At 55.9% G+C, this 57,671-nt stretch carries 50 protein-coding genes (2 of these 50 only partly in view); 21 read left to right on the top strand and 29 right to left on the bottom strand.

Features of this window, described 5'->3' with window-relative positions; genetic code table 11:
* From AC4IBF_RS02190 to acuI, 14 genes are all read right to left on the bottom strand, one after another.
* On the bottom strand, positions 1–1,540 hold the 5' portion of the coding sequence (locus AC4IBF_RS02190) for a putative bifunctional diguanylate cyclase/phosphodiesterase (protein ID WP_111965003.1). It extends 539 nt beyond the left edge of the window; only the first 1,540 of its 2,079 coding nucleotides appear in the window; it begins with the start codon at positions 1,538–1,540; its stop codon lies beyond the left edge, outside the window.
* 138 nt (positions 1,541–1,678) lie between these two features.
* Positions 1,679–1,843 carry a DUF2556 family protein gene (locus tag AC4IBF_RS02195; RefSeq protein ID WP_008502862.1) on the bottom strand — a complete coding sequence of 55 codons (165 nt, stop codon included), beginning with the start codon at positions 1,841–1,843 and terminating at the stop codon, positions 1,679–1,681.
* Between the two features lie 178 nt (positions 1,844–2,021).
* Positions 2,022–2,318 carry a DNA-binding transcriptional regulator Fis gene (gene fis / locus AC4IBF_RS02200; RefSeq protein WP_000462905.1) on the bottom strand — a complete coding sequence of 99 codons (297 nt, stop codon included), beginning with the start codon at positions 2,316–2,318 and terminating at the stop codon, positions 2,022–2,024.
* Between the two features lie 23 nt (positions 2,319–2,341).
* On the bottom strand, positions 2,342–3,307 hold the full coding sequence (dusB, locus tag AC4IBF_RS02205) for a tRNA dihydrouridine synthase DusB (RefSeq protein ID WP_023309409.1): 966 nt from the start codon (positions 3,305–3,307) through the stop codon (positions 2,342–2,344).
* 330 nt (positions 3,308–3,637) lie between these two features.
* Positions 3,638–4,378 carry a carbonic anhydrase gene (locus AC4IBF_RS02210; protein WP_133295474.1) on the bottom strand — a complete coding sequence of 247 codons (741 nt, stop codon included), beginning with the start codon at positions 4,376–4,378 and terminating at the stop codon, positions 3,638–3,640.
* Between the two features lie 128 nt (positions 4,379–4,506).
* Positions 4,507–5,388 carry a 50S ribosomal protein L11 methyltransferase gene (gene prmA / locus AC4IBF_RS02215; RefSeq protein WP_252093505.1) on the bottom strand — a complete coding sequence of 294 codons (882 nt, stop codon included), beginning with the start codon at positions 5,386–5,388 and terminating at the stop codon, positions 4,507–4,509.
* Positions 5,389–5,399: 11 nt separating this feature from the next.
* Positions 5,400–6,851 carry a sodium/pantothenate symporter gene (gene panF / locus AC4IBF_RS02220; protein ID WP_252093511.1) on the bottom strand — a complete coding sequence of 484 codons (1,452 nt, stop codon included), beginning with the start codon at positions 6,849–6,851 and terminating at the stop codon, positions 5,400–5,402.
* Positions 6,841–7,083, bottom strand: a complete 243-nt coding sequence (locus AC4IBF_RS02225) for a YhdT family protein (protein WP_111964999.1) — start codon at positions 7,081–7,083, stop codon at positions 6,841–6,843. Before AC4IBF_RS02225 ends, panF begins: the two co-directional genes overlap by 11 nt.
* A gap of 108 nt (positions 7,084–7,191) precedes the next feature.
* Positions 7,192–8,541, bottom strand: a complete 1,350-nt coding sequence (accC, locus tag AC4IBF_RS02230) for an acetyl-CoA carboxylase biotin carboxylase subunit (RefSeq protein WP_003860388.1) — start codon at positions 8,539–8,541, stop codon at positions 7,192–7,194.
* A 10-nt stretch (positions 8,542–8,551) separates the two neighbouring features.
* Positions 8,552–9,013: an acetyl-CoA carboxylase biotin carboxyl carrier protein gene (gene accB / locus AC4IBF_RS02235; RefSeq protein ID WP_010436174.1), complete on the bottom strand. Its 462-nt coding sequence runs from the start codon at positions 9,011–9,013 to the stop codon at positions 8,552–8,554.
* 21 nt (positions 9,014–9,034) lie between these two features.
* On the bottom strand, positions 9,035–9,487 hold the full coding sequence (gene aroQ, locus AC4IBF_RS02240; protein ID WP_023309405.1) for a type II 3-dehydroquinate dehydratase: 453 nt from the start codon (positions 9,485–9,487) through the stop codon (positions 9,035–9,037).
* A gap of 234 nt (positions 9,488–9,721) precedes the next feature.
* Positions 9,722–10,321, bottom strand: coding sequence for a protein-methionine-sulfoxide reductase heme-binding subunit MsrQ (msrQ, locus tag AC4IBF_RS02245; protein ID WP_115876373.1), 600 nt, complete (start codon positions 10,319–10,321; stop codon positions 9,722–9,724).
* Positions 10,322–11,323, bottom strand: a complete 1,002-nt coding sequence (gene msrP / locus AC4IBF_RS02250; RefSeq protein ID WP_143345594.1) for a protein-methionine-sulfoxide reductase catalytic subunit MsrP — start codon at positions 11,321–11,323, stop codon at positions 10,322–10,324.
* 77 nt (positions 11,324–11,400) lie between these two features.
* Complete coding sequence (acuI, locus tag AC4IBF_RS02255; protein ID WP_115876371.1) at positions 11,401–12,375, bottom strand: acrylyl-CoA reductase (NADPH); 975 nt, start codon at positions 12,373–12,375, stop codon at positions 11,401–11,403.
* Between the two features lie 183 nt (positions 12,376–12,558).
* Here acuI and csrD point away from each other — a divergent pair, with 183 nt between their 5' ends.
* The 8 genes from csrD (at position 12,559) to tldD (ending at position 24,828) form a co-directional block, all read left to right on the top strand.
* Entirely contained in the window at positions 12,559–14,499 is a 1,941-nt protein-coding gene (gene csrD, locus AC4IBF_RS02260) for an RNase E specificity factor CsrD (protein WP_127732434.1), read from the top strand.
* Positions 14,500–14,781: 282 nt separating this feature from the next.
* Positions 14,782–15,825: a rod shape-determining protein MreB gene (gene mreB / locus AC4IBF_RS02265; protein WP_000913396.1), complete on the top strand. Its 1,044-nt coding sequence runs from the start codon at positions 14,782–14,784 to the stop codon at positions 15,823–15,825.
* A gap of 62 nt (positions 15,826–15,887) precedes the next feature.
* Positions 15,888–16,904: a rod shape-determining protein MreC gene (gene mreC, locus AC4IBF_RS02270; RefSeq protein ID WP_023309400.1), complete on the top strand. Its 1,017-nt coding sequence runs from the start codon at positions 15,888–15,890 to the stop codon at positions 16,902–16,904.
* Positions 16,904–17,392, top strand: a complete 489-nt coding sequence (mreD, locus tag AC4IBF_RS02275) for a rod shape-determining protein MreD (protein WP_023309399.1) — start codon at positions 16,904–16,906, stop codon at positions 17,390–17,392. The genes mreC and mreD overlap by 1 nt, the downstream gene beginning before the upstream one ends.
* 9 nt (positions 17,393–17,401) lie before the next feature.
* Positions 17,402–17,995 carry a Maf family protein gene (locus tag AC4IBF_RS02280; protein ID WP_111964994.1) on the top strand — a complete coding sequence of 198 codons (594 nt, stop codon included), beginning with the start codon at positions 17,402–17,404 and terminating at the stop codon, positions 17,993–17,995.
* Positions 17,985–19,454: a ribonuclease G gene (gene rng / locus AC4IBF_RS02285; RefSeq protein WP_111964993.1), complete on the top strand. Its 1,470-nt coding sequence runs from the start codon at positions 17,985–17,987 to the stop codon at positions 19,452–19,454. Before AC4IBF_RS02280 ends, rng begins: the two co-directional genes overlap by 11 nt.
* A 40-nt stretch (positions 19,455–19,494) precedes the next feature.
* Positions 19,495–23,298, top strand: a complete 3,804-nt coding sequence (yhdP, locus tag AC4IBF_RS02290; RefSeq protein ID WP_136195025.1) for an AsmA2 domain-containing protein YhdP — start codon at positions 19,495–19,497, stop codon at positions 23,296–23,298.
* A gap of 84 nt (positions 23,299–23,382) precedes the next feature.
* Entirely contained in the window at positions 23,383–24,828 is a 1,446-nt protein-coding gene (gene tldD / locus AC4IBF_RS02295) for a metalloprotease TldD (RefSeq protein WP_127732430.1), read from the top strand.
* 58 nt (positions 24,829–24,886) lie between these two features.
* Here tldD and aaeR read toward each other — a convergent pair whose 3' ends face one another.
* Complete coding sequence (gene aaeR / locus AC4IBF_RS02300; RefSeq protein ID WP_023616809.1) at positions 24,887–25,813, bottom strand: HTH-type transcriptional activator AaeR; 927 nt, start codon at positions 25,811–25,813, stop codon at positions 24,887–24,889.
* Between the two features lie 180 nt (positions 25,814–25,993).
* Between aaeR and aaeX the strand changes: the two genes are divergently transcribed.
* The 5 genes from aaeX (at position 25,994) to AC4IBF_RS02325 (ending at position 30,973) form a co-directional block, all read left to right on the top strand.
* Positions 25,994–26,197, top strand: coding sequence for a p-hydroxybenzoic acid efflux pump operon protein AaeX (gene aaeX, locus AC4IBF_RS02305; RefSeq protein ID WP_003860416.1), 204 nt, complete (start codon positions 25,994–25,996; stop codon positions 26,195–26,197).
* Positions 26,198–26,204: 7 nt separating this feature from the next.
* Positions 26,205–27,137: a p-hydroxybenzoic acid efflux pump subunit AaeA gene (aaeA, locus tag AC4IBF_RS02310; RefSeq protein ID WP_111964991.1), complete on the top strand. Its 933-nt coding sequence runs from the start codon at positions 26,205–26,207 to the stop codon at positions 27,135–27,137.
* A gap of 5 nt (positions 27,138–27,142) precedes the next feature.
* A complete protein-coding gene (gene aaeB / locus AC4IBF_RS02315) occupies positions 27,143–29,110 on the top strand; it encodes a p-hydroxybenzoic acid efflux pump subunit AaeB (RefSeq protein ID WP_458728182.1) in 1,968 nt (655 codons plus the stop codon).
* A 90-nt stretch (positions 29,111–29,200) separates the two neighbouring features.
* On the top strand, positions 29,201–30,655 hold the full coding sequence (locus tag AC4IBF_RS02320) for an NAD-dependent succinate-semialdehyde dehydrogenase (protein WP_133295220.1): 1,455 nt from the start codon (positions 29,201–29,203) through the stop codon (positions 30,653–30,655).
* A gap of 45 nt (positions 30,656–30,700) precedes the next feature.
* On the top strand, positions 30,701–30,973 hold the full coding sequence (locus AC4IBF_RS02325; RefSeq protein ID WP_008502839.1) for a barstar family protein: 273 nt from the start codon (positions 30,701–30,703) through the stop codon (positions 30,971–30,973).
* A gap of 61 nt (positions 30,974–31,034) precedes the next feature.
* On the opposite strand, the gene yhcN (AC4IBF_RS02330) is transcribed toward AC4IBF_RS02325, so the two are convergent.
* The 3 genes from yhcN (AC4IBF_RS02330) to argR form a co-directional block, all read right to left on the bottom strand.
* On the bottom strand, positions 31,035–31,301 hold the full coding sequence (gene yhcN, locus AC4IBF_RS02330; RefSeq protein WP_032659672.1) for a peroxide/acid stress response protein YhcN: 267 nt from the start codon (positions 31,299–31,301) through the stop codon (positions 31,035–31,037).
* Positions 31,302–31,411: 110 nt separating this feature from the next.
* Positions 31,412–31,675: a peroxide/acid stress response protein YhcN gene (gene yhcN / locus AC4IBF_RS02335; protein ID WP_023309389.1), complete on the bottom strand. Its 264-nt coding sequence runs from the start codon at positions 31,673–31,675 to the stop codon at positions 31,412–31,414.
* Between the two features lie 375 nt (positions 31,676–32,050).
* Complete coding sequence (gene argR, locus AC4IBF_RS02340; RefSeq protein ID WP_023309388.1) at positions 32,051–32,521, bottom strand: transcriptional regulator ArgR; 471 nt, start codon at positions 32,519–32,521, stop codon at positions 32,051–32,053.
* 397 nt (positions 32,522–32,918) lie between these two features.
* On the opposite strand from argR, the gene mdh reads away from it, so the two are divergent.
* Entirely contained in the window at positions 32,919–33,857 is a 939-nt protein-coding gene (mdh, locus tag AC4IBF_RS02345; RefSeq protein ID WP_045329693.1) for a malate dehydrogenase, read from the top strand.
* 57 nt (positions 33,858–33,914) lie between these two features.
* Here the strand turns inward: mdh and degS are convergent, their stop codons facing one another.
* The 3 genes from degS to zapG form a co-directional block, all read right to left on the bottom strand.
* Entirely contained in the window at positions 33,915–34,982 is a 1,068-nt protein-coding gene (degS, locus tag AC4IBF_RS02350) for an outer membrane-stress sensor serine endopeptidase DegS (protein ID WP_111964987.1), read from the bottom strand.
* Positions 34,983–35,073: 91 nt separating this feature from the next.
* Positions 35,074–36,441, bottom strand: coding sequence for a serine endoprotease DegQ (gene degQ, locus AC4IBF_RS02355; RefSeq protein WP_143345590.1), 1,368 nt, complete (start codon positions 36,439–36,441; stop codon positions 35,074–35,076).
* Positions 36,442–36,612: 171 nt separating this feature from the next.
* On the bottom strand, positions 36,613–37,011 hold the full coding sequence (gene zapG / locus AC4IBF_RS02360; RefSeq protein WP_008502832.1) for a Z-ring associated protein ZapG: 399 nt from the start codon (positions 37,009–37,011) through the stop codon (positions 36,613–36,615).
* 189 nt (positions 37,012–37,200) lie between these two features.
* Here zapG and zapE point away from each other — a divergent pair, with 189 nt between their 5' ends.
* The 5 genes from zapE (at position 37,201) to sspB (ending at position 40,914) form a co-directional block, all read left to right on the top strand.
* Positions 37,201–38,325, top strand: a complete 1,125-nt coding sequence (zapE, locus tag AC4IBF_RS02365; protein ID WP_115876364.1) for a cell division protein ZapE — start codon at positions 37,201–37,203, stop codon at positions 38,323–38,325.
* A 302-nt stretch (positions 38,326–38,627) separates the two neighbouring features.
* Positions 38,628–39,056, top strand: a complete 429-nt coding sequence (gene rplM, locus AC4IBF_RS02370) for a 50S ribosomal protein L13 (RefSeq protein ID WP_003860434.1) — start codon at positions 38,628–38,630, stop codon at positions 39,054–39,056.
* A 15-nt stretch (positions 39,057–39,071) separates the two neighbouring features.
* Positions 39,072–39,464, top strand: coding sequence for a 30S ribosomal protein S9 (gene rpsI / locus AC4IBF_RS02375; RefSeq protein WP_003860436.1), 393 nt, complete (start codon positions 39,072–39,074; stop codon positions 39,462–39,464).
* Positions 39,465–39,772: 308 nt separating this feature from the next.
* Positions 39,773–40,411 (top strand): stringent starvation protein SspA, encoded by a 639-nt coding sequence (gene sspA / locus AC4IBF_RS02380; RefSeq protein WP_014885418.1) that lies wholly within the window; start codon positions 39,773–39,775, stop codon positions 40,409–40,411.
* 5 nt (positions 40,412–40,416) lie between these two features.
* Complete coding sequence (gene sspB, locus AC4IBF_RS02385) at positions 40,417–40,914, top strand: ClpXP protease specificity-enhancing factor (protein WP_045355426.1); 498 nt, start codon at positions 40,417–40,419, stop codon at positions 40,912–40,914.
* 28 nt (positions 40,915–40,942) lie between these two features.
* Here the strand turns inward: sspB and gltD are convergent, their stop codons facing one another.
* Together gltD and gltB are read right to left on the bottom strand one after the other, a co-directional pair.
* On the bottom strand, positions 40,943–42,361 hold the full coding sequence (gltD, locus tag AC4IBF_RS02390; RefSeq protein ID WP_023309377.1) for a glutamate synthase subunit GltD: 1,419 nt from the start codon (positions 42,359–42,361) through the stop codon (positions 40,943–40,945).
* A gap of 9 nt (positions 42,362–42,370) precedes the next feature.
* Positions 42,371–46,831 (bottom strand): glutamate synthase large subunit, encoded by a 4,461-nt coding sequence (gltB, locus tag AC4IBF_RS02395; protein ID WP_115876363.1) that lies wholly within the window; start codon positions 46,829–46,831, stop codon positions 42,371–42,373.
* A 686-nt stretch (positions 46,832–47,517) separates the two neighbouring features.
* On the opposite strand from gltB, the gene mnmL reads away from it, so the two are divergent.
* Positions 47,518–48,459 (top strand): tRNA modification radical SAM protein MnmL/YtqA, encoded by a 942-nt coding sequence (mnmL, locus tag AC4IBF_RS02400; protein WP_288460756.1) that lies wholly within the window; start codon positions 47,518–47,520, stop codon positions 48,457–48,459.
* On the opposite strand, the gene AC4IBF_RS02405 is transcribed toward mnmL, so the two are convergent.
* On the bottom strand, positions 48,439–49,941 hold the full coding sequence (locus AC4IBF_RS02405) for a helicase HerA-like C-terminal domain-containing protein (RefSeq protein WP_325848660.1): 1,503 nt from the start codon (positions 49,939–49,941) through the stop codon (positions 48,439–48,441). The two genes, mnmL and AC4IBF_RS02405, sit on opposite strands and share 21 nt — an antisense overlap.
* A gap of 137 nt (positions 49,942–50,078) precedes the next feature.
* Here AC4IBF_RS02405 and AC4IBF_RS02410 point away from each other — a divergent pair, with 137 nt between their 5' ends.
* The gene (locus AC4IBF_RS02410; RefSeq protein WP_491463135.1) at positions 50,079–51,719 is read left to right on the top strand and encodes a dihydroxyacetone kinase subunit DhaK; all 1,641 of its coding nucleotides are present in this window, start codon (positions 50,079–50,081) and stop codon (positions 51,717–51,719) included.
* Between the two features lie 43 nt (positions 51,720–51,762).
* Here AC4IBF_RS02410 and ahr read toward each other — a convergent pair whose 3' ends face one another.
* The 5 genes from ahr to pepA form a co-directional block, all read right to left on the bottom strand.
* The gene (gene ahr, locus AC4IBF_RS02415) at positions 51,763–52,782 is read right to left on the bottom strand and encodes an NADPH-dependent aldehyde reductase Ahr (RefSeq protein WP_045403564.1); all 1,020 of its coding nucleotides are present in this window, start codon (positions 52,780–52,782) and stop codon (positions 51,763–51,765) included.
* Between the two features lie 83 nt (positions 52,783–52,865).
* A complete protein-coding gene (locus AC4IBF_RS02420; RefSeq protein WP_045403561.1) occupies positions 52,866–53,369 on the bottom strand; it encodes a GNAT family N-acetyltransferase in 504 nt (167 codons plus the stop codon).
* 123 nt (positions 53,370–53,492) lie between these two features.
* Positions 53,493–56,348, bottom strand: coding sequence for a valine--tRNA ligase (locus tag AC4IBF_RS02425; protein WP_491463136.1), 2,856 nt, complete (start codon positions 56,346–56,348; stop codon positions 53,493–53,495).
* Complete coding sequence (holC, locus tag AC4IBF_RS02430) at positions 56,348–56,791, bottom strand: DNA polymerase III subunit chi (protein WP_008502815.1); 444 nt, start codon at positions 56,789–56,791, stop codon at positions 56,348–56,350. Before holC ends, AC4IBF_RS02425 begins: the two co-directional genes overlap by 1 nt.
* 86 nt (positions 56,792–56,877) lie before the next feature.
* A protein-coding gene (gene pepA / locus AC4IBF_RS02435) for a leucyl aminopeptidase (RefSeq protein ID WP_023309366.1) crosses the window boundary here: on the bottom strand, positions 56,878–57,671 show its 3' portion. Its footprint extends 718 nt past the window's final position; 794 of the gene's 1,512 nt are visible here — the last part of the coding sequence; the start codon falls outside the window, past its right edge; the stop codon is at positions 56,878–56,880.

The following is a 57,671-nucleotide window of genomic DNA, read 5'->3' on the forward strand; positions in this document are numbered from 1 at the left end:
GCCATTCCCGCAGCTGGCGACAGGCTTCATTAATCACCCAGTTGCCTATGGGGATGATCAGCCCCGTTTTTTCCGCCAGCGGCAGGAAAAGGTCAGGGGTCAGTAACCCCTGCTTAGGATGCTGCCAGCGTAATAACGCCTCGAATCCGAGGACAGGACCCGCGGGGGCGTTGAATTTTGGCTGATAAAGCAGGCGCAGCTCATTGCGCTCGATTGCCATCCACAAATCGTTCATTAACTGGAGATGGGTCTGCGCCAGGGTGTTCATGGAGGGCTGGAAAAAATGGTAACCGTTACGGCCCATATGCTTCGTGTGATACATCGCCGCGTCGGCGTTAAACATCAGCTCACGCTCGGTTTTGCCGTCGTGAGGGTACAGCGCAATACCAATGCTGAGGGTAACCACCAGTTCATAGGGACTGAGATTGAATGGACTATCGATCGCGCGTACCAGCGAATTCGCCAGCGACGCCGCGTCGTCCGGACCTTCTCCCTCTGCCAGCAGAACAAACTCATCACCGCCAATACGTGCAAGGGTGAACTGGCCTTTCAGAAGAAGCAGCAGACGCTGTGTAACGGCGACCAGCAGCCTGTCACCGACATCATGGCCGTAGGCATCATTGATGGCTTTAAAGCCGTCAAGATCCATGAACATCAGGGCAAAATGGGTTCTTTCACGATCGGCTTTGCTGATGGCCTGATCGAGTCTGTCTTCCAGCAGGATACGGTTGGGCAGACGCGTGAGGGTATCGTGTAGAGCCAGTTGAGCGAGTTCCCGGTTAGCTTCTGCAAGCGACGAGGCCAAAAGGGCGGTACGAGCCTGAAGGCGGGCATCCAGCATCGAGACCAGCAGGGTGATCCCAAGAATAGAGAGCGCGACGACGCTGACCAGCACCGCCAGCCAGCTCCCGTTGATACCCTCATGATGAACCATTGTGGACATCGGAAACTGCGCCGCTTTCATCCCGGCATAGTGCATACCGGCAATGGCAATTCCCATCGTGATGGCGGCACCCATGCGCATCAGCACGACCTGCGCGGCTTCGTGGCGCAGGCGGAAGGTCAGCCATAACGCCGCGAGTGAAGCGGCAAGCGCAATCGCGACCGAAATGGCCACCCAGACCTTGTCCCAGATAATCCCGGGCATCACTTCCAGCGCCGCCATACCGGTGTAATGCATTGCAACTATACCGCTTCCCATCACTAACGCGCCGGGCAGCAGTCGGCGCAGGCGTAATTGCTCGCAGCTAACGAGCCATAGCGCAAATAGCGACGACCCCACGGCGATGACCATAGATAACACCGTCAGGGTGGCGTTGTAGCTCATGCTCATGGAGAGGTCCATCGCCAGCATGCCGATAAAATGCATGGCCCACACGCCAATACCCATAGCAATACCGCCGCCAGCCAGCCAGACGCGGGCAGCGACGCCCTCGCTTCCGGCAACGCGTGCAGCCATATTCAATGCGGTATACGCAGCAAGGATGGCAACAACAAAGGAGAGGACGACAAGGATATGGTTGTATTGGCTGACCAGCATGGACGGTTCTACTCGAGTGTGGGGTTACGCTAGAGCGGTTGAGAAGGGCGAGACATTATCACCGTCAGGTAATGGCTCAAAGGGATTTAAATCCCCGTTTTTAGTGGGTAATAACAGGTGATTTGCGCAATCGGGCGCTTAGTCGAGCTCTGAGCAGTTCACGAGTTTAAGGGGATTCACGGAGTTCATATTGCGACACTTATCGGTTTCGGTGCTCATCAGTTCAATCCACTGCATCAGGAGTGCATCGAAAATGAGAACGGAGATTGCAAAGACAACCAGCCACCAGTATTTACGAATCATTGTGTCATTCCGCGAGAAGATCGCCAGTAAGGTGGGAGAAATATACACCAAAATCTGCGGTTTTAAAGCGGGATAAGTTAAGGTTTACAAAGCGTTGACGGACTGAAGCTGGGGAATAAAAAAGGCGCTTCCCCATGCCGAAGAGCGCCTTTTTAAACAAGCATTCAACTGATTAGTATCAGTTCATGCCGTATTTTTTCAGTTTCTTACGCAGAGTACCACGGTTGATACCCATCATCAGCGCAGCGCGGGTTTGGTTACCGCGGGTGTATTGCATCACCATGTCCAACAGTGGCTGTTCAACTTCAGCCAGTACCAGCTCATACAGGTCATTAACATCCTGACCATTCAGTTGAGCAAAATAGTTCTTCAGTGCCTGTTTAACCGAGTCACGCAGGGGTTTTTGAGTTACCTGGTCCTGAGAGTTAACGGTAGAAACGGTCAGTACGTCAGAATTTACGCGTTGTTCGAACATAGTTCTGTCAGCTCTTTATTTCATTACGCAAGATTTTCGAAGTATGCCTCCAACGCCTCCAGCTGTACGCTGGCATCCTCTATGGCGTTGAATGTGCGCCGAAACTGGTCATCTGGAGCGTGCTCCTGGAGATACCAGGAGACGTGTTTACGCGCAATTCGGTACCCTTTTGCCTGACCGTAGTGGTCATGCAGTTCCCGAACATGCGAACAAAGCAAGCGCTTAACCTCTGCCAGAGGCAGCGGGGCAAGCAGCTCCCCAGTGTCCAGATAATGCTGGATTTCCCGGAAGATCCAGGGTCTTCCCTGAGCTGCACGTCCTATCATCAGAGCATCAGCTCCCGTATAGTCGAGTACAGCCCTGGCTTTAAGCGGGTCAGTTATGTCGCCATTCGCGATAATCGGAATGGAAACTTTCTGCTTAACTGCCCGAATGCTGTCGTATTCAGCTTCGCCGTTGAACAAACAGGCGCGAGTGCGTCCATGAATGGTCAGGGCCTGAATGCCACAGTCTTCGGCCAGTTGGGCAATCTCTACACAGTTACGGTGTTCCGGCGACCAACCCGTGCGAATCTTCAACGTAACAGGAACGTCCACCGCGCTGACAACCGCCGTCAGGATAGCTTTCACCTGGTCGGGGTATTGCAGAAGGGCTGAACCTGCAAGCTTGCGATTCACCTTTTTGGCCGGGCACCCCATATTGATATCAATAATTTGGGCACCACTTTCCACGTTAATTCGCGCGGCATCTGCCATCTCTTCAGGCACGCTTCCGGCAATTTGCACGGTGCGAATACCTGGTTCATCAACGTGCACCATCCGAAGGCGGGATTTATCGCTTTCCCAAACCTGCGGGTTAGACGACATCATCTCGGATACGGTTAAACCGGCTCCCATCTCATAGCACAGCGTCCTGAACGGCCGGTCTGTAATACCTGCCATTGGGGCTGCGATCAGGCGATTTCTAAGCTGGTGGTGTCCGATGCGCATGAGTTAAGAAATGACCATACTGTGACTGCAAGGCGGCGTATATTACGCATTTTTTGCACGAGATGAAAGGCCAAACTTTGAACAATCCACTGTTGTAGATCAAGGAATCGCCGCTCAATCTTTCCGTTAAGAATTATTCACTATTTAAATCATTGTGTTATGCGAGAATGACTATTTTATGGGCGCTTACAATTTCCCGTAACTTCTCATCATTTCTGAATAAAGGGCTTACCTGAGCGGGATAATCTGCTGTTTTTAGCAGCAGATTTCCCGTCTTCTTTGCGATCTGCGTCGCATTTTAGAACATGATCTTTAGCCTCTGGATGGGCGTTATTCGACCACAACACGCCCATGCAGAGACTGTACCGGACGGTTATTATCGTGATGCATTGTCCCGGTGAATCTGGCAAGTTGTTCTGCAGAAACCGTCAAGGGTTGCTTAAGCACAATCCAGGTGACGCCTTCTGAACACGGCGGGGTGGTCAGTGAACCGCTAAAGCGCCAGTACGTTTTATCTTTCGGCAGCAGTTTGTTCAGGTTGAGATCCTGTTTGATGGAGACGTTCTGCTCGGCCTGCTGAGGCATAACGCGCCACAGTTTTTCAAGCTCCGGGTTTGCGGCCCCTTTATCAAACATGACCGCCACCACCGACAGTTCCCCGCCGGCATTTTTATGAACCAGATGCATTTCCATCGCGTACCTTTTGCCATGCACGGTATTTTCGCTCGGCGCGTGAAAATGGAACTGTTGTAACGTCCAGGTTTGCTTATCAAGAGTAAGGGTATCGCGGGTGTCAGCCTGTTCACCAGCCTGAATGGTATGGCCATTGTTTGTCAGTGTAACAGGGCCATCAACGTAGTGGGTTTGCAGCGGGGAAAGATGGGCGTTAGCGGTCGAATCAATATTAATCGGAGACTGGTTCATCCCGCTTTGACAGGTCTTGTAGGCCTCGTCCAGCTCGCCCCAATGTTCCGGTGAACCTTCCCCTTCGTAGTTCCAGTGTGATGCAAATGCTGAAGCCGAGATCATGCTCAGCGCCAGCAGCGCTGCCTTGCCTGTAATGTGTTTCATCATATTCTTCCGGTGAATTTTTGTAATACAAACCAACGTGATTCGTGTGGTTATTTTACCGAAGAATGACCGGGGGAGAGAGGATTATCAAAGGGAGAAAGGCGTGGTCAGATGACCACGCCAGATTCTTATTTTTTACGGCCGGTGATGCGGCACCACTCTTCTTTTTCCACGACCGGATCGAGGGCAAAGAGATCGGCGTAGGCTTCACATACGCTGTCGGCCTGGCTTGCCAGGATACCGGAAAGCCCCAGCAGACCGCCCTCAACGGGCAGCACGCTGATTAGCGGGGCCAGCTCGCGCAGTGGGCCCGCCAGAATGTTTGCGACCACCACGTCGGCTTTCATCGCTTCTGGCTGCGCATCCGGCAAATACAGCTCCAGTCGATCGGAAACGCCATTACGCTCGGCGTTGTCACGGCTGGCCTGAATCGCCTGCGGATCGATATCGATCCCGATAGCTTTTGCCGCGCCCAGCTTCAGGGCAGCAATCGCGAGGATCCCGGATCCACAGCCGAAGTCGATCACTGTCTTACCGTCCAGATCCAGACCATCCAGCCACTGCAGGCACAGGGACGTGGTTGGGTGAGTGCCGGTACCAAACGCCAGGCCCGGATCGAGCATGACGTTAACCGCGTTATCATCAGGAACGTCGCGCCAGCTCGGGCAGATCCACAGGCGTTTGCCGAACTGCATCGGGTGGAAGTTATCCATCCACTCGCGTTCCCAGTCTTTATCTTCCAGCTGTTCGATTTTATGGGCAAAACCCGCACCCAGCAGAGGATGATTCTCCAGAATCGCGACAACCTCTTTCATGTCGGTTTCGGCATCAAACAGGCCAATAACGTCGGTATCACCCCACAGGCGGGTTTCGCCCGGCAACGGCTCAAAGACCGGCGTGTCATGCGTGTCCTGGAAGGTGATAGAGACCGAACCGGCCTCCATCAGCGCATCGCTCAGTTCCTCGGCGTTAGCGCCGGTTGTGTTCAGTTTTAGTTGGATCCACGGCATGGCAAAACTCTTTATTTATCAGTAGAAATCACAGCGGGCTGTGGGACGGGCTGACCGAAACGGTTTCCCACCACAAACGCCAGTAAACTCAGCAGTAACGAAGGCACAATCGGATGGAAGCCCAGGTACTGAATCTTAAACGTTGCAAGGACGGCGTACAGCACACCGCCGACAATCATGCCGCTCAGCGCGCCCGCAGCGTTTGCACGCTCCCAGTAGAGCCCTAACACCAGCGGCCACAGGAATACCGCTTCAAGCCCACCAAACGCCAGCAGGTTCAGCCAGATGATCATCTCAGGCGGGCGCCATGCGGCTAACAGCAGCAATGCCCCTAACGTCAGAGTAATAATGGCCGACATGCGCTTCAGGCGCCGTTCATTCTCTGCCTGCTCAGGACGCAGGTTCAGATAGAGATCTTTAATGATCGTAGCGGAACTTTGCAGCAGCTGAGCGTTGATTGTCGACATAATGGCGGCCATCGGGGCTGCGAGGAAGATCCCGGCGGCAAATGGCGGCAGCACTTTAACCATCAGGGTTGGGATAACCAGATCGGGTACGGTAAGGTCAGGAATAACTGCCCGACCTAACGCGCCCGCCAGGTGCATACCAAACATCAGGATCGCAACCACGATAGTGCCGATAATGATACCTCTGTGCACGGCTTTGCTGTCTTTGTAAGAGATACAGCGCACGGCGGTATGCGGCAGGCCAATCACTCCAAAGCACACCAACACCCAGAACGAGGTCATAAAGGTTGGCGAAAGGATGTCATCTGCGCCCTGCGGAGAGACCAGTTTCGGGTCGATGGTTTCCAGCGTTTCGACTGCGTGGCTCAGGCCACCAGCAGCATGCACAATGCCCACCAGCAGAACAATGGTGCCAACAAGCATCACCAATCCCTGCATCGTATCGTTCAGCACGCTGGCGCGGAATCCGCCGAACGCGGTATACAGCGCAATGCTGACTCCGAAGATGATCAAGCCTGTCTCGTAGGGGATCCCGGCCGCCGTTTCCAGCAGGCGTGCCCCGCCGATAAACTGCACCGTCATTGCGCCAATAAAGGCCACCAGCAGGCTTATGCTGGCCAGCCACACCAGTAAACGGCTCTGATAGCGGGCAAAAAGCATATCGTTGAGCGTCACGGCATTATAACGGCGCGCCAGAATGGCAAATTTTTTGCCCAGTATGCCCAGTGAGAGCCAGACGGCTGGAAGCTGGATCATCGCCAGAAGCACCCAGCCTAACCCGTATTTATAGGCTGCTCCGGGTCCGCCGATAAACGAACTGGCACTGATGTAGGTCGCGGTAAGCGTCATGGCCAGCACGACGCCGCCCATCGAGCGGCTACCAAGAAAATACTCGTTCAGGAAGGTGCCCGTCGTTCTTTTACGCATGGCGTAAACGGACAAACCAAACACCACTAACAAGTAAGCGATAAGCGGCAGAATGACTTCAAGCTGCATCATCGTCCTCCAGCGGGATATCGCGATAGATGAATTTCACCATTGCCCAGCACAGCAGGATGAAGACCAGCGGTACCAGCAGGCACGCCATTTCGAACCAGTGCGGCAGGCCGGTGAAGCCAATAGCGGAGTCAGGTAAGTAAGCAGTTACCAACCATGCTGCGAGATAGAGAAGGGTCAGCCACAGCGCCCAGCGCGCTTCTTTATGGGCCTGAACAAAACGTTTGTCCATTTATTGTCCCTTGTGGATGAAGAAAGCGGGGATTGTACATGATGAGCCTTTCCTGGCCCCAGAAATAAAAAAAGCCGGATAATCCGGCCTTTTAGCAACACAGGTCTCTTACTTCTCGTTCAGACCGAGTTTTTTCTCCAGATAGTGGATGTTAGTTCCACCATTCTGGAAGTGCTCGTCGCTCATGATGCGCATCTGCAGATCAACGTTGGTTTTGATACCGTCGATGATCAGCTCCTGCAGGGCATTCTTCATGCGGGCAATCGCCACGTCACGATTTTCGCCGTAGCAGATGAGCTTGCCGATCATTGAGTCATAGTACGGCGGTACGGTGTAACCGGCGTAGATATGAGACTCCCAGCGCACGCCAAAGCCACCCGGCGCGTGGAAACGCGTGATTTTGCCCGGGCTTGGCAGGAAGGTGTTCGGGTCTTCGGCGTTGATACGGCATTCTACCGCATGGCCTTTCACCACAACTTCTTCCTGCTTGATGGAAAGCGGCTGGCCTGCAGCGATACGCAGCTGCTCTTTGATCAGGTCAACGCCGGTGATCATTTCGGTAACCGGATGCTCAACCTGAATACGGGTGTTCATTTCGATGAAATAGAACTCGCCGTTCTCGAACAGGAACTCAAAGGTACCCGCTCCACGATAGCCGATATCGACACACGCTTTAGCGCAACGCTCGCCGATGTAGCGACGCAGTTCCGGGGTAATGCCCGGCGCTGGTGCTTCTTCGACCACTTTCTGGTGACGACGCTGCATGGAGCAGTCACGTTCTGCCAGATAGATTGCGTTGCCCTGACCGTCAGCCAGCACCTGAATTTCGATGTGGCGTGGGTTTTCCAGGTATTTTTCCATGTATACCATGTCATTGCTGAAAGCGGCTTTCGCTTCTGCTTTGGTCATGGAGATGGACTGCGCCAGTTCAGCATCGCTACGCACAACGCGCATACCGCGACCGCCGCCGCCGCCGGACGCCTTGATGATAACCGGGTAGCCAATGCGTTTAGCATGAGCACGGTTAGCATCCATGTCGTCGGTCAGAGGGCCGTCAGAGCCTGGTACGGTTGGAACACCGGCTTTTTTCATCGCGGTGATTGCAGACACTTTGTCGCCCATCAGGCGGATGGTGTCGGCTTTCGGGCCGATGAAAATGAAGCCAGAGCGTTCAACCTGCTCAGCAAAGTTGGCGTTCTCAGAGAGGAAGCCATAACCCGGATGAATTGCCACCGCGCCGGTGATTTCAGCGGCGCTGATGATAGCCGGGATGTTCAGATAGCTTTTTACGGACGGAGCCGGGCCAATACAGACCGTCTCATCCGCCAGCAATACGTGTTTTAAATCGCGATCCGCGCTTGAGTGCACAGCGACGGTCTTGATGCCCAGTTCTTTACAGGCACGAAGAATACGCAGTGCGATCTCGCCGCGGTTGGCGATAACAATTTTATCCAGCATGTACGCCTCGTTACTCGATGACGACCAGCGGCTCGTCAAATTCAACCGGCTGACCACTTTCGACCAGAATCGCTTTCACAGTACCTGATTTGTCTGCTTCGATCTGGTTCATCATTTTCATCGCTTCTACGATGCACAGGGTATCGCCGACGTTGACTTTCTGACCCACTTCGATGAACGCCTTCGCGTCAGGGCTCGGGGTGCGGTAGAAAGTACCAACCATTGGGGAACGTACGATGTGACCACTGATTTCTGCTGCAGCGGCAGGTGCGGCTTCAGCTGCTGGTGCAACGGCTGCGGAGAGCGCAGGCTGCTGCACTGGCGCAGCATAAGCCTGCTGCATTACCGGGAAGCTAGCGGCTGGGGCTGCACGGCTGATGCGTACAGACTCTTCGCCTTCAGAAATTTCCAGTTCGGAGATGCCTGATTCTTCAACCAGCTCGATCAGTTTTTTAATCTTACGAATATCCATGAGTGGGTTCCGTACTCTTGTTTAGTGTGATTGTGACAAGCGTTTTACCGCTGTCTGTAAAGCGTATGAATAGCCGTCTGCGCCCAGTCCACAGATAACGCCAGCAGCGATATCCGACAGATACGAATGGTGGCGGAACGGCTCTCGGGCGTGCACATTACTCAGGTGGATCTCGATAAACGGGATACTCACCGCGAGAAGTGCGTCGCGGATAGCAACACTGGTGTGCGTAAACGCGGCCGGATTGATCAGGATATAGTCCACATTGTCTTTAGCCTGATGAATACGGTCGATGAGTGCGTACTCCGCATTCGACTGAAAATGATCCAAATCCACATTCAGCGACGCTGCTTCCGTTCCAAGACGGTTAACAATTTCACTCAATGTCAGCGTGCCGTACTTCTCTGGCTCACGGGTGCCGAGCATGTTCAGGTTCGGTCCGTTCAAAACTAAGATATGGAACTTATCAGTCATTATGCCGCTATCTCCTGCGATTTTCGGGTAAAAAACAAAATATACCTTCGAAACGCAAATGTCACCTTTTCAGAGGCTTAAAACCGCTGTCAGGCGAACCAAGGTCGCACATTATAACGATTTCGTAGCATTTAGCAGCTAAATACTGGTCTTATCAGGGAAGATTATCAACCGCTATCCGAAAAAGATTTGCGGTTGACCGGTAATCTGCGGGAAAACGCACAGTTTCGCGAACTATCGCAACCACTGGCGGAACTTCTTATAACGCCATGCTAAAAGCGCCACGGCGGCCAGTGCGTACAGGACCGGCTGCGGGGAGAGGATCTTCACTGACCACAGGTAATGAATGGGAGCGAGGATCGCGACAAGATAGACGAAGTTGTGCAGCAGCTGCCAGCGCCTGCCCAGTTTTCGCTGTGCATATTGCGTGGAGGTCAGCGCTAACGCCAGTAAAATCACCCAGCTCACGATGCCCAGGGTCAGATAAGGGCGTGTCACCAGTTCGCGGCCAAGCAGCGCCAGATTGTTAATTCCCAGTTCCAGCAGGGCATAGCTGGTAAGGTGCAGCGTTGCCCAGGCAAAACACCATAGTCCTAACAGCCGACGGGTGCGTATCAATAAGGGCTGTTTAGCGTAGCGCGCCAGCGGCGAGACGAGCAAGGTGGCCAGCAAAAATTTCAGAGCCATCCGACCGGTAAAATGCTGGATATCCTTGGCCGGGTCTGCGCTAAAGAGCCCCTGGCTGGCGGCCCAGAACAGCCATATAAAAGGAAGTACCCCGGCCAGGTGCAGAAGCACTTTTAGCCAGGTAATCTGTTTTGCCGTTAAACGCACTCAGAAGTTCTCCCGTAAGTTGAGACCACGATAAAGCGAGGCCACTTCATCCGCATAACCGTTAAACAGTAGCGTCGGCTGGCGCTTAACGTCCAGCGCACCGCCGGAACCAATAAACCGCTCGGTCGCTTGCGACCAGCGTGGATGATCCACCTGCGGGTTCACGTTGGCGAAGAAACCGTATTCGTCCGGGGCCGCCAGATTCCACGTGGTTGGTGGACGTTCACGGGTAAGCTTGATGCTGACGATAGATTTAATCCCTTTGAAGCCATATTTCCACGGTACGGTTAAACGGATGGGGGCACCGTTCTGCGGCGGAAGCGCTTTACCGTACACACCGACGGTCAGCAGGGTGAGGGGGTGCATAGCTTCATCGAGACGTAACCCTTCCACATACGGATAATCAAGCCCGCCGCCGATAAACCGATCTTTCTGCCCGGGCATCTCGTCCGGCGCATACCGCGTCTGGAAGGCGACATATTTTGCATTGCTGGTGGGCTCAACCATCGCCAGCAATTTATGCAGCGGGAAGCCGACCCAGGGCACTACCATCGACCAGGCTTCCACGCAGCGCATGCGATAGATACGCTCTTCGAGCGGGAAACGGGTGGTGAGATCGTGGTGGTCCAGCGTCAGGGGTTTCGCCACTTCACCGTCGATTTTCAGCGTCCACGGATCGGTTTTGAGGCTTCCCGCGTTGGCGGCAGGATCGGCCTTGTCGAGACCAAATTCGTAGAAGTTGTTGTAGCCGGTGACTTTATCTTCCGGCGTAAGCGTCAGTTTGTTTTGCCATTCAGCTGGTTTCGTAAAGGTGAGCGGGGCGCCGGAAGGAGCCTTTGGCCGATCGTTGCCTTTAAACCAGTCGAGCAGGTCGGCGTGAGCCGAAGGCGAGAGCGAGAGCGCGGTGGCGCTGATGCCAAGCATTTTCAGGATCTGGCGGCGCTGTAGCATAAAGACAGACTCAGACGTTACGTCGGCTTCCGTCAGTTTTCGGTTTTTCATGGCATCCTCCGTCATGCGTTTTCCTAAGCATGACGGAGGAGAGTGATTCGCGCGAATATGTCACGAAAATTTGAAGATTAGGCGATTTTCACCAGCGCGCGACCGTGGAACTGGTTATCCATGATCTTAGAGGCGTATTCCGGCGCCTGGCTCAGGTTTATCTCCGTCGCGCTCTGGGTATAGAAAGATTCCGGCAGATCGCGCACCAGCCGTTCCCAGGCTTCATGGCGACGAGCCGCAGGGGTCATCACGGAATCCACGCCCTGCAGGCGGACGTTACGCAGAATAAACGGCATCACGGTGGTTGGCAGGGCAAATCCGCCCGCCAGACCGCAGGCTGCCACGCAGCCGCCGTAGTTCATCTGCGCCAGGATTTTGGCCAGCACCTTATCACCTACGGTATCCACAGCCCCTGCCCAGACCTGTTTTTCCAGCGGACGGGTTTCAGCGAATTCGTCACGGCTGAGAATGCGGTTTGCACCGAGCTGGCGCAGATAGTCATGGGTGCTTTCACGGCCGGAAACCGCAGCGACCTGATAGCCTAGCTTGTGGAGCAGCGTGACAGCCGTGCTGCCCACGCCGCCGCTGGCGCCGGTGACGACAATGTCACCCGACTCAGGGCGGATACCCGCATCTTCCAGCGCCATCACGCACAGCATGGCGGTAAAGCCTGCCGTACCGACGATCATCGCCTTGCGTCCATCCATGCCTTTCGGCATCGGCACCAGCCAGTCGCCCTTCACGCGCGCCTGCGTGGCCAGCCCACCCCAGTGATTTTCACCCACGCCCCAGCCGGTGAGCAGCACCTGCTGGCCCGGATGGAAGCGCGGATCCTCGCTGGTATGAACCCGGCCCGCGAAATCAATACCAGGCACCATAGGGAAATTTCGGATGATTTTACCCTTACCTGTAATAGCCAGCGCATCTTTATAATTTAAACTGGACCAGTCGATGTCGACGGTTACTTCGCCTTCCGGCAGGCGGCTCTCTTCTACCGGCTGCACTGAGGCAAGCGTTTTGCCGTCCTGCTGTTCTAAGATCAAAGCCTGCATACGGGGTCCTCTCAACTCATATGATTGGAAAATAATTTCTGAAGACTATACTCGCTCAGGGAAACGCGGTGCCGATTTAACGCAATAAATTGCCAGATACACCCGATTTGGTAGTATGCCGCATTTGAAATGCAAGTTAGCGCTTACTCGCTACCCCCATCAACCCACGGAGTAATCTCAAGGATGCGATTAACGACGAAGTTCTCAGCTTTTATCACCTTGCTGACGGGGCTTACCATTTTTGTCACCCTTCTGGGCTGCTCTCTGAGCTTTTACAACGCCATTCAGGACAAACTGGTCAACCGGGTACAGTCTGTCGCGTCGGTGATTGATACGCGTCTGCTAACGACGCCGCTACCAGCGCTCACCAGTGAGCTTGATGAGTTGATGGTACCTGTTGATATTGTTCAGATCGACATTCAGCAGGGAAAGCATCGTGTTTTAAGCCATGAACGGCCGGGGAGTTATCGGCCTGCGGGCGTGGTGAGCCAGTATCGGGAAGTGACGGTGCATTCCCTCAAAAATCCAGGGATGACCATACGCATGGTCTATCTCGATCCGATGGCCAGCTATTTCCGATCCATGATGACCACCGCGCCGCTCACCGTCGCGGTGGCGTTTATCGTCCTGCTGATCTTTCTCGCGGTCCGCTGGCTGCGCCGCCAGCTCTCCGGCCAGGAGCTGCTGGAGATGCGCTCCGTACGTATCCTGAACGGTGAACGCGGCCCGCAGGTGCGCGGCTCGGTTCATGAATGGCCGTCACGCGCCAGCAGCGCGCTGGATACCTTGCTCTCCGAAGTCCAGTTTGCCAGCGACCAGCGCAGCCGTATGGATACGCTGATCCGCTCTTATGCTGCGCAGGATAATAAAACTGGCCTCAACAATCGTCTTTTCTTTGATAATCAGCTGGCCACGCTGCTCGACGATTCAGAAAAAGTGGGGACACATGGGGTAGTGATGATGATTCGCCTGCCCGATTTCGATCTCCTGCGCGACACCTGGGGACAGCGGGCCGCGGAAGAAAATCTCTTTACGCTAATCAACCTGCTCTCCACCTTTATTATGCGCTACCCGGGCGCATTACTGGCCCGCTATCACCGCAGTGACTTTGCCGTGTTGCTGCCGCACCGTACGCTGAAGGAGTCGGAAAGCATCGCCAGCCAGCTGCTGAAGGCGGTCGATGCGCTGCCGCAGAGCAAAATGCTCGACAGGGACGATATGGTCCATATGGGGATCTGCGCCTGGCGTGGCGGACAATCGACAGAACAGGTAATGGAACATGCGGAAGCCGCTACCCGCAACGCTGTCTTGCAGGGGGCGAACGGATGGGCGGTGTATGATGACTCGCTGCCGGAAAAAGGGCGCGGCAACGTGCGCTGGCGAACGCTGATTGAGCAAATGCTTAGCCGCGGCGGACCGCGTATTTATCAAAAACCCGCGGTCATGAAAAACGGCAATGTTCATCACCGAGAACTGATGTGTCGTATTTTTGACGGTACCGAAGAGGTCATTTCGGCGGAATATCTGCCGATGGTGCTGCAATTTGGGCTGTCCGAAGAGTATGACCGCCAGCAAATTACCCGGCTGATTCCGTTTTTATCCTTCTGGCCTGAAGAAAACCTGGCGTTACAGGTCACCGTTGAGTCGTTAATACGCCCACGTTTTCAGCGCTGGCTACGTGATACATTAATGCAATGCGAAAAATCACAGCGCAAACACATTATTTTTGAACTTGCTGAGGCCGATGTAGGTCAACACATCAGCCGGTTACGTCCGGTGGTACGTTTGATCAATGCGCTCGGTGCGCGTGTAGCGGTGACGCAGGCTGGTTTAACGCTGGTCAGTACCAACTGGATCAAGGAACTGGATGTGGAGTTATTAAAGCTACATCCGGGGCTGGTAAGGAATATCGAGAAGCGTACGGAAAACCAGCTTCTGGTACAGAGTCTGGTAGAAGCATGCAAGGGAACGCGAACACAAGTGTTTGCCACGGGCGTGCGCTCCAGAAGCGAATGGCAGATGTTAACAGCGCGCGGCGTGATGGGTGGTCAGGGGGATTTTTTTGCTGCCTCTCAACCGCTTGACACCAACGTGAAAAAATATTTGCAAAGATACTCTGTTTGACCTGCCGTTTACGCTGTTTTCACGTAGAATATCGCGCCTGTAGCTTTGAGTATGTCGAGCAAAAAGCCAGTGAACGACCTTTAATGGGTTACAAACGTCAGTGGGGAACGCAACTGTTTACTCAGCCCTGAAGGAGTCAGGGGATGATTTTGTAACATCAGGAAACGTACTGCATAAATTTTCACCGTTGCAGATGATTTTTGCGCCTTGTCGCTGCTGCGTGTGGTTGGTAAAGTAAGCGGATTTTGTTTTCCGCCCCAGCTTTCAGGATTATCCCTTAGTATGTTGAAAAAATTTCGTGGCATGTTTTCCAATGACCTGTCCATTGACCTGGGTACCGCGAATACCCTTATTTATGTAAAAGGACAAGGCATCGTATTGAATGAGCCTTCCGTTGTGGCCATTCGTCAGGATCGTGCAGGCTCGCCAAAAAGCGTGGCCGCAGTGGGTCATGACGCGAAGCAGATGCTGGGTCGTACCCCAGGCAACATTGCCGCTATCCGCCCAATGAAAGACGGCGTTATCGCCGACTTCTTCGTGACTGAAAAAATGCTTCAGCACTTCATCAAACAGGTTCACAGCAACAGCTTCATGCGTCCAAGCCCGCGTGTTCTGGTGTGTGTACCGGTTGGCGCAACCCAGGTAGAACGTCGCGCAATCCGTGAATCTGCCCAGGGTGCAGGTGCGCGTGAAGTGTTCCTGATTGAAGAGCCAATGGCGGCGGCAATCGGTGCAGGTCTGCCTGTGTCTGAAGCGACCGGTTCCATGGTGGTGGATATCGGTGGTGGTACCACTGAAGTGGCCGTTATCTCTCTGAACGGCGTGGTGTACTCCTCTTCCGTACGTATCGGTGGTGACCGCTTCGACGAAGCCATCATTAATTATGTTCGCCGTAACTACGGCTCTCTGATCGGTGAAGCCACCGCAGAGCGTATCAAACATGAAATCGGCTCTGCGTATCCGGGCGATGAAGTGCGTGAGATCGAAGTACGTGGGCGTAACCTGGCTGAGGGTGTTCCACGCGGTTTCACCCTGAACTCCAACGAAATTCTGGAAGCACTGCAGGAACCACTGACGGGCATCGTGAGCGCGGTAATGGTCGCGCTGGAACAGTGTCCACCAGAGCTGGCGTCCGATATCTCCGAGCGCGGTATGGTTCTGACCGGTGGTGGTGCGCTGCTGCGTAACCTCGACCGCCTGTTAATGGAAGAGACAGGTATTCCTGTCGTAGTTGCAGAAGATCCACTGACTTGCGTCGCCCGTGGTGGTGGCAAGGCGCTGGAAATGATCGACATGCACGGCGGCGATTTGTTCAGCGAAGAGTAGTCGAGTTTGAGAGGGTAGCAATTTGCTACCCTTTCTCTCTGACGCGAGAATACGCATAGCCTATGAAGCCAATTTTTAGCCGTGGCCCATCGCTACAGTTTCGCCTTATTCTGGCGGTTCTGGTTGCGCTTGGGGTCATTATTGCCGATAGCCGCCTCGGTACGTTCAGCCAGATCAGAACGTACATGGATACCGCCGTCAGTCCTTTCTACTTTGTTTCAAATGGTCCCCGTGAACTGCTCGACTCCGTTTCTCAAACGCTGTCTTCACGCGACCAACTCGAACTCGAAAACCGGGCATTACGTCAGGAACTGTTGCTGAAAAACAGCGAACTGCTGATGCTGGGGCAATACAAGCAGGAAAACGCCCGCCTGCGTGAACTGCTCGGCTCGCCGCTGCGTCAGGATGAGCAGAAAATGGTCACGCAGGTGATCTCCACCGTGAACGACCCTTACAGCGATCAGGTTGTGATCGACAAAGGGAGCGTCAACGGGGTGTATGAAGGCCAGCCAGTTATCAGCGATAAAGGCGTAGTAGGCCAGGTTGTTGCCGTGGCTAAACTGACCAGCCGCGTCCTGCTGATTTGCGATGCCACGCATGCGCTGCCGATCCAGGTCCTGCGCAACGACATCCGCGTGATCGCGGCCGGTAACGGCTGTACGGACGACCTGCAGCTGGAACACCTGCCGGCTAACACGGATATCCGCGTAGGCGACGTGCTGGTGACGTCTGGTCTGGGTGGACGCTTCCCTGAAGGTTATCCGGTTGCGGTGGTCTCTTCGGTCAAGCTGGATACCCAGCGTGCCTATACCGTGATTCAGGCGCGTCCAACTGCTGGTTTGCAGCGTCTGCGCTATCTGCTGCTGCTGTGGGGTGCCGATCGTAACGGGGCTAACCCGATGACGCCTGAAGAGGTCCATCGCGTAGCAAACGAGCGCCTGATGCAGATGATGCCGCAGGTTCTTCCGCCTGCGGATTCCATGGGGCCGCCTGCGCCAGTCCCGGCGCCGGCAACCGGGTTAACGCAGCCGCTGCCGGATGCGCCGCCACCGCCTAAACTCTCTTCGGGAGGGCAGTAGTGGCAAGCTATCGTAGCCAGGGACGCTGGGTCATCTGGCTCTCGTTTCTTATTGCACTGTTACTGCAGGTTATGCCCTGGCCGGATGACATTCTCGTTTTCCGGCCAAACTGGGTATTGCTCATTTTACTCTACTGGATCCTTGCCCTGCCGCATCGCGTAAATGTCGGCACGGGTTTCGTGATGGGTGCCATACTGGATCTCATTAGCGGCTCTACGCTTGGCGTGCGCGCCTTGTCCATGAGCATTATTGCGTACCTCGTCGCACTCAAATTCCAGCTCTTTCGTAACCTTGCGCTCTGGCAACAGGCCCTGGTTGTGATGCTATTGTCGCTCGCTGCGGATATCGTTGTTTTCTGGGCAGAGTTTTTAGTGATCAACGTCTCTTTCCGACCGGAAGTGTTCTGGAGTAGTGTAGTAAACGGTGTGCTCTGGCCATGGCTATTCCTGCTGATGCGTAAGGTTCGCCAGCAGTTTGCTGTGCAATAAAAGGTTTCTATGACGTCTTTGTATCTCGCTTCCGGCTCCCCGCGCCGTCAGGAACTCCTGACGCAGCTAGGGGTCTCTTTTGAACGCATCGTGACCGGCATTGAAGAAAAACGTGCTGAGGGCGAAAGTGCTCAACAGTACGTGTCACGTCTGGCGCGGGAGAAAGCGCAGGCGGGCGTGGCCAGTGTGCCACGCGATCTTCCCGTGCTGGGGGCAGATACCATCGTTATCCTGAACGGTGAAGTGCTGGAGAAACCGCACGACGCCGATCATGCAGCGCGCATGCTGCGCAAGCTGTCCGGACAAACGCATCAGGTGATGACGGCCGTCGCGCTGGCTGACAGCCAGCATGTGCTGGACTGCCTGGTGGTGACGGAAGTGACCTTCAGAGTACTTACCGACGACGACATCGCCGCTTATATTGCCAGCGGTGAACCGATGGATAAAGCAGGTGCATACGGTATTCAGGGGCTGGGTGGCTGTTTTGTCAGGAAGATTCATGGCAGCTATCACGCCGTAGTCGGCTTACCGCTGGTGGAAACGTATGAGTTGCTGAGCAATTTTAACTCACTGCGTGAGGGAAGGGATAATTATGACGGCTGAATTGTTGGTAAACGTAACGCCCTCGGAAACCCGTGTGGCCTATATTGATGGTGGCATTCTTCAGGAAATTCATATTGAGCGTGAAGCGCGGCGCGGAATAGTAGGCAATATCTACAAAGGTCGTGTCAGTCGTGTACTACCGGGTATGCAGGCGGCTTTTGTAGATATTGGACTGGATAAGGCGGCATTTTTACATGCCTCCGATATCATGCCGCACACCGAGTGCGTCGCGGGCGAAGAGCAAAAGCAGTTTGCCGTGCGCGACATCTCTGAACTGGTGCGTCAGGGACAGGATCTGATGGTGCAGGTGGTGAAAGATCCCCTCGGTACCAAAGGCGCCCGTCTGACCACCGACATCACCTTACCTTCCCGCTATCTGGTCTTTATGCCCGGCGCGTCGCACGTGGGCGTTTCGCAGCGTATTGAGAGCGAAACCGAGCGCGAGCGTCTGAAGAAAGTGGTCAGCGCCTACTGCGATGAACAGGGCGGATTTATCATCCGTACCGCCGCGGAAGGGATCAGCGAGGAAGACCTGGCGTCGGATGCGGCTTACCTGAAGCGCGTCTGGACAAAAGTGATGGAGCGTAAAAAACGTAACCAGACCCGCTATCAGCTCTATGGTGAGCTGGCGCTGGCGCAGCGCGTTCTGCGTGATTTTGCCGACGCGCAGCTCGACCGCATTCGCGTGGACTCTCGTCTGACGTACGAGGCCCTGCTCGAGTTTACCGCCGAATATATCCCTGAGATGCCTGGCCTGCTGGAGCACTACACCGGGCGTCAGCCGATCTTCGATCTCTATGATGTCGAAAACGAGATCCAGCGTGCCCTGGAGCGTAAGGTCGAGCTGAAGTCAGGCGGCTATCTGATCATCGATCAGACTGAAGCGATGACTACCGTCGATATCAACACCGGCGCTTTTGTCGGCCATCGCAACCTGGATGACACCATCTTCAACACCAATATCGAAGCCACGCAGGCAATTGCGCGCCAGCTTCGTCTGCGCAATCTGGGCGGCATTATCATCATCGACTTCATCGATATGAGTAATGAAGACCACCGTCGCCGCGTGCTGCACTCGCTTGAGCAGGCGCTGAGCAAAGACCGCGTGAAAACCAGCATTAACGGCTTCTCGCAGCTGGGGCTGGTGGAAATGACGCGTAAGCGTACCCGCGAGAGCGTGGAGCATGTGCTGTGCAATGAATGCCCAACCTGCCATGGACGCGGAACGGTAAAGACGGTTGAGACCGTCTGCTACGAAATTATGCGTGAAATCGTCCGTGTTCATCATGCCTACGACTCCGATCGTTTTCTGGTCTATGCTTCCCCTGCGGTGGCTGAAGCGCTGAAAGGCGAAGAGTCGCACGCGCTGGCGGAAGTGGAAATCTTTGTCGGCAAACAGGTAAAAGTACAAATTGAACCGCTCTATAACCAGGAGCAGTTTGACGTCGTGATGATGTAAGCGCAGTACGCTGCGTGACGAAGCTGACAAGGAGAGATGCGTGAGGCGATTGCCGGGGATTTTATTGCTTACAGGGGCAACGCTGGTCGTGATTGTCGCGTTGCTCGTGAGCGGGCTACGCCTCGTTTTACCGCATCTGGACAGCTGGCGTCCGCAGCTGCTGGCGAAAATCGAATCCACCACCGGCGTGCCGGTGAACGTAAGCCAGGTTAGCGCTAACTGGCAGAATTTTGGCCCGACGCTTGATGTCCGGGATATCAACGCCAGCCTGAAAGATGGCGGCTACCTGAAAATCAAACGCGTGACCCTGGCGCTGGACGTCTGGCAAAGCCTGCTGCATCTGCGCTGGCAGTTTCGCGATCTCACCTTTTATCAGCTCCAGTTTCTGACCAATACGCCGCTGTCTGGCGGCGATAGCGGTCAGGGTCTTGAAGCTAACCGCTTCAGCGATCTTTTCCTCCGCCAGTTCGATCATTTTGATCTGCGCGACAGCGAAGTGAGCTTTATTACCCTTTCCGGGCAGCGCGCCGAGCTGGCGATCCCGCAGCTTACCTGGCTTAACGGTAAGGATCGGCACCGCGCCGAGGGGCAGGTCAATCTCTCGAGCCTGAACGGCCAGCACGGCGTGATGCAGGTGCGTATGGATCTGCGCGACGATGACGGCCTGTTAAATAACGGCAAAGTCTGGCTGCAGGCCGACGATGTGGACGTCAAGCCGTGGCTGGGCGACTGGCTCCAGCAAAACATGCAGCTGGAAACGGCCCGCTTCAGCCTTGAGGGCTGGTTGACCCTGACGAAAGGCGAATTTGCCAGCGGCGATATCTGGCTCAAGCAGGGGGGCGCGAGCTGGAAAGGCGAAAAACAACAGCATCAGCTTTCCGTCGATAACCTCACCGCGCACGTGACGCAGGAGAAAGAGGGCTGGCAGTTTGCCATTCCCGATACGCGCATCACGATGGACGGCAAGCCGTGGCCGCGCGGTGCGCTGACGCTGGCCTGGATGCCGGAGCAGGACGTTGGCGGCACGGCCAGTAAACGCAGCGACGAGCTGCGCATCCGTGCCAGTAACCTGGATTTGGCCGCCATTGAAGGGCTACGCTCGATGGCGGCAAAGCTCTCTCCTGACCTGGGCGAGATCTGGCTGGCTACGCAGCCGAGCGGAAAGATTGATTCTCTGGCGCTGGATATTCCGCTTCAGGCGACGGAAAAAACCCGTTTCCAGGCGACATGGAAAGATCTTGCCTGGAAGCAGTGGAAGCTGCTGCCGGGTGCGGAGCACTTTAGCGGCAAGCTGGAAGGCAGCGTGGAGAACGGCAGGCTGACGGTTGATATGCACGACGCCAAAATGCCTTACGAGACGGTCTTCCGCGCGCCGCTGGAAATCGAACAGGGCAACGCAGTGCTTAACTGGCTCCGTAACGATAAGGGTTTCCAGCTCGATGGTCGGCATATCGACGTCAAAGCGAAAGCGGTGCACGCGCGCGGCGATTTCCGCTATCTGCAGCCTGAAGGCGATGAGCCATGGCTGGGGATTCTGGCCGGGATCAGTACCGATGATGGCTCCCAGGCCTGGCGCTATTTCCCGGAAAACCTGATGGGGAAAGCGCTGGTAGACTATCTCAGCGGCGCGATTCAGGGCGGTCAGGCGGATAATGCCACGCTGGTCTACGGCGGTAATCCCCATCTGTTCCCGTACAAACACAATGAAGGTCAGTTCCAGGTTCTGGTCCCGCTGCATGACGCCACCTTTGCGTTCCAGCCTGGCTGGCCCGCGCTGAAAAACCTGGATATCGAACTTAATTTCCTCAATGACGGCCTCTGGATGAAGTCCGACAGCGTGGCGCTGGGCGGCGTGACGGCCAGCAACCTGACGGCCAACATCCCGGATTACTCCAAAGAGAAGCTGCTGATTGATGCCGAGATCAACGGTCCCGGCAAGGCGGTGGGACCGTACTTTGAGGAGACGCCGCTGAAAGAGTCGCTGGCCGCGACGCTTCAGCAGCTCCAGCTTGATGGCGATGTGAATGCTCGCTTACATCTTGATATCCCGCTGGACGGAGAGATGACCACCGCCAAAGGTGATGTCCGCCTGAAAAACAACAGCCTGTTCATCAAACCCCTTGAGAGCACGCTGAAAAATCTCAGCGGGCAGTTCAGCTTTGAAAACGGTAACCTGAAGAGCGAGCCGCTTACTGCCAGCTGGTTTAATCAGCCCGTGAATATCGACTTCACGACCACAGAGGGTGAAAAGGCGTATCAGGTAGCCGTCAATCTGGACGGTAACTGGCAGCCAGCGCGTATGGACGTCCTGCCGAAGCCCATCGAGGCGTCGGTGGATGGCGCGGTCGCCTGGCAGGGTAAAGTGGCAATCGACCTGCCTTATCACGCGGGCGCCCAGTATAAGGTCGACATCACGGGTGACCTGAAGAATATTCGAAGCCAGCTGCCAGCGCCGCTGGATAAACAGGCCGGACAGCCGCTGCCGGTAAAGCTGAACGTCGATGGCAACCTGAACAGCTTCGCGCTAACCGGCAGCGCGGGCGGGACAAACCACTTCAACAGCCGCTGGCTGCTTAACCGCAAGCTCACCCTCGACAAAGCCATCTGGACAACGGATAGCCGCTCCACGCCGCCGCTGCCGGAGCAGACGGGCGTTGAGCTGAATCTCCCACCGATGGACGGTGCAGAGTGGCTGGCGCTGTTCCAGAAAGGCGTTGGGCAAAACGTTGATGAAACCGCCCAGTTCCCGCAAACCATTACCGTACGTACGCCTTCGCTGATGCTGGGCGGGCAGCAGTGGAACAACCTGAGCATCGTCTCGCAGCCTGGCGCTAACGGCACGAAGGTAGAGGCCCAGGGCAGAGAGATCAACGGTACTTTGACCATGCGCAATCACGCGCCATGGCAGGCGGCGATTCGCTATCTCTACTACAACCCGGCAAGCGCCACGAGCGGGAAAGATAAACCGGCGGAAGCGTCTCCGCTGAGTAATGCCTCCCGCGTCGATTTTAGCGGCTGGCCCGATCTCCAGCTGCGCTGCGCTGAGTGCTGGCTGTGGGGGCAGAAATATGGCCGTATTGACGGTGATTTCACTATTCAGGCCAACACGCTTACGCTCTCCGGTGGCCTGGTTGATACCGGCTTTGGCCGCATGACGGCCGCAGGGGAGTGGGTGAATAACCCGGGCGAGCAGCGAACGTCCCTCAAGGGCGACATCAAAGGCAACAAGCTGGATGCGGCAGCCAATTTCTTTGGTATCAGCACGCCGCTGCGCGGTTCGTCATTTGATGTTAATTACGATCTTCACTGGCGCGACGCCCCGTGGAAGCCCGATGAGGCCTCGCTGAACGGCATTCTGAAAACCCGCTTTGGTAAAGGTGAGATAGCCGACGTGAGCACGGGGCGCGCCGGGCAGATCCTGCGCCTGCTGAGTTTTGATGCGCTGCTGCGCAAGCTGCGCTTCGATTTCAGCGATACGTTCAGCGAAGGTTTCTACTACGATTCCATCCGCAGTACGGCATGGATTAAGGACGGCGTTCTGCATACGGACGATACGCTGGTGGATGGCCTGGAAGCAGATATCGCCATGAAAGGCTCAGTCAACCTCGTGCGCCGCGAACTGGATATGGAAGCCGTGGTGGCACCGGAAATTTCCGCGAGCGTGGGCGTGGCGGCGGCCTTTGTGGTGAACCCGATTGTCGGTGCGGCGGTGTTTGCCGCCAGCAAAGTGCTGGGTCCGCTGTGGAGCAAAGTCTCCATTCTGCGCTACCGCATTACCGGTCCGGTCGATAAGCCGCAGATTAACGAGGTGCTGCGCCAGCCGCGCAAAGATGCACAGCAATGATTTGACGTGGGCAGGTAATTGCCTCACTCTCAATAAATACGATCTTTATACCGCCACGGGCGGCAACGAACGAGTAGCAATACGATGAGTCTGAACCTGGTAAGTGAACATTTGCTCGCAGCGAACGGCCTGAATCATCAGGACCTGTTCTCCATTCTTGGTCAACTGACCGAACGCCGTCTCGACTACGGCGACCTTTATTTCCAGTCGAGCTATCACGAATCCTGGGTTTTAGAAGACAGCATCATTAAAGATGGCTCTTACAACATCGACCAGGGCGTCGGCGTCCGCGCCGTCAGCGGCGAGAAAACCGGTTTTGCCTATGCCGATCAGATTAGCCTGGCTGCACTTGAGCAGAGCGCGCAGGCCGCGCGCACCATTGTGCGTGATACCGGCGATGGTCGCGTGAAAACCCTTGGAGAAGTGCAGCACTCTGCGCTCTATACCAGCATCGATCCTCTGCAGAGCATGAGCCGTGAAGAGAAGCTGGATATCCTGCGTCGCGTGGACAAAGTCGCCCGCGCGGCGGATAAACGCGTGCAGGAAGTTTCAGCCAGCCTGAGCGGTGTGTATGAACTGATTCTGGTGGCGGCAACGGACGGCACTCTGGCGGCAGACGTTCGCCCGCTGGTACGTCTCTCCATCAGCGTGCAGGTCGACGACGATGGCAAACGCGAGCGCGGCTCAAGCGGTGGCGGCGGTCGTTTCGGCTATGACTGGTTCCTGGGCGACGTTGACGGTGAAGCGCGCGCTGACGCGTGGGCAAAAGAAGCCGTGCGCATGGCGCTGGTGAATCTGAATGCCGTCGCGGCGCCGGCGGGCTCATTCCCGGTGGTGCTGGGTGCTGGCTGGCCGGGCGTGCTGCTACACGAGGCGGTAGGCCACGGCCTGGAAGGCGACTTTAATCGTCGCGGGACGTCGGTGTTCAGCGGTCAGATCGGGCAGCTTGTCTCCTCTGAACTGTGCACCGTGGTGGATGACGGCACGATACGCGATCGTCGCGGCTCGGTGGCTATCGACGATGAAGGTACGCCCGGCCAGTACAACGTGCTGATCGAAAATGGCGTGCTGAAAGGCTACATGCAGGACAAACTCAACGCGCGCCTGATGGGCGTCGCGCCGACGGGCAACGGACGTCGCGAATCTTACGCGCACCTGCCGATGCCGCGCATGACCAACACGTATATGCTGCCGGGTAAATCCACGCCGCAGGAGATTATCGAATCCGTTGATTACGGTATCTTTGCGCCAAACTTTGGCGGCGGCCAGGTGGACATCACCTCCGGTAAGTTTGTCTTCTCTACTTCAGAAGCGTACCTGATCGAGAAGGGCAAAGTGACCAAAGCGGTGAAAGGTGCGACGCTGATTGGCTCCGGTATTGAAGCCATGCAGCAGATCTCGATGGTCGGTAACGATCTGAAGCTGGATAACGGCGTGGGCGTCTGCGGTAAAGAGGGCCAGAGCCTGCCGGTTGGCGTGGGCCAGCCAACGCTGAAAGTGGACAACCTGACGGTGGGCGGCACGGCGTAAGTTTTCCCGTCACTCTAACCCTCTCCCAAACCGGGAGAGGTGTCTTGAATTACAAAACCTATTCTTTCCTTCTTCCCCGCATCCCCTGAAACAGCTCTGCTACGTCAACAAAATACTCGGTCAGATAGTTAATACACACCTGCACCTTGAGCGGGAGTTTGTCTTTTTCGGTATACAGGGCGTACACCGGACGAGGATCGGACTGGTAGCGCGGGAAGAGGATCTCAAGCACGCCGCTGTTGATCTCGTTGATGACCCACATTAACGGCACGTAGGCAATCCCGGCGCCAGCCACCAGCCAGCGCGAAATGGTCATCGGATCGTTAGTGACAAATCGCCCTTCCGGCAGCAGTTTGGTGGAGATCCCTTCCGGGGCAATCAGCTCAAATTCATTGTCGGGCCGCACGCTGTATTCCAGCCACGAGTGGTTGGTGAGATCGGCGGGTTTCTCCGGAACACCGTACTGGGCCAGATAGCTCTTCGAAGCGCAGACGACCATCGGCATGCTGCCCAGCCGACGCGAGAACAGGCTGGAATCCTGCAGCGCGCCGACGCGGATCACCACGTCCAGACCGTCGGCAATCAGGTCCGGTGCCGGGATACCCGTCACCAGATTAACGGTAAGCCCGGGATACTCTTTCAGCATATCCGCCGTCATGGCAGCGAGAACATTTTGTGCCATAGTTGAAGAACACCCGATGCGCAGCGTGCCGATGGGGGTGTTGTTGAAGGCGTAGAGCTGTTCGTGAACATCCTGCACTTCCAGCAGCATACGGCGACAGCCCTGATAGTAAATTTTGCCCGCTTCCGTCAGCCCAATGCTGCGGGTACTGCGGTTGAGCAGCTTGACCTGAAGCTCATCTTCCAGTTTAGAGACCGTCTGGCTGATGGATGAGACGCTCATCTGAAGCTGGCGTGCAGCGGCGGTAAAGGAGCCCAGTTCAACCACTTTGGCGAAGACCGACATGCGTTTTAAACGTTCCATTGTTCACTCTGGCTTAAAAGTGATTTAGATCACATATTATAGATAACAGCATAACAGTTACGTTAATATATTATTTATTACATAACGGCTGCGCCATTCTCGCCCGGCGTTTCTTGCTCTTCTGCGATGGCGTGCGCTAAAAAAATTCTGAAGCCTGCACTCTCTCTAATCAAGGTCAACATGAGTCTGTTTCCCGTTATCGTGGTGTTCGGTCTGTCCTTCCCACCGATATTTTTCGAGCTTCTTTTATCACTGGCGATCTTCTGGCTGGTGCGCAAGGTGCTGGTCCCTACCGGGATCTACGATTTCGTCTGGCACCCTGCATTGTTCAATACCGCGCTGTATTGCTGCCTGTTTTACCTGATATCGCGCATGTTTGTCTGAGGTTGATGTGAAAACGCTAACAAGAAAAATCTCCCGCACTGCCATCACCATGGCGCTGGTTATCCTCGCCTTCATCGCTATTTTCCGCGCCTGGGTTTATTACACCGAATCACCGTGGACGCGTGATGCACGCTTCAGCGCCGATGTGGTGGCAATAGCCCCTGACGTGGCCGGTCTTATCACGGCGGTCAACGTTCACGATAACCAACTGGTGAAAAAAGATCAGGTTCTGTTCACCATCGACCAGCCTCGTTACCAGAAAGCGCTGGAAGAGGCGGAAGCGGACGTGGCCTATTACGAGGCGCTGGCTGCGGAGAAACGCCGCGAGGCTGGCCGCCGTAACCAGCTTGGCGTTCAGGCAATGTCCCGTGAAGAGATTGACCAGTCCAACAACGTGCTGCAAACCGTGCTGCACCAGCTGGCGAAAGCGCAGGCAACGCGCGATCTGGCGAAGCTCGATCTCGAGCGTACCGTGATCCGCGCGCCGTCCGATGGCTGGGTCACCAACCTCAACGTCTATGCCGGGGAATTCATTACCCGTGGCTCAACCGCCGTGGCGCTGGTTAAACAGAACTCCTTCTACGTGCTCGCCTATATGGAAGAGACCAAGCTGGAAGGCGTGCGTCCAGGTTATCGGGCGGAAATTACGCCGCTCGGCAGCAATCGCGTCTTTAAAGGCACCGTCGACAGCGTTGCCGCAGGGGTGACTAACTCCAGCAGCTCTAACGATGCCAAAGGGATGGCGACGGTCGATTCCAACCTCGAGTGGGTGCGTCTGGCCCAGCGCGTGCCGGTCCGTATCCATCTGGACGAACAGCAGGGCAACCTGTGGCCTGCGGGTACCACGGCGACGGTGGTGATTACCGGTGAAAAAGATCGGGATGCCAGCCAGGACTCGTTCTTCCGTAAAATCGCCCACCGTCTGCGCGAGTTTGGTTAATCGCTATGGGCATCTTTTCCATCGCCAGCCAGCACATTCGCTTCGCCGTGAAGCTGGCGTGTGCCATTGTGCTGGCGCTGTTTGTTGGCTTTCACTTCCAGCTTGAAACACCTCGCTGGGCAGTGCTGACGGCTGCGATTGTCGCGGCGGGCCCGGCCTTTGCCGCGGGTGGGGAACCTTATTCAGGCGCGATCCGCTATCGCGGGATGCTGCGTATCATCGGAACGTTCATCGGCTGTCTCGCGGCGCTCACCATTATTATTCTGATGATCCGCACGCCATTGCTGATGCTGATGGTGTGCTGTATCTGGGCGGGTTTTTGCACCTGGATCTCGTCTCTGGTGAAAGTGGAGAACTCCTACGCCTGGGGGCTGGCGGGCTATACCGCGCTGATTATTGTCATCACCATTCAGTCCGAGCCGCTGCTCGCCCCGCAGTTTGCAGTTGAGCGCTGCAGCGAGATTGTCATTGGTATCGTGAGTGCGATTGTCGCGGATCTGCTGTTCTCTCCGCGCTCCATCAAGCAGGAAGTCGACCGTGAGCTTGACGCGCTGATCGTTGCTCAATACCAGCTGATGCAGCTGTGTATTAAACACGGCGACAGCGAAGAGGTCGATAAAGCCTGGAGCGGGCTTGTTCGTCGCACGCAGGCGCTGGAAGGGATGCGCAGCAACCTTAACATGGAGTCCTCGCGCTGGGCCCGCGCAAATCGTCGCCTTAAAGCCCTTAATACTGTCTCTCTGACGCTGATTACCCAGGCATGTGAAACCTATCTGATTCAGAACACCCGGCCGGAAGCGGTCACCGATACGTTCCGCGAACTGTTCGCCGAGCCGGTGGAAACCGTGCAGGACGTGCATAAGCAGCTTAAACGTATGCGCCGGGTGATTGCCTGGACCGGGGAGCGCGACACGCCGGTAACGATCTACACCTGGGTCGGCGCTGCGACGCGCTACCTGCTGCTGAAACGCGGCGTGATTGGTAACACCAAAATCAGCGCGGCAGAAGAAGAGGTACTGCAGGGCGAAGTGGTGATCAAGGCGGAATCCGCTGAGCGCCATCACGCGATGGTCAACTTCTGGCGTACGACGCTTGCCTGTATGCTCGGCACGTTGTTCTGGCTGTGGACGGGCTGGACGTCCGGCAACGGCGCGATGGTGATGATTGCCGTCGTTACCGCACTGGCGATGCGTCTGCCTAATCCGCGTATGGTCGCCATCGATTTCCTGTACGGCGCCATTGCCGCCCTGCCGATAGGCGCGCTCTATTTCCTGGTCATTATCCCGTCGACGCAACAGAGCATGCTGCTGCTCTGTATTAGCCTGGCGGTAATGGCGTTCTTTATCGGCATTGAAGTGCAAAAGCGGCGCCTGGGATCGCTGGGTGCGCTGGCGAGTACGATTAACATCATCGTGCTCGATAACCCGATGACCTTCCATTTCAGCCAGTTCCTGGACAGCGCGTTAGGTCAGCTGGTGGGCTGTTTCCTGGCAATGATGGTGATACTGCTGGTGCGGGATAACTCGCAGGCAAGAACGGGCCGCGTGCTGCTGAACCAGTTCGTGTCGGCCGCCGTGTCGTCTTTGACAACCAACACCGCGCGCCGTAAAGAGAACCATCTGCCCGCGCTCTACCAGCAGCTGTTTTTACTGCTGAACAAGTTCCCGGGCGATATCGCGAAGTTCCGCCTGGCGTTAACCCTGATCATCGCGCACCAGCGTCTGCGTAACGCGCCCGTGCCGATTAACGACGATCTGTCGGCCTTCCACCGCCAGTTACGTCGTACCGCCGATCACGTGCTTTCCGCCAGCAGCGATGACAAACGGCGTCGTTACTTTACGCAGCTGCTTGAAGAGCTCGATGTCTATCAGGAAAAGCTCAAGCACTGGGAAGCGCCGCCTCAGGTGACCGAGCCGGTAGGAAGGCTAGTGTTTATGCTGCATCGTTACCAGAATGCCCTCACTGATAGCTGACTGAAGTAAAAAAACCGACGCCAAAAGCGTCGGTTTTTTTGTGGCTATACTTATTCCAGCACGTTCTTACATTTCAGAAAGGGAGGACACATGACGACCCAGGCGCTTCAGGACCACATCCTTTTTCAGACCGGCTATCTGGTCAACGGAATCTGGAAAACGCTGGATACGACCTTCGATGTGTTTAACCCCGCTACCGGGGAAGTCATCGCGAAAGTTGCCAAAGCGGGTAAATCACAAACCGAAGAGGCTATCGCAGCGGCTACCAAAGCCTTCCCGGCATGGCGTGCCAAAACCGCGAAAGAACGCTCGGCGATTCTCTACCGCTGGTATGAATTGATTATTGAGAATAAAAGCTGGCTCGGGCGGTTAATGACCACCGAACAGGGCAAACCCCTGAAAGAAGCGGAGGGCGAAGTGGAGTACGCCGCCAGCTTTATCCAGTGGTTTGCCGAAGAGGCTAAACGCGCGAACGGTGAAATTATTCCACCGATCAAACCCGGCTCGCGCATTCTGGCGACCCGTGAACCTGTAGGCGTGGTCGCGGCGATAACGCCGTGGAACTTCCCGATGGCCATGCTTACCCGCAAGTTAGGTCCGGCGCTGGCGGCAGGATGTACCGGGGTAATTAAACCGGCCAATAACACGCCGCTCAGCGCCTTTGCGCTGCTAACATTGGCTAAACAGGCGGGTGTGCCCGATGGCGTTCTCAACGCCGTTGCCGGGAATACGCATGAAATCAGCGATGCGATTATGGCAAGTCGCGACGTGCGTAAGATCTCCTTTACCGGCTCAACCTCCGTCGGCAAAACGCTGGTGCGTAATGCAGCCGAAACCATGAAGAAAGTCTCGATGGAGCTGGGCGGAAATGCCCCGTATATCGTTTTTGAGGATGCGGACATCGACGCAGCGGTTAAGGGCGCGATCGCCAACAAGTTTCGCAATGCCGGGCAGGTCTGCGTCAGCGTGAACCGTTTTTATATTCAGGAAACCGTCTACGACAAATTTGTGAATAAACTCGCCGATGCGGTGAATGCGCTGAAGGTGGGTAATGGTCTTGAGGAGGGGGTGGTCGTCGGGCCGCTGATTGAACCTTCTGCGGTCAACAAGGTGCGTGAGCATGTCGACGATGCCGTTGCCCGGGGCGCAACCGTACTGGCTGGGGGGAAGCCCCATCCGCTTGGCGGAAATTTCTGGATGCCAACCGTGCTGGGCGACTGCCATGAAGGCATGAAGCTGGCAGAAGAAGAGACGTTTGGTCCGGTGGCGGCGTGCTTCCGTTTCACCTCGGAGGATGAGGTCATTCAGCGCGCCAACAATACGCCTTATGGGCTGGCGGCTTACTTTTATACCCAGAATCTCTCACGGGTCTTCCGCGTTTCACAGGCCATCGAGAGCGGGATGATTGGCATTAACGAGTGCGCCGTCTCCACGGAGCTCGGGCCTTTTGGCGGTGTAAAAGAGTCAGGTCTTGGACGAGAAGGCTCCGTGCTGGGACTGGAAGAGTATCTGGAAGTTAAAACCCTGCATATTGGGGGATTATAATAGACAGGGCGGCAGCTGCCGCTCGCTTGGACTGGGTGGCTGGCAATGAAAACCTATACGTTTGATTTTGACGAGATCGACAGTCAGGAAGACTTCTACCGGGAATTTATCCGGGTGTTTGATCTTGAAAGGGAAAGCGTGACGAATCTGGATACGCTTTGGGACGTGGTCACCGGCAGTCTGTTGCCGCTCCCGCTGGAGATTGAGTTTATCCATTTGCCCGATAAGCTGCGAAGACGTTTTGGCGCGCTGATATTGCTGTTCGATGAAGCGGAAGAAGAGCTTGAAGGGCAGTTGCGCTTTAACGCGCGGCACTGAATGAAAAAAGCCCCTGACCATGAGGCCAGGGGCAAGTCGTATGATGAGATACGACGAGGGTTTATTTATACAGTTCTGCAGTTGCATGCCAGTGGTCACCCTGATTCAGTTCGGTGACGCGATAGCTGCTGGCACCTGCTTTTTCAGCTTTGGCGGCCAGTTCGTGACGGATATCCATCGGTGAGCCAGTGACAGACGTCACGGAGACGCTGCCCATACGCTGTAGATTTTGTGCCTGGTCGGCATTCACCTGCTGTACGGCTGCACTTGCGCCGAAAGAGAGAACGGATGCCAGACCGAGGGTTGCGATGATCAATTTGGTTTTCATAGTCTTTACTCCTGAATAGGGTTTTTACTCAACGGCGAGAAGGGTTGAACTGCTATTTTTATGCCTGGTGCCGTTGAGTGGAGATTTACGTTTTCAGCTATTACTAAAACTTATTTGTACAGCTCAGCAGTGGCGTGCCAGTGGTCGCCAGAACGCGCTTCGATGATGCGATAGGATGATGCACCCTGTTCTTCCGCTTTTTTGTTCAGCATCTCATGCATGTCCATTGGCGATGTGCCGACCGCGCCGACAGAAACCGTACCGATGGCCTGACGGGATTGCGCCTGGTCAGCATTAATAGAGTCAGCCGCGAAAGCACCGAATGACAGGACAGACAGGACGCTCAGAGCCGCTACAGTTGATTTGATTTTCATGATTCTTACCTCGTCGAATTTTTTAGTGGGGTCTTGTTTCGTGACCCTCATCACAAAATCAAGTATACACTAATAACGGAAAAAATTAATACCAGACTAATGGTTTCTATTGTTATTACGTGTTAACCAGTCCTTTTTTTATAACCAAATTGCATAATATTGGGTGTTTTTTACACGTTTTTGTTGGTGATAGCTAATGAAATCATATGGATATCAACTTTTGATTTTTTGTGCGATTCTTTGATTTAACATTCACCATGTGAATGTTAATGAGTGGTAAAAAGCACTATTTGTCAAAGTGAAGGGCAGTAGAAAAGAGGGGAGAACGCAGCGGAAGCAGAACGATCCCCGCAGCGGCGCTACGGGGAGAGGGGATTAGAGTTCCTGTTCGAACAGAACCAGAATCGCTTCGTGGAGATCTTTCACGGAAAAACCGCTAGCCGGTGTGGTAAAGATGGTGTCATCGCCGGCGATAGTCCCGAGGATACCCTCCGTTTTACCCAGCGAGTCCAGCATGCGGGCAATCAGCTGTGCGGCGCCGGGGCTTGTGTGGATCACCACTACGGCGTCGTTATGATCGATATCCAGAACCAGATTTTTGAGCGGGCTGGAGGTGGTCGGCACGCCAAGTTCTGCTGGCAGGCAATAGACCATCTCCATCTTGGCGTTACGGGTACGCACCGCGCCAAATTTCGTTAACATGCGGGAGACTTTCGACTGATTGATATTATCGAAGCCTTGTTCCTGCAGCGCCTGAACAATTTCTCCCTGAGAACTGAATTTCTCTTCTTTAAGTAGCGCCTTAAACGCCTTAACTAATTCTTCTTGCTTAGACGAGCTTCGCATAAGTCACCCGGAATATGACGATAGAAACAACATTATTATGCATGTGGATGAATTTTTATGCAAATTATCTACTCAGCGCCAGGCTGAAATAATGTTATGAAAGGGAGTGATTTTATCAGATTTCGTTATCAGAAAACATGCCTGGGTCACGCCGCGCAAATAAGCTTAAAAGTAAATTAAATGTTATCAAAATGATGTTGTTTTGGTGGCGGGGCAGGGTGTATTGTAACCACCTCTTAATGCGTTGCCCTCTGTCGTCAGATAGTTTTCTGGTGAGAGATAAAGTCGCGTGACCTCAAATTCTTTAGCTACGAAAATTGTAATTATTTACTTGCTGAATTATGGTCGCCGCAACGGATTTACAGATACTTAAGTTAACCATAATAAGGAGTTTAGGATGAAAGTCGCAGTCCTCGGCGCTGCTGGTGGTATCGGCCAGGCGCTTGCCCTACTACTGAAAACCCAACTGCCTTCAGGCTCAGAACTCTCCCTGTACGATATTGCTCCGGTAACCCCAGGCGTGGCGGTTGACCTGAGCCACATCCCAACTGCTGTAAAAATCAAAGGGTTCTCCGGTGAAGATGCACGTCCTGCACTGCAGGGTGCCGACGTGGTGCTGATTTCTGCAGGCGTAGCGCGTAAGCCGGGCATGGATCGTTCAGACCTGTTCAATGTCAACGCGGGCATCGTGAAAAACCTGGTGCAGCAGATTGCTGAAGTGTGCCCGAAAGCGTGCATCGGTATCATCACTAACCCGGTGAACACCACCGTTGCTATCGCGGCAGAAGTGCTGAAGAAAGCAGGTGTTTACGACAAAAACAAACTGTTCGGCGTAACCACGCTGGATATCATCCGTTCCAACACCTTTGTTGCTGAGCTGAAAGGCAAACAGCCAACAGAAGTGGAAGTTCCGGTCATCGGCGGTCACTCTGGCGTTACCATCCTGCCTCTGCTGTCGCAGATCCCAGGCGTGAGCTTCACCGAGCAGGAAGTGGCTGACCTGACTAAACGCATCCAGAATGCGGGCACCGAAGTGGTGGAAGCGAAGGCGGGTGGCGGTTCTGCAACCCTGTCTATGGGCCAGGCGGCTGCACGTTTCGGTCTGTCACTGGTTCGCGCTCTGCAGGGCGAGAAAGGCGTTGTTGAATGCGCTTACGTTGAAGGCGATGGCGAACACGCTCGCTTCTTCTCTCAGCCGCTGCTGCTGGGTAAAAACGGTATCGAAGAGCGTAAATCCATTGGTAGCCTGAGCGCGTTTGAACAACACGCGATGGAAGGCATGCTGGATACGCTGAAGAAAGATATCACCCTGGGCGAAGAGTTCGTTAACAAGTAATACGAACCGTCTCCCGGTAAAAAAAACGGAGCTTATCGCTCCGTTTTTTTATGCCTGTCAGTTAGTGGCCGGGTATTCCTGAATCGTCACGTGCAGCGTCAGTTTCTTATCGTTGCGCATGACCTCAACAGGGATGATAGAACCCGGGCGAATTTCTGCCACCTGATCCATCGTCTCCAGCGCAGAGACCGCTGGCGTGCCGTTGACCGAAACAATCACATCGTTTACCTGAATCCCCGCGTTAGCCGCCGGACCACCCGGTGCCACCTCGTTAACCACGATGCCCTGAATCTGATCGATACCGCCGCCCTGGGTATGCATCGGTGCAATTTCGCGCCCGCCGATACCGATATAGCCGCGGATCACGCGTCCGTCGCGGATCAGTTTATCCATAATTTTGGTCGCCAGCTGGAACGGAATGGCAAAGCCGATCCCTTCCGGCGTCTCACCGTCGTTACTTTTATCGAACGAGAGGGTATTGATACCCATCAGCTCGCCCAGCGAGTTCACCAGCGCCCCGCCGGAGTTACCGTGGTTGATGGAGGCATCGGTTTGCAGGAAGTTCTGCCGCCCGGAGGGGTTCAGACCGATACGACCGGTCGCGCTAATTATCCCCTGGGTGATGGTCTGGCCCAGGTTGTAAGGGTTACCGATAGCCAGTACGACGTCACCAATATGCGGGGTACGTTTACGGTTGATCGGGATGACCGGCAAACCGCCCGTGGCATTAATTTTCAGCACGGCCAGGTCGGTCAGGCTGTCAGAACCAACGAGTAACGCCTCAAACACGCGGCCATCCTGCAGAGCGACGATGATCTGGTCGGCATCGTTAATCACGTGCTTGTTGGTAATAATGTAGCCGCGCTCGTCCATGATCACGCCGGAGCCGAGGGTACGGATCTCCAGCTGGTTGTGGGCTGAGCTATTCAGGCCGCGGTTATAGACGTTAACTACGGCGGGGGCGGCTCGGCGGACGGCCTGGTTATAGGTGGCCGGCGTTTCATCCGTGCTATCAAACTGGGGAGCAGACAGTTTATTGAACTGACGTAAAGACGGCAGCGCCAGCAGCAGCAGGCCAGCGACAATCAAACCGATGACAATAGAACGTAAGAGCTTTGAAAGCATGATGCGCGTTTCGTTAAAAAAGGAACGATTTGCAGCATAACATGAGTTATCCGGACATCACATGCAGCGGTGATGTCCGGATCGCAAATGCTTAGCGCAACAGAATATAGATGGACTCATTGCCACGCATGACCTGCAGGGCAACAACCGCCGGTTTGCTTTCCAGCACTTTGCGCAGTTCGGCAATAGACTGCACGCGATTGCGGTTTACACCGATGATCACGTCATCCTGATGCAATCCGGCCTGCGCGGCAGGGCTGCTCTTCTCGACGGTGTCGATGCTAATGCCTTTCGTACCGTCTTTCAGCTGACCGTCGCTCAACGTAGCCCCTTGCAGCGCCGGGGCAATAAGCTCCGCGCTGGCCGAGGAAGAGGTGCTCTTATCCAGCGTCACTTCAACGTCAAGCGGCTTACCGTCACGTATCAGGCCCAGCTTCACTTTGGCGCCTGGTTCGGTTGTGGCAATCCGCGAACGCAGTTCTGCAAAGCTGTTCAGCGGTTTGTCGTTCAGGCTGACGATCACATCCCCCGATTTCACGCCCGCTTTTGCGGAGCCGGAGTTTGGCAGCACTTCACTGACAAACGCCCCGCGCTGTACATTGATGTTGAACGCTTTTGCGATATCAGCGCTCATCTCCATACCTTTAATGCCCAGCAGCCCGCGTTTGATTTCACCGAACTGGATCAGCTGCTGCGCCAGGGTTTTGGCCATATTGCTGGGGATAGCAAAACCGATCCCGATGCTGCCGCCGCCTGGGGCCAGAATCGCCGTGTTAATCCCAATCAGCTCGCCGTTAAGGTTGAGCAATGCCCCTCCGGAGTTTCCACGGTTGATTGAGGCATCGGTCTGGATAAAGTTTTCCAGCCCCTCCAGATTCAGGCCGCTACGCCCCAGCGCGGAGACGATCCCGGAGGTGGCGGTTTGCCCTAAGCCAAAGGGGTTGCCCACGGCGACGGCAAAGTCGCCGACGCGCAGTTTGTCAGAATCCGCGATGGCAATCTGGGTCAGATTGCTGGGGTTTTGCACCTGCAGCAGCGCGATGTCGCTCTGGTCATCGCCGCCGATCAGTTTGGCATCAAATTCGCGGCCATCGTTCAGCTGGACGCTGATTTTATCGGCCTGGCTGATGACGTGATTGTTGGTCAGGATATAGCCTTTTGCCGCATCAATAATTACGCCAGAGCCCAGGCCTTCAAAAGGCTGCGCCTGCTGGTCGGGAGACTCATCGCCGAAATATTTTTTCAGTTCTTCAGGGACGCGTTGGCTTTGTACCGCGGTGCCCTCAACCTGAACGCTGACGACCGCAGGCAACACTTTTTCCAGCATGGGCGCGAGGCTTGGAATGGCCGCCTGGCCAGGCACCTGGGAAGGTATGGCGGCAAATACAGGGACGGACGCCGAGAGAGATAACCCGACACTTAACGCGATAGCGCTCAACAGCTGGTTTTTTTTCTTCATCGATGTTGACTCTCGTAACCTGGAATAAAGGAAAAACGGCCCCAAAAACACGTTGATGTTATTGAATTTTAAACCGCTGAACAATGAGGTGTTTAACTAAATGATAGCTGGGGTCATGAAGAAAGGACGGGCGCAATCGCTGCGCCCGTAAAATAAATTCAGGTTGTGCGATTAATCGCGTTTTACACCGCCGCGCAGCAGGCCGGACGCGCCATCGGAGTAGTCGCGAGGCATCTGAACGGGCGCCTGATCGTTACCGGCCTCAGAGTCAGCCAGACGGTTGCGGAATGGGTTAGTTTCAGCGGTCATTTCCGGCAGCAGGCTGCTGGAGCTTTTTGCCATATGTTGATACAGCTGACGATAGTCGGTCGCCATGTTGTCCAGCAGCTCGGCGCTGCGGGCAAAATGGCTGACCAGCTCTTCACGATACTCTTCCAGCTCGGCTTTGTTCTTTTCCAGTTCGTATTGCAGTGACTGCTGCTGACGCAATTTGCGATTACCGAAACGCATGGCCACAGCACCGATGACGATGCCGACGACTAAACCGATTAGCGCATATTCCCAGGTCATGAACTTCTCCCGTTGTCTTGTTGTTCCGTAGGGTGTTGGCTCGGCTCCTGCCTGTGCCTGATAATGCCACTATAACCGCTATTTCTGCAGAAGTGGAATCCTGACGTATCATCGCGTAGTGTAGAACGGCCTTTTTTTCATCAGTCACGTCTGCTGATGAGCGTTAATTGAAGGAATAACAATAAGATTATGCAAAACCTGTCCCCTGCATCGCGATATCAACTGGCCCTTAACGAGGGCACTCATCAGCCTGACGACGTTCAACGTGAGGCGGTAAACCGTCTGGAGATGATTTACCAGGAGCTCACGGCAAAACCCGCTGAAACCGAACAGAATGGCGGGCTAAAGGCGGCGTTTGGGCGGTTGCTCGGTAAAAAAGCGCCACAGGCTCACGCGCCGGCGCGCGGTTTATACATGTGGGGCGGGGTCGGTCGCGGAAAAACCTGGCTGATGGACATGTTCTACCAGAGCCTGCCAGGTACACGTAAACAGCGTCTGCACTTCCACCGCTTTATGCTGCGGGTGCATGAAGAGCTGACTGCGCTGCAGGGTAAAAGCGATCCGCTGGAGATTGTGGCCGACCGGTTCAAGGCGGAAACGGACGTACTCTGCTTCGATGAGTTTTTTGTGTCTGACATCACCGATGCCATGCTGTTAGGCGGCCTGATGAAGGCGCTATTTGCCCGCGGGATTACGCTGGTGGCCACGTCGAATATCCCGCCGGACGATCTGTACCGCAACGGCCTGCAGCGAGCACGCTTCCTGCCCGCCATTGACGCTATCAAACAGCATTGTGACATTATGAACGTCGATGCCGGTGTCGATTATCGTCTGCGCACGCTGACCCAGGCGCACCTGTGGCTTTCGCCGCTAAATGCCGATACCACCCGCGAGATGGATAAACTTTGGCTGGCGCTGGCGGGAGCAAAGCGCGAGCACGCCCCGGAACTCGAGATTAACCATCGCCCGCTCCCCACCCTTGGCGTCGAAAACCAAACGCTGGCGGTCTCCTTTACGACGCTTTGCGTGGATGCCCGTAGCCAGCACGACTACATTGCGCTTTCACGTCTGTTCCACACCGTGATGGTGCTGGATGTGCCGGTGATGACGCGGCTGATGGAGAGCGAGGCGCGACGCTTCATTGCGCTGGTGGACGAGTTTTATGAGCGCCACGTCAAGCTGGTGGTCAGCGCCGAGGTACCTTTATATGAGATTTACCAGGGAGAGCGACTGAAGTTTGAGTTCCAGCGCTGCCTGTCTCGCCTGCAGGAGATGCAGAGCGAGGAGTACCTGAAGCTGGAGCATATGCCTTAATAAATACCACCCTCTCCCTGAGAAGGGAGCCTTGTAGGCCGGGTAAGGCGCAGCCGCCACCCGGCATTTTCCGTGGCCCCGAAAAACCCATTCCAAATCACATTTAAGGGTCGATCTTTGACCTCAACTTCTCTATAATCTTGCGACCCCACGTTACGAGAAGGTTTTTTTCCCGAAACTTTCTATGTGTCGGCATGTGCTATTCGAAGGGGTAGGTTTGCCGGACTTTGTCGTGTGAACCTCAACTGACTAAACGTTTGGGTGTTCACCAACGTGTAACTTATTATTTGGGTAAGCTTTTAATGAAAACTTTTACAGCTAAACCAGAAACCGTACAGCGCGACTGGTATGTTGTTGACGCGACCGGTAAAACTCTGGGCCGTCTGGCTACTGAACTGGCTCGTCGCCTGCGCGGTAAGCATAAAGCGGAATACACTCCGCACGTTGATACCGGTGATTACATCATCGTTCTGAACGCTGATAAAGTTGCTGTAACCGGCAACAAGCGTACTGACAAAATGTACTACCACCACACCGGCCACATCGGTGGTATCAAAGAAGCGACCTTTGAAGAGATGATTGCCCGCCGTCCTGAGCGTGTGATTGAAATCGCGGTTAAAGGCATGCTGCCAAAAGGCCCGCTGGGTCGTGCTATGTTCCGTAAACTGAAAGTTTACGCAGGCAACGAGCACAACCACGCGGCACAGCAACCGCAAGTTCTTGACATCTAATCGGGATTATAGGCAATGGCTGAAAATCAATACTACGGCACTGGTCGCCGCAAAAGTTCCGCAGCTCGCGTTTTCATCAAACCGGGCAGTGGTAAAATCGTAATCAACCAGCGTTCTCTGGAACAATACTTCGGTCGCGAAACTGCCCGCATGGTAGTTCGCCAGCCGCTGGAACTGGTTGACATGGTAGAAAAACTGGATCTGTACATCACCGTTAAAGGTGGTGGTATCTCCGGTCAGGCAGGTGCGATCCGTCACGGTATCACCCGCGCTCTGATGGAGTACGACGAATCCCTGCGTTCTGAACTGCGTAAAGCTGGCTTCGTTACTCGTGACGCGCGTCAGGTTGAACGTAAGAAAGTGGGTCTGCGTAAAGCACGTCGTCGTCCACAGTTCTCCAAACGTTAATCCATTCTGCTTACGCAGAACGATTGGCGAAAAACCCGCTTCGGCGGGTTTTTTTATGGATAATGCGCAGGTTATCCACAATATCCATGCATATATCTTCTCTTTTTCCACATTTCCAGAATCCCCTCACCACAAAGCCATCAAAATCTGGTAAACTATCATCCAATTTTCTGCCCAAATATCGGTGAATACTCGATTTTTGTTCGATTCTTGAACAATGTGTTTTCTCTGGGATGGGCGATACAACATCTGGCTGGCCCCTGTTGGGCTGGTAGCAGTAAAAATTCTGAATATACCTGGAGGTTTTCATGGCTGTCGCTGCCAACAAACGTTCGGTAATGACGCTGTTTTCTGGTCCTACTGACATTTATAGCCATCAGGTTCGTATCGTGCTGGCCGAGAAGGGTGTCAGTTTTGAGATCGAGCATGTGGAAAAGGATAACCCGCCTCAGGATCTGATCGATCTCAACCCGAGCCAAAGCGTACCGACGCTGGTGGATCGCGAGCTGACCCTGTGGGAATCCCGTATCATTATGGAATATCTGGATGAGCGTTTCCCGCATCCGCCGCTGATGCCTGTTTACCCTGTCGCGCGTGGTGAAAGCCGCCTGTACATGCAGCGTATCGAAAAAGACTGGTACTCGCTGATGAACGTGATTACCAGCGGTTCCGCTTCTGAAGCTGACGCTGCGCGTAAGCAACTGCGTGAAGAGCTGCTGGCAATCGCCCCGGTGTTTGGTCAGAAACCGTTCTTCCTGAGCGATGAGTTCAGCCTGGTGGATTGCTACCTGGCACCGCTGCTGTGGCGTCTGCCGACCCTGGGCGTAGAGTTCAGCGGTCCTGGCGCGAAAGAGCTGAAGGGCTACATGACTCGCGTCTTTGAGCGCGACTCTTTCCTGGCATCCTTAACTGAACCGGAACGTGAAATGCGTCTCGGCCGAGGCTAATGACTGTGGAAATGTCACAACTTACCCCACGCCGTCCTTATCTGCTGCGCGCCTTCTATGAATGGCTGCTGGATAACCAGCTCACGCCGCACCTGGTTGTGGATGTGACGTTGCCGGGCGTGCTGGTTCCAATGGAATACGCACGTGACGGGCAGATCGTACTGAACATCGCCCCGCGCGCGGTGGGTAACCTGGAGCTGGCGAACGATGAAGTGCGCTTCAACGCGCGTTTCGGCGGCGTGCCGCGTCAGGTTTCCGTTCCGCTGGCCGCTGTGCTGGCCATCTACGCGCGTGAAAACGGTGCGGGAACTATGTTCGAGCCGGAAGCGGCGTATGATGAAGAGGTTGCCAGCCTGAATGATGACAACGCATCCGATGAGCGCGAAAGCGACACGGTGATGTCACTTATCGATGGTGATAAACCCGATCATCACGATGACAATGACCCTGATGACGATCCGCCTCCGCGCGGTGGTCGTCCGGCACTTCGCGTCGTGAAATAAAAAAACAGGCCCAATCGGGCCTGTTTTTTTACACTTCCAGGTAGTTCAGTATACCGTCAGCCGCCTTGCGGCCTTCGGCAATCGCCGTCACCACCAGGTCTGAACCGCGAACGATATCGCCACCGGCGAAGATTTTCGGGTTGCTGGTCTGGAATGCGTTGTCGCTGCCTTCTGGCGCAATCACGCGGCCCTGCGAATCCAACTCAACGCTGTGCTTCGCCAGCCACTCCATGCTGTGAGGGCGGAAACCAAACGCCATCACCACGGCATCGGCCGGGATCACGTGTTCAGAACCGGCGACGATCTCGGCGCGACGACGGCCTTTCGCATCCGGTGCGCCCATCTCGGTACGCGCCATCTTCACGCCGCTCACTTTGCCGTTGGCATTCACTTCAATACCCAGAGGCTGGATGTTGAACTGGAACTCCACGCCCTCTTCACGCGCGTTTTTCACTTCGCGCTTAGAGCCCGGCATGTTCTCTTCGTCACGACGGTAGGCGCAGATCACGTGTGCCGCATTCTGACGAATGGAGGTACGCACGCAGTCCATCGCGGTATCACCGCCGCCCAGCACCACCACGCGTTTGCCTTCCATGCTGACGAACGGCTCATCGGCGGTTTCGCCGTAGCCCATGATCTGCTTGGTGTTGGCAATCAGGAACGGCAGCGCGTCGTACACGCCTGGCGCGTCTTCGTTTTCCAGACCGCCGCGCATGGACTGATAGGTGCCCACGCCCAGGAATACGGCGTCGTAATCCTTCAGCAGGTCGTCGAGCTGCACGTCGCGGCCCACTTCCACGTTCAGTTTGAACTCAATGCCCATGCCGGTGAAGATTTCCCGGCGACGGGTCATGACCTCTTTTTCCAGCTTGAAGGCCGGGATACCGAAGGTCAGCAGACCGCCGATTTCCGGATGACGGTCAAAGACCACCGCCTTCACGCCGTTGCGGGTCAGTACGTCCGCACAGGCCAGGCCCGCCGGGCCCGCGCCGATGATCGCCACGCGCTTGTCGGTTTGCTTCACGCCGGTCATGTCCGGACGCCAGCCCATCTCGAACGCTTTATCGTTGATATAACGCTCAATGTTGCCGATGGTCACCGCACCGAACTCGTCGTTCAACGTACAGGAGCCTTCGCACAGACGGTCCTGAGGACACACGCGGCCGCACACTTCCGGCAGGGTATTGGTCTGGTGAGACAGCTCGGCGGCTTCAAAAATACGTCCTTCGTTGGCCAGCTTCAGCCAGTTAGGGATGTAGTTGTGTACCGGACATTTCCATTCGCAGTAAGGGTTACCGCAGGACAGGCAGCGGTCTGCCTGTGCTTTGGCCTGGCCTTCTGAAAACGGCTCGTAGATTTCAACAAATTCAATTTTGCGGATCTTCAGCGGTTTCTTTGGCGGATCAACACGCTGCAGGTCGATAAACTGGTATACGTTCTGGCTCATCTGAATTCCTTACTGCGCCTGCACGCGCAGCTCTGCTGCGCTACGACTACGGTGACCCAACAGGGCTTTAACATCGCTGGACTTCGGCTTAACCAGCGCGAATTTCGCAGAGAACGCCGGCCAGTTCGCCAGGATCTCTTCGCCGCGCGAAGAACCGGTATGCTGCACGTGTTCGGTAATTAAACCGCGCAGGTGTTCTTCGTGAATGGCCAGCGTGTCAACGTCCAGCACTTCCACCAGCTCCGGGTTCACGCGTTTGCGGAACTCGCCGTCTTCGTCCAGGACGTACGCAAAACCGCCCGTCATGCCCGCGCCGAAGTTCACGCCGGTTTTACCCAGAACGCAAACAATCCCGCCCGTCATGTATTCACAACCGTTATCGCCAATGCCTTCCACCACGGTGATGGCACCGGAGTTACGCACCGCAAAACGCTCGCCCGCACGGCCTGCTGCAAACAGACGACCGCCGGTCGCGCCGTACAGGCAGGTGTTACCGATGATGCTGGCCTCATGGCTGCGGAAGGCTGAGCCGACCGGAGGACGCACCGCCAGCAGACCGCCCGCCATGCCTTTACCGACGTAGTCGTTGGCATCGCCGGTCAGGTACAGCTCAACACCACCTGCGTTCCACACGCCGAAGCTCTGACCCGCGGTACCGCTGAAGTGCGCGGTAATCGGATCCGACGCCAGCCCCTGGTCACCGTGCGTCTGCGCGATGTAGCCGGAGAGCGATGCACCCACGGAACGGTCGGTGTTACGGATATCAAACCAGAACGTTTTGCTCTGCTTGTCGTCCACGTACGGCTTCGCCTGCTGCAGCAGCTGTGCGTTCAGCACGCCGTTATCAAACGGAGGGTTGTTCTCGGTGCAGTAGACCGCTTTGCCAGGATGCGGCTGCGCGGTTTCCAGCAGCTTAGACAGCTCCAGCTTTTGCTGCTTGGCGGTGAAGCCTTCCAGCTCTTTCAGCAGGTCGGTACGGCCAATCAGGTCCACCAGACGTTTCACGCCCAGCTGCGCCATCAGCTCGCGGGTTTCACGGGCGATGAACTCAAAGTAGTTTGTCACTTTGAACGGCAGGCCGTGATAGTGGTTCTTACGCAGCTTCTCGTCCTGGGTTGCAACGCCGGTTGCGCAGTTGTTCAGGTGGCAAATACGCAGGTATTTACAGCCCAGCGCGACCATTGGACCCGTACCGAAACCGAAGCTTTCCGCACCGAGGATCGCCGCCTTGATGATGTCGAGGCCAGTTTTCAGACCGCCATCCACCTGCAGACGGATCTTATGACGCAGACCGTTAGCCACCAGCGCCTGCTGGGTTTCCACCAGGCCAAGCTCCCACGGACAGCCCGCATATTTCACGGAGGAGAGCGGGCTTGCGCCGGTACCGCCGTCATAACCGGCAATGGTGATGAGATCCGCATAGGCCTTCGCCACGCCGGTCGCGATGGTGCCAACGCCCGGTTCGGAAACCAGCTTCACGGAGATCATCGCCTTCGGGTTGACCTGTTTCAGGTCGAAAATAAGCTGCGCCAGGTCCTCGATAGAGTAGATATCGTGGTGCGGCGGCGGGGAGATCAGCGTCACGCCCGGCACGGAATAGCGCAGTTTGGCGATGTACGGGGTGACTTTATCACCCGGCAGCTGACCGCCTTCGCCCGGTTTAGCACCCTGAGCAACTTTAATCTGAATCACGTCGGCGTTGACCAGGTACGCAGGCGTTACGCCAAAGCGACCGGATGCCACCTGCTTGATACGGGACACTTTGTTGGTGCCGTAACGCGCAGGGTCTTCACCGCCTTCGCCGGAGTTGGAGTTGCCGCCGATGCTGTTCATGGCTTCAGCCAGCGCTTCGTGGGCTTCCGGGCTCAGCGCGCCGATGGACATCGCCGCGGTATCGAAGCGTTTGAACAGTTCCGATGCCGGTTCAACTTCGTCAATGCTGACCGCTTCATCGCCCGGATTGAGGGCAATAAGGTCGCGCAGCGTCGCCGCCGGACGGTTATTCACCAGCTCAGCGTACTGCTGATAATCGCTGTATTCACCGCTCTGAACCGCCTGCTGCAGCGTGCGCACCACGTCCGGGTTATAGGCGTGGTATTCGCCACCGTGAACGTATTTCAGCAGACCGCCCTGATCCAGCGGCTTACGTGCCAGCCAGGCGCGCTTGGACAGGTTCACCAGATCCTGCTGGAAGTCCGCAAAACCGGCGCCGCCGATGCGGCTGACCACGCCCTGGAAGCAGAGGTTGGCAACCTCGTCATGCAGGCCGACCGCTTCAAACAGCTTAGAACAGCGGTAGGAGGCAATGGTCGAGATGCCCATTTTGGACATGATCTTGTACAGACCTTTGTTGATGCCGTTACGGTAGTTCAGCATCACCGCGCGGTAATCTTTGTCGATCGCGCGGGTATCCACCAGACGGGCCAGCGTTTCGTAGGCCAGGTACGGGTAGATCGCCGTCGCGCCGAAGCCCAACAGCACGGCAAAGTGATGCGGGTCGCGGGCGCTTGCGGTTTCAACAATGATGTTCGCGTCGCAGCGCAGGCTCTTATCGACCAAACGCGTCTGGATAGCGCCGACCGCCATCGGGGCAGGTACAGGCAGACGGTTTTTCGCGATATTACGGTCGGACAACACCAGCAGCACGGTGCCGTTACGCACCATCTGTTCGGCTTTGTCACACAGCGCATTCACCGTCTCTTCAAGGCTCGCTTCGTTCACGTCGAAGGTAATGTCGAGCGTGTCGGCGCGGTAGTGCTCCTCTTTCATGGTGGTGAGCTGTTTGAAATCTGAATACAGCAGGATCGGCGATTTAAAGGTCAGACGATGCGCCTGGCCTTCGGCCTCGCAGAAGACGTTCATCTCACGACCGATGCTGGTGGCCAGCGACATCACGTGTGCTTCACGCAGCGGATCGATTGGCGGGTTGGTCACCTGCGCGAACTGCTGGCGGAAGTAGTCGTAAATGATGCGCGGCTGGCTGGAGAGCACGGCAAACGGGGTATCGTCACCCATCGAGCCGACCGCTTCCTGGCCGTTTTCACCGAGCACGCGGATGACAGAGTCCAGCTCTTCCGCGCTGTAGTTAAACTGCTTCTGGTAGCTCGCGAGAGTATCGTCGTCCAGCTCGCGGCTGCCCACTTCTTCGTCCGTGAGATCTTCGAACGGCACCAGGCGACGCACGTTCTTCTCCATCCACTCTTTGTACGGGTGGCGGCTCTTCAGATCGTTGTCGGTTTCGGCGGAGTGCAGGATGCGCCCACCGCGGGTGTCGATAACCATCAGCTCGCCCGGACCAACGCGGCCTTTCTCGACCACTTCGTCAGGCTGGTAATCCCAGATGCCGACTTCAGAGGCGCAGGTGATGAGCTTGTCTTTGGTGATAACGTAGCGCGCCGGACGCAGACCGTTACGGTCCAGGTTACAGGCAGCAAAACGGCCGTCGGACATAACGATGCCCGCTGGGCCGTCCCACGGCTCCATGTGCATGGAGTTGAAGTCGAAGAACGCGCGCAGCTCAGGATCCATATCCGGGTTGTTCTGCCAGGCCGGCGGCACGAGCAGACGCATGGCGCGCACGATATCCATCCCGCCCGCCAGCAGAAGTTCCAGCATATTATCCATCGAGCTGGAGTCCGAGCCGGTTTCGTTCACGAACGGCGCGGCATCGTGCAGATCGGGGATCAGTGGCGTCTGGAACTTATAGGTACGGGCGCGGGCCCACTGGCGGTTACCGGTGATGGTGTTGATCTCGCCGTTGTGCGCCAGGTAGCGGAACGGCTGAGCCAGCGGCCAGCGTGGAACGGTGTTGGTGGAGAAGCGCTGGTGGAACAGGCAAATGGCCGATTCCAGACGCAGGTCCGCCAGGTCCAGGTAGAAGCGCGGCAGGTCAGCCGGCATACACAGACCTTTATAGATATTCACCAGGTTAGAGAGGCTACAGACGTAGAACTCTTTATCGTCCTGGAGACGTTTTTCAATGCGGCGGCGGGCGATAAACAGACGGCGTTCCATATCACGTGGACGCCAGCCCGCAGGCGCGTTGACGAAAATCTGTTCAATACGAGGCAGCGAGGAGAGGGCGATTTCACCGAGCACCCCTTCGTTGGTTGGCACATCGCGCCAGCCGACAATCGACAGGGTTTCACGCTGAAGTTCTTCTTCGACGATGCGGCGTGAAGCGGCAGCCTTTTCAGGATCCTGATTCAGGAACAGCATGCCGACAGCGTAGTTTTTGGCTAAACGCCAGCCGCGCTCTTCCGCCACGATGCGGAAGAAACGATCCGGTTTTTGCAGCAGCAGGCCGCAACCGTCGCCGGTTTTACCATCGGCAAGGATGGCGCCACGGTGCTGCATACGGGCCAGTGCGTGAATAGCAGTACGCACTACCTTGTGGCTAGGTTCGCCTTCTATGTGGGCGATCAGGCCGAAACCACAGTTATCCTTCTCAAGGGATTTATCGTACAACATATCAGTGAACCTCCCCAGGCTCGTCGGGCTCCCACTGAACTTTACCGTGGCGCACAGGCACAGAAAGAGCATGGCGACGGGGTTTGCGTTTCATACGCGGACCTCGCATTCGCCCTCTTTTTCATCCTTTCGCGCAGGTAAACAAGTTTGAGGACTTGCTTCAGAGGGAATCTCAATTACTGCATAAATATGATGAGCAGGCCGCTCATCCAGAAAGCTTCCAGCGGATTTCCAACTTATCGGGAATTGGTACACAGGTCAAATGGCAATCTTATTTATACAAAAATGTGCTAAAGAGAGTCTATGTAATTGTATTTTAAGTGTATTTAACTATTTTTACATTGATTGAATGACCTGAGAGCGAGCAGCGGAGTGTGATCTGACTCACTATATGAAAGCGGTATTATCAATGTAGCGTGCTGAATAGCGGTTTTATAGCAGAACAATAATCTGGCAATGGATGCAAACCCGCATAAACCCACTGTTTTTCAGTGGTGGCGCTATAAATGAAAAAAACAATCAGAACATAAGGAAAAGTAATCACAGGCGGCGTGAATGAAATTGCAGTAATCGTGAGTATTTATTCATATGGATAAAGGCCGTCCAGGGCGATTGATCCAGGTCATCGCCGACAGAGGCTAAAAGTGGCAGGCTTGTCCCCTTTCTCCGGGACGGTCTATCAGATTATGCAGTTACAGAAATTAGTCAATATGTTTGGTGGGGATCTTTTGCAGCGGTACGGGCAAAAGGTTCATAAGCTGACGCTGCACGGCGGGTTTAGCTGCCCGAATCGCGATGGCACCATCGGGCGCGGCGGCTGCACCTTCTGTAACGTTGCGTCCTTTGCTGACGAGGCCCAGCGGCATAAATCTATCGCTGAACAGCTTGCCCATCAGGCCAGCCTGGTGAACCGCGCGAAGCAATATCTGGCCTATTTCCAGGCCTACACCAGCACGTGGGCGGAGGTGCAGGTATTGCGTTCGATGTATCAGCAGGCCGTCAGCCAGGCCAGTATTGTTGGGCTTTGCGTGGGCACACGCCCGGACTGCGTACCGGACGCGGTGCTGGACCTGCTCAGCGAGTACAAAGAACAAGGCTACGAGATCTGGCTGGAGCTGGGCTTGCAGACCGCGCACGACAAAACGCTGCACCGTATTAACCGTGGCCATGATTTCGCCTGCTACCAGCGCACCACGCGCCTGGCCCGCGAGCGCGGGCTGAAGGTCTGCTCGCATCTGATTGTTGGGTTACCCGGCGAGGGTCAACAGCACGGTCTTGAAACGCTGGAAAAGGTGGTTGAAACCGGCGTGGACGGCATTAAGCTGCACCCGCTGCATATCGTGAAGGGCAGTATTATGGCGAAAGCCTGGGAGGCCGGGCGGTTAAGCGGTATTGAGCTTGAAGACTATACGGTGACGGCGGGGGAGATGATTCGCCATACGCCGCCGGATATTGTCTACCATCGCATCTCGGCCAGTGCCCGCCGTCCAACGCTTCTGGCACCGCTATGGTGTGAAAACCGCTGGACGGGGATGGTGGAAATTGACCGCTATCTGCAGGAGAACGGCGTACAGGGTTCGGCGCTGGGCCGCCCCTGGATTCCGCGTCTAGCGGCGACGGCCGCCTAGCAAACTCCCCAGCATGCCGCGCACGATTTGATTGGTGACCTGTCGGGCTGCGCTTTTCGCCATGGTCTGCACCACGCCGTCGCGCTTGCCGCCGCGCGGCCCGGTGCTGCCGAAAAGAATGTCTTTGAGCCCACCGAGAATGCCGTCATCGACGGCGACAGATTGCCCTTTAGCGGCAGGCGCAGCCTGCGATTCTGTTGTCGCCTGGACCCCTTTTTGCAGCATCTCGAACGCGGACTCGCGATCCTCCTCGTCTTCGTATTTCCCGTAAACCGGAGAGTGGTTAATCAGGCCGTTGCGCTCATCGTCGGTCACCGGCCCCATACGCGAGCAAGGCGCGATCACCATGGTGCGTTCTACCACAGACGGGCTGCCCTTCGCATCCAGGAACGAGATCAGCGCTTCACCGGTGCCTAGCGCCTGAATCGCCGCTTCGGTATCAAAGGCAGGATTGGCGCGCATGGTTTGCGCGGCGGCTTTCACCGCTTTCTGATCTTTTGGCGTAAAGGCGCGCAGGGCATGCTGCACGCGGTTGCCGAGCTGCCCGAGCACGTTGTCGGGGATATCCGACGGGTTTTGCGAGACAAACCAGACGCCGACTCCTTTGGAGCGGATCAGGCGGATAACCTGTTCGATCTTATCCAGCAATACCTGCGGCGCGTCGTTAAACAGCAGATGCGCTTCGTCAAAGAAGAACACCAGCTTCGGTTTTTCCAGATCGCCCGCTTCCGGTAATTGTTCATAGAGCTCGGAGAGCATCCACAGCAGGCTAGCGGCGTAGAGTTTCGGCATCTGGTAGAGCTTCTCTGAGCTCAGGATGTTAATAATGCCTTTGCCGCTGCTGTCGGTGCGCATCCAGTCCTTGATATCCAGCATCGGCTCGCCGAAGAAGTGTTCGGCCCCCTGCTGCTCAAGCGTCAGTAGACCGCGCTGAATAGCGCCCACCGAGGCGCTGCTGATATTGCCGTACTGGTTCTGGAAGGATTTGGCGTTATCGCCGATGTATTGCGTAATGGCGCGTAGATCTTTGAAATCAAGCAGCAGCAGTCCCTGATCGTCGGCAATGCGGAAGATAATATTCAGCACGCCGGACTGCACGTCGTTGAGGTTAAGCAGACGGGCCAGCAGCAGCGGGCCAAGATCGGAGACGGTGGCGCGCACCGGGTGGCCTTTCTCACCAAAGATATCCCACACCACCACCGGGTTACCGTGCGGGGTCCAGTCCGTGATGCCAATATTTTTCAGCCGCTCGAGCAGTTTTTCAGATGCCGTCCCATCCTGAGCCACACCGGTTAAATCGCCTTTCACGTCAGCCATAAAGACCGGTACGCCAATCTCTGAAAGCGACTCCGCCAGCTTTTGCAGGGTGACGGTTTTCCCCGTCCCGGTCGCTCCGGTGATCAGACCGTGGCGGTTCGCCATCGCGGGCAGTAAATACAGCTCTTTTTCCAGCGTCCTGGCAATTAACAATGGTGTACTCATGATGCGCTTCCTCTCTTAGTCCTGGGTGGAGTATAGGCAACCTGGCCGCAATTTGGTTGAGTAAATTCCTGACTTTGCGGCGCATTATCCAGCGCGGACTATGCTTTTGCATACGGTTCACAAAATAGTGGGAAACGATGTCCAGATTCTTCTTTAACGATCGCAAACAGCTGGTCAACGATGCCATTGAAGGCATACTGCTTTCTGCGCCACACGCTAATCTCGTCAAGCTTGATATCGATCCGGCCATCAGGATCGTCGCACGCGGCGACTGGGACAAAAGCCGCGTGGCGGTGATCTCCGGCGGCGGCTCAGGCCACGAACCCGCGCACGCCGGGTTTGTCGGCAAAGGGATGCTGACGGCGGCAGTGTGTGGCGATCTTTTTGCTTCGCCGAGCGTGGATGCTGTGCTGAATGCCATTGTGGCGGTCACGGGCGACCGGGGCTGTCTGCTGATCGTAAAAAACTACACCGGCGATCGCCTGAACTTTGGTCTGGCGGCGGAAAAGGCTAAACGTTACGGTCTTAAGGTGGAGATGGCGATCGTGGCGGACGATATCGCGCTGCCGGATAACAAGCAGCCGCGCGGTATTGCCGGAACGGCACTGGTGCACAAGATTGCGGGCTATGCGGCGGAGCAGGGGAAATCGCTGAGCGAGGTGCGGGATATTGCGCAACAGGCCTGCGATAACCTCTGGAGCCTGGGCGTGGCGATGCAAACGTGCAACCTGCCGGGCAGCGACGATGAAGAGGGGCGGATTAAACAAGGCCATGTCGAGCTGGGCCTGGGCATTCACGGCGAGCCCGGGGCTTCCGTGGTGGATACGCAAAACAGCAAAGCCATTATTGACACCCTGGTGACGCCGTTACGCGCGCAGGCGGGCGAGGGGCGTTTTGCGGTATTGATTAACAATCTTGGCGGCGTATCGGCGCTGGAGATGGCGCTGCTGACCAAAGAGCTGGCGCACTCGGCGCTGAAAGAGAACATCGCGTACTTGATTGGCCCAGCGCCGCTGGTCAGCGCGCTGGATATGAAAGGCTTTTCGCTGACGCTGCTGAAGCTCACTGATTTCTTCGAAAAGGCGATTCACGCTGATGTCGAGACGCTGGGCTGGCAGAAGCCCGTGGCGTTTGCGCCACTGCGTACCGTTGAGCACAGCGCCATTCATGATCGAGTGGAATATACCTCATCGGACAATCCGCAGGTGGGAGCGTGTGTCTTCTCAGTGACAAAAACGCTGATCCAGCTGGAAAACCGCCTGAACGCGCTGGATGCGAAAGTGGGTGATGGCGATACCGGCTCCACCTTTGCGCAAGGGGCGCGGGATATTGCGCAGCGACTGGAGGGGAACACGCTCCCGCTTAATGATGTGTCTAAGCTGCTGCTGCTGGTTGGCGAGCGGCTGGCGACGGTGATGGGCGGGTCGAGCGGGGTGCTGATGTCGATCTTCTTCACCGCGGCCGGGCAAAAGCTTCACGATGGTCAGACGCTCCCTGAGGCCTTGCTCAGCGGACTGGCGCAGATGAAGCAGTACGGTGGGGCAGATCTCGGCGATCGCACGCTGATCGACGCGCTGCAACCGGCGCTGGAGGCGTTGCTGAAGGGAGATATCGAGGCAGCGGCGAAGGCAGCACAGCACGGTGCCGAAGCAACGGCGAAAATGGCGAAAGCCGGCGCGGGACGCTCGTCGTATGTCAATAAAGAGAACCTGGATGGGGTAATGGATCCGGGAGCGGTCGCGGTAGCGGAAGTATTTAACGTATTGGCGCAGCAGTGAAAGTAGGCCGGGTAAGGCGAAGCCGCCACCCGGCAAACTCACATCAGAAATCCGCTTTCAGCACCACGCGGTAGCGGGCTTTACCGTCGCGCACGTGCTGGATCGCTTCGTTGATTTTCGACATTGGATACAGTTCGGTGGTCGGCGCCACTTTGGTGCGTCCGGCGAATTTCATCAGTTTGCGCAGCTCGTACGGCGTACCGGTAGCAGAACCGGATATGCTGCGATCCCCACCGATCAGGGTAAACGCCGGAACCGGCAGCGGCTTCATCACCGCACCCACGGTGTGGAAGTTACCGCCGTAGGCCAGCGCTTCAAAGTACGGCTGCCAGTCGAGATCCACGTTAACGGTGTTGATGATCAGATCAAACTGGCCCGCCAGCGCGTTCAGCGCCTGCGGATCGCGGCTATTCACCACTTTATCAGCCCCCATCGCCAGTACTTCTTTCTCTTTCGCCGGGTTCGAGCTGAACGCCGTGACTTCACAGCCCATCGCGTGCAGCAGCTTGATGGCGATATGACCCAGTCCGCCAATACCGATGACGCCCACGCGGCTGGTGGCGGTGATATGGTGCATCAGCAGGGGCTTGAAGACGGTGATACCGCCGCACAGCAGCGGACCGGCGGATTCGATATCAATGCTCTCCGGCAGCGGGATCACCCATTGCCAGTCGGCGCGCAGCTTATCGGCAAAACCGCCTTTGTTCAGGATGGTAGGAACGGCGCCTTCGAGGCAGTTGATCTGATTTCCGCTGATACAGGCGTCGCAGTGACCACAGCTGCGTGCCGTCCAGCCAATGCCCACGCGCTGGCCCACTTTCAGCCCTTTGTCCTGCGCGGCGCTACCGAGCGCCACGACGCGGCCAATGACTTCGTGTCCGGCAACCAGCGGATAGCTGGAGAAGCCCCATTCGTTGTCGATCATCGAGAGATCCGAGTGGCAGATCCCGCAGTAATCAACCTGTACTTCGACGTCTTCTGCTTTTAGTTCGCCCGCATCGTACTCGTACAGCTCAAGTTCTGCACCCGCCTGCGGTGCGGCGTAGCTTTTTATCTTCGACATCGTGTTTCCCCCGTTGTGGTGTGAACTGAGAGTGTAGAGCATTCAGTTTACAGTCGCTTAACAGAAGAGGGCAGGAACGAAAGTTACAGACTTTTCAGCATCCTGACTTCGCAGTCAACGTGACCGGTACAGCCCAGCGGTGCATCGATATGCTCAAAGCCCAGATGTTCATACAGGCCGATGGCCTCTTTGAGGAACGCGGTCGTTTCAAGGTAGCAGCGGGTGAAGCCCTGCTTGCGCGCATGATCCAGAGCAATCAGCGCCAGCTTTTTCGCCAGTCCTTGCCCGCGCGCCGTTGGGAGGAAATACATTTTCTGCAGTTCGCAGATATCCGGCTCGCTGCAGCTGAGGGGCGCCACGCCGCCGCCTCCGACAACCTGGCCGTTCTGCTCGATTACCCAGTAGGCGTGCCCTGGCTGGCTGTAGAGCTGGTAAAGCGCGTCCAGGTTCGGGTCGGCAACCGTGTAGCCTTTGTCAGCCGTCAGGCCATATTCGGCAGAAACGGTGCGGATAACGGCGGCGATAGCCGGGTTATCCTGCTCAGCGATCCGGCGCATCGTCGTCGCGACGGGGGTAATCACGCTCATAGCATTACTCATTACAAAAATTGACACATAACTGCTGTTAATAGCACCGCAGAAAGGGGAGTGCAAGCGAGGAGTTTTCAGGAAGGATACCCCTTACGCTCTGAAGCGTAAGGGGTAAAAGCATTACAGGGCAGCGATAACCGCCTGCTGCTCAATCAGCTTGGTCTTCGCATCGGCGAAGGCAACCAGACGCTCACGCTCTTTCGCGATGACCGCTTCCGGCGCGCGGGCGACAAAGCCTTCGTTCGCCAGCTTGCTTTCGATTTTGCCAATTTCCACGTCGACTTTCGACACTTCTTTCGCCAGACGAGCCAGCTCGGCGTCTTTATCGATCAGACCTGCCATCGGGATCAGCAGCTCGGCGCCGTCGATGATTTTGGTCACGGAAACCGGACCTTTGTCATCCGCAGGCAGCACGGTGATGCTTTCCAGACGCGCCATGGTTTTCAGGAAGGTGTTGTTCTCTGTGACGCGACGAACGGCAGCTTCGCTGCAGCCACGAAGCAGCAGCTCCAGCGGTTTGCCAGGGGCAATGTTCATTTCAGCACGGATGTTACGTACTGCAACGATCGCCTGCTTCAGCCACTCGGTATCCGCTGATGCCGCTTCATCCACTTTCGCCGCATCGAATTCCGGGAACGGCTGCAGCATGATGGTATCTGCGTTGATGCCAGCAATCACCTTCACGCGCTGCCAGATGGTCTCGGTGATGAATGGAATAACCGGGTGCGCCAGGCGCAGCAGGCCTTCCAGAACGGTAATCAGCGTGTTGCGCGTGCCGCGCAGTTCCGCTTCAGTGCCGCCGTTCATGACCGGCTTCGCCAGCTCCAGATACCAGTCGCAGAACTGGTTCCAGGTGAATTCATACAGGATGCCCGCCGCGATGTCGAAGCGGTAGCTGTCCAGCGCCTCGCGGAACGCTTTCACCGTCTGGTTGAATTCCGCCAGGATCCAGCGGTCAGCCAGAGACAGCGTCATTTCGCCGCCGTTGAAGCTACAATCCTGATCTTCGGTGTTCATCAGCACGAAGCGGCTGGCGTTCCACAGCTTGTTACAGAAGTTACGGTAACCTTCCAGACGCTTCATGTCCCAGTTGATGTCACGGCCGGTAGAGGCCAGTGCCGCCAGGGTGAAGCGCAGGGCGTCGGTACCGTGAGCCTCAATCCCGTTCGGGAACTGCTTCTCGGTGCGCTTGCGGATTTTCTCCGCCAGCTGCGGCTGCATCATGTTGCCGGTACGTTTTTCCAGCAGCTCTTCCAGAGAGATACCGTCAACCATGTCCAGCGGGTCAATAACGTTCCCCTTGGACTTGGACATCTTCTGGCCTTCGTCGTCGCGGATCAGACCGGTCATATAGACGGTATGGAACGGAACCTGCGGCTTGCCGTCTTCGTCTTTGATGAAGTGCATGGTCATCATGATCATGCGGGCAATCCAGAAGAAGATGATGTCGAAACCGGACACCATCACGCTGGTTGGATGGAACTGACGCAGCGCGTCGGTGTTTTCTGGCCAGCCAAGGGTGGAGAAGGTCCACAGCGCGGAGGAGAACCAGGTGTCCAGCACGTCTTCGTCCTGACGCAGCGCAACGTCTGCACTCAGGTTGTTTTCCTGACGCACTTCATCTTCGCTGCGGCCAACGTAGACGTTGCCTTCATTGTCGTACCATGCCGGGATACGGTGACCCCACCACAGCTGACGAGAGATACACCAGTCCTGAATATCGCGCATCCAGGAGAAGTACATGTTTTCGTACTGCTTCGGCACGAACTGAATGCTGCCGTTCTCAACCGCTTCAACAGCTGGTTTCGCCAGCACGTCGGCACGCACGTACCACTGGTCGGTCAGCATTGGCTCGATAACCACGCCACCGCGGTCGCCGTACGGCACGGTCAGATCGTGAGGTTTGATCTCTTCCAGCAGGCCCAGTGCGTCAACGGCAGCCACGATCGCTTTACGCGCGGCAAAACGTTCCAGCTTCTGGAACTCCGCCGGGATGTCGCTGGAATAAACGTCGGATTCGTTGCCTTTGGTGTCGTACACTTCTGCGCTTTCGCGGATATCGCCGTCGAAGGTCAGGATGTTGATCATCGGCAGGGCGTGACGACGACCCACTTCATAGTCGTTGAAGTCGTGCGCCGGGGTGATTTTCACGCAGCCGGTGCCTTTTTCCATGTCGGCGTGTTCGTCGCCCACAATCGGAATACGGCGGTTTACCAGCGGCAGCACCACGAATTTGCCGATCAAATCTTTATAACGCGGATCTTCCGGGTTAACGGCCACGCCGGTATCGCCCAGCAGGGTTTCCGGACGGGTGGTCGCGACCACCAGGTAATCTTTGCCGTCGGCGGTTTTTGCGCCGTCGGCCAGCGGATAGCGGATGTGCCACATGGAGCCTTTAGACTCGCGGTTTTCCACTTCCAGGTCAGAAATTGCGGTGCGCAGTTTCGGATCCCAGTTTACCAGGCGTTTGCCGCGGTAAATCAGGTCTTCTTTATACAGGCGAACGAAGACTTCTTTAACGGCATTGGACAGGCCTTCATCCATGGTGAAGCGCTCGCGCTCCCAGTCCACGGAGTTGCCGAGACGACGCATCTGACGGGTAATGGTGCCGCCAGATTCCGCTTTCCACTGCCAGATTTTGTCGATAAAAGCGTCGCGACCGTAGTCGTGGCGGGTTTTTCCTTCTTCAGCGGCAATTTTACGCTCAACCACCATCTGGGTCGCGATACCCGCGTGGTCAGTCCCCGCCTGCCACAGGGTGTTTTTGCCCTGCATGCGCTGGTAACGGATCATGGTGTCCATGATGGTCTGCTGGAAAGCATGACCCATATGCAAACTGCCGGTGACGTTCGGCGGCGGGATCATGATGCAGAAGGACTCTTTGCTTTCGTCGCCGTTAGGCTTGAAATAGCCCTGCTGTTCCCAGTGCTCGTAAAGCGGCTGTTCGATATCGCGTGGGTTATATGTCTTTTCCATTATTTCCAGGTTGCCGTATTCAGGTTAAAACCAGCCAGGCGGTACGCTTTGTAGCGTTCGCGCGCCAGTTGTTTCAAAGATTCTTCGTAAGGGACAAAGTCTACCACTTCTGTGAAAGCGGTGGCAAAATCTGCAAAATCTATCCGCAGGCTAATCAGAATATCGCGCGCGCTACTGTTGCGCTTTTGCGGCCAGGCAATTTCAACCGGCGCCCCGCCGCGCGGACCTTCGCCTGACAGGTTATGCGGAACAAAACTCTCCGGCGGGCGGGCCCACAGCGCTTCATCGAGACGAATCGCCTGCTGCTCATCTTCACAGGCTATCAACACGCGTTTGCCTGCGCGCCAACGTTCTGCGGCAATTTCACACACCAGCTGTTCGACGGCGCTGAGGCCATCCTGATGGGTGTCGTTGTCCAGAAGGTAGAACGTTGCATTCTTCATATATGGGGCTTCTTGTGCTCACTTTAAATGCTTAAGCCGGGCGGCGGCTTCGCCTTACCCGGCCTACGGTTTACTGCCGTTTTGACTTACTCGTCGCCGTTAAAACCCGCACGATTGAGCAGGAACTGCGACAACAGCGCTACCGGGCGACCGGTTGCGCCTTTGGCCTTGCCGGAGCGCCACGCGGTGCCCGCGATATCCAGGTGCGCCCAGTTGTACTTGCGGGTGAAGCGCGCCAGGAAGCAGCCCGCGGTGATCGCCCCGCCAGGACGTCCGCCAATGTTCGCCATATCCGCAAAGTTAGACTCCAGCTGATCCTGATATTCGTCACCCAGCGGTAGACGCCATGCGCGGTCCCCGGCCTGCTCTGACGCACCAATCAGCTCGTGCGCCAGCGGATTGTGGTTCGACATCAGGCCGGTAATGTGATGGCCCAGCGCAATCACACAGGCTCCGGTGAGCGTGGCGACGTCAATCACCGCTTCCGGCTCGAAGCGCTCAACGTAGGTCAACACGTCACAGAGTACCAGACGGCCTTCGGCGTCGGTATTCAGCACTTCAACGGTCTGGCCGGACATGGTGGTCAGAACGTCCCCCGGACGATAGGCGCGGCCGCCGGGCATATTTTCGCAGCCCGCCAGAACGCCGATCACGTTGATAGGCAACTGAAGTTCCGCAACCATCCGCATCACGCCGTAAACCGCCGCCGCGCCGCACATGTCGTACTTCATCTCATCCATGCCTTCGGCAGGCTTGATGGAGATACCGCCGGAGTCGAAGGTCAGGCCTTTACCGACGAGCACAATCGGGCGTGCGTCTTCGGACGGGTTGCCTTTGTACTCAATGACCGACATCAGGGATTCGTTTTGCGAGCCGTTAC

Source organism: Enterobacter sp. Taxon_8 (assembly GCF_058354585.1).

Excerpts from the sequence above, each read along its gene's own strand:
- AC4IBF_RS02195 (WP_008502862.1), bottom strand. The coding sequence starts at position 1,843 with ATGATTCGTAAATACTGGTGGCTGGTTGTCTTTGCAATCTCCGTTCTC.
- fis (WP_000462905.1), bottom strand. The coding sequence starts at position 2,318 with ATGTTCGAACAACGCGTAAATTCTGACGTACTGACCGTTTCTACCGTT.
- dusB (WP_023309409.1), bottom strand. The coding sequence starts at position 3,307 with ATGCGCATCGGACACCACCAGCTTAGAAATCGCCTGATCGCAGCCCCA.
- AC4IBF_RS02210 (WP_133295474.1), bottom strand. The coding sequence starts at position 4,378 with ATGAAACACATTACAGGCAAGGCAGCGCTGCTGGCGCTGAGCATGATC.
- prmA (WP_252093505.1), bottom strand. The coding sequence starts at position 5,388 with ATGCCGTGGATCCAACTAAAACTGAACACAACCGGCGCTAACGCCGAG.
- panF (WP_252093511.1), bottom strand. The coding sequence starts at position 6,851 with ATGCAGCTTGAAGTCATTCTGCCGCTTATCGCTTACTTGTTAGTGGTG.
- AC4IBF_RS02225 (WP_111964999.1), bottom strand. The coding sequence starts at position 7,083 with ATGGACAAACGTTTTGTTCAGGCCCATAAAGAAGCGCGCTGGGCGCTG.
- accC (WP_003860388.1), bottom strand. The coding sequence starts at position 8,541 with ATGCTGGATAAAATTGTTATCGCCAACCGCGGCGAGATCGCACTGCGT.
- accB (WP_010436174.1), bottom strand. The coding sequence starts at position 9,013 with ATGGATATTCGTAAGATTAAAAAACTGATCGAGCTGGTTGAAGAATCA.
- aroQ (WP_023309405.1), bottom strand. The coding sequence starts at position 9,487 with ATGACTGATAAGTTCCATATCTTAGTTTTGAACGGACCGAACCTGAAC.
- msrP (WP_143345594.1), bottom strand. The coding sequence starts at position 11,323 with ATGAAAAACCGAAAACTGACGGAAGCCGACGTAACGTCTGAGTCTGTC.
- acuI (WP_115876371.1), bottom strand. The coding sequence starts at position 12,375 with ATGCAGGCTTTGATCTTAGAACAGCAGGACGGCAAAACGCTTGCCTCA.
- csrD (WP_127732434.1), top strand. The coding sequence starts at position 12,559 with ATGCGATTAACGACGAAGTTCTCAGCTTTTATCACCTTGCTGACGGGG.
- mreB (WP_000913396.1), top strand. The coding sequence starts at position 14,782 with ATGTTGAAAAAATTTCGTGGCATGTTTTCCAATGACCTGTCCATTGAC.
- mreC (WP_023309400.1), top strand. The coding sequence starts at position 15,888 with ATGAAGCCAATTTTTAGCCGTGGCCCATCGCTACAGTTTCGCCTTATT.
- AC4IBF_RS02280 (WP_111964994.1), top strand. The coding sequence starts at position 17,402 with ATGACGTCTTTGTATCTCGCTTCCGGCTCCCCGCGCCGTCAGGAACTC.
- rng (WP_111964993.1), top strand. The coding sequence starts at position 17,985 with ATGACGGCTGAATTGTTGGTAAACGTAACGCCCTCGGAAACCCGTGTG.
- tldD (WP_127732430.1), top strand. The coding sequence starts at position 23,383 with ATGAGTCTGAACCTGGTAAGTGAACATTTGCTCGCAGCGAACGGCCTG.
- aaeR (WP_023616809.1), bottom strand. The coding sequence starts at position 25,813 with ATGGAACGTTTAAAACGCATGTCGGTCTTCGCCAAAGTGGTTGAACTG.
- aaeX (WP_003860416.1), top strand. The coding sequence starts at position 25,994 with ATGAGTCTGTTTCCCGTTATCGTGGTGTTCGGTCTGTCCTTCCCACCG.
- aaeB (WP_458728182.1), top strand. The coding sequence starts at position 27,143 with ATGGGCATCTTTTCCATCGCCAGCCAGCACATTCGCTTCGCCGTGAAG.
- AC4IBF_RS02320 (WP_133295220.1), top strand. The coding sequence starts at position 29,201 with ATGACGACCCAGGCGCTTCAGGACCACATCCTTTTTCAGACCGGCTAT.
- AC4IBF_RS02325 (WP_008502839.1), top strand. The coding sequence starts at position 30,701 with ATGAAAACCTATACGTTTGATTTTGACGAGATCGACAGTCAGGAAGAC.
- yhcN (WP_032659672.1), bottom strand. The coding sequence starts at position 31,301 with ATGAAAACCAAATTGATCATCGCAACCCTCGGTCTGGCATCCGTTCTC.
- yhcN (WP_023309389.1), bottom strand. The coding sequence starts at position 31,675 with ATGAAAATCAAATCAACTGTAGCGGCTCTGAGCGTCCTGTCTGTCCTG.
- argR (WP_023309388.1), bottom strand. The coding sequence starts at position 32,521 with ATGCGAAGCTCGTCTAAGCAAGAAGAATTAGTTAAGGCGTTTAAGGCG.
- mdh (WP_045329693.1), top strand. The coding sequence starts at position 32,919 with ATGAAAGTCGCAGTCCTCGGCGCTGCTGGTGGTATCGGCCAGGCGCTT.
- degS (WP_111964987.1), bottom strand. The coding sequence starts at position 34,982 with ATGCTTTCAAAGCTCTTACGTTCTATTGTCATCGGTTTGATTGTCGCT.
- degQ (WP_143345590.1), bottom strand. The coding sequence starts at position 36,441 with ATGAAGAAAAAAAACCAGCTGTTGAGCGCTATCGCGTTAAGTGTCGGG.
- zapG (WP_008502832.1), bottom strand. The coding sequence starts at position 37,011 with ATGACCTGGGAATATGCGCTAATCGGTTTAGTCGTCGGCATCGTCATC.
- zapE (WP_115876364.1), top strand. The coding sequence starts at position 37,201 with ATGCAAAACCTGTCCCCTGCATCGCGATATCAACTGGCCCTTAACGAG.
- rplM (WP_003860434.1), top strand. The coding sequence starts at position 38,628 with ATGAAAACTTTTACAGCTAAACCAGAAACCGTACAGCGCGACTGGTAT.
- rpsI (WP_003860436.1), top strand. The coding sequence starts at position 39,072 with ATGGCTGAAAATCAATACTACGGCACTGGTCGCCGCAAAAGTTCCGCA.
- sspA (WP_014885418.1), top strand. The coding sequence starts at position 39,773 with ATGGCTGTCGCTGCCAACAAACGTTCGGTAATGACGCTGTTTTCTGGT.
- gltD (WP_023309377.1), bottom strand. The coding sequence starts at position 42,361 with ATGAGCCAGAACGTATACCAGTTTATCGACCTGCAGCGTGTTGATCCG.
- gltB (WP_115876363.1), bottom strand. The coding sequence starts at position 46,831 with ATGTTGTACGATAAATCCCTTGAGAAGGATAACTGTGGTTTCGGCCTG.
- mnmL (WP_288460756.1), top strand. The coding sequence starts at position 47,518 with ATGCAGTTACAGAAATTAGTCAATATGTTTGGTGGGGATCTTTTGCAG.
- AC4IBF_RS02405 (WP_325848660.1), bottom strand. The coding sequence starts at position 49,941 with ATGAGTACACCATTGTTAATTGCCAGGACGCTGGAAAAAGAGCTGTAT.
- AC4IBF_RS02410 (WP_491463135.1), top strand. The coding sequence starts at position 50,079 with ATGTCCAGATTCTTCTTTAACGATCGCAAACAGCTGGTCAACGATGCC.
- ahr (WP_045403564.1), bottom strand. The coding sequence starts at position 52,782 with ATGTCGAAGATAAAAAGCTACGCCGCACCGCAGGCGGGTGCAGAACTT.
- AC4IBF_RS02420 (WP_045403561.1), bottom strand. The coding sequence starts at position 53,369 with ATGAGCGTGATTACCCCCGTCGCGACGACGATGCGCCGGATCGCTGAG.
- AC4IBF_RS02425 (WP_491463136.1), bottom strand. The coding sequence starts at position 56,348 with ATGGAAAAGACATATAACCCACGCGATATCGAACAGCCGCTTTACGAG.
- holC (WP_008502815.1), bottom strand. The coding sequence starts at position 56,791 with ATGAAGAATGCAACGTTCTACCTTCTGGACAACGACACCCATCAGGAT.